The following is a 57,173-nucleotide window of genomic DNA, read 5'->3' on the forward strand; positions in this document are numbered from 1 at the left end:
CGCCCACGATGGCGACCGTCTCGCCGGCGTTCACGTGGAAGCTCACGCCGTCCACGGCCCGGTTGACGCCGTCGGGGCCGCGGAAATGGGTCTGCAGGTTGTCGACTTCGAGCAGCGCCATGGTCTCAGATCCTCTTGGCCATGCGCGGGTCGAGCGCGTCGCGCAGACCGTCACCGAGCAGGTTCACGGCGAGCACGGTCACCGACAGGAAGACGGCCGGGAAGAACACGATGTAGGGCTTCACCTGCCAGAGCGCGCGGCCCTCGGCCATGATGTTGCCCCACGACGGGATGGTCGGCGGCGTGCCCGCGCCGATGAAGGACAGGATCGATTCCACGATCATCGCGGAGGCGCAGACATAGGTCGCCTGCACCGTCATCGGCGCCACGGTGTTGGGCAGGATGTGGCGCCAGATGATGACCGGCGTGCGCGTGCCGGCCGCGACAGCCGCATCGACGTAAGGCTGTTCGCGCAGCGACAGCACCACGCCGCGCACGAGGCGCGAGACGCGCGGCACCTCGGCGATGGTGATGGCGATGATGACGTTGCCGACGGAGCCACGCGTCAGCGCCATCAGCGCGATGGCGAGCAGGATGGACGGGATCGACATCATCCCGTCCATGATCCGCATGATGATGCCGTCCGCCCACCGCACGAAGCCCGAGACGAGGCCGATGGTCAGCCCGATGACGGAGGCGAGGATCGCGACCGCGAAGCCCACCAGCAGGGAGACGCGCGCGCCGTAGATGACGCGCGAATAGACGTCGCGGCCCAACATGTCGGTGCCGAACCAATAGAGCGCGGAGGGCTCGCGCGTGCGCCGCGCCGGCGCGAGCGCGGTCGGATCCACGGTCCAGAACAGCGGCGCGAAGACCGCGACGAAGACCATCAGCAGCACGATGCCGCCGCCGACGGCGATCGACGGGTTGCGCCACATGAAGCCCCAGAGACCCGTGCGGGTCTTCACCGGAGGCATGATGTCGCGCGTGGGCTCGGCGGCCCGGACGCTGTCCGGCGTGACCGTCGCCGGATCGAGGACGGAAGCGGAGGCCATCAGTAGCGGATCCTCGGGTCGAACAGGGTGTAGAGCAGGTCGATCACGAGATTGACCAGCACGTAGACGAAGGAGAACAGCAGCACGACGCCCTGGATGACCGGGTAGTCGCGCCGCAGGATTGCATCGACCGTCAGGCGCCCGAGGCCGGGGATGGCGAAGACGCTCTCGGTCACGACGGCGCCGCCGATCAGCAGCGCGATGCCGATGCCGATGACGGTGACGATCGGCACGGCCGCGTTCTTCAGCGCGTGCAGGAACAGGATGCTGCGCTGCCCGGCGCCCTTGGCGCGCGCGGTGCGGATGTAGTCCTGCTGCAGCACTTCGAGCATCGTCGCGCGCGTGATGCGCGCGATCAGCGCGATGTAGACCGTGCCGAGCGCGATCGCCGGCAGGATCAGGTTCTCGAGCCAGGGCCAGAGCCCCTGGCTGAAGGCCGTGTAGCCCTGCACCGGCAGCCAGTCGAGCTCGAGCGCAAAGGTGTAGGCCAGCAGGTAGCCCACCACGAACACCGGCACCGAGAAGCCCAGCACCGCGAAGCCCATGACGAACTTGTCGATCCAGGTGCCGACCTTCCAGGCCGCCACCACGCCCATCGGCACCGCGACGGACACGGCCAGGATGAGAGTCACGACCATCAGCGACAGCGTCGGCTCGATCCGCTGCCGGATCATGGTCGAGACAGGCAGGTTGGTGAAGATCGACACCCCGAGGTCGCCCCGCGCGATGTCGAAGACCCAGGCCCCGAACCGGACCAGGTAGGGCCGATCGAGGCCGAGGCTCGCGCGGATGCGTTCCACATCCTCGGGCGTGGCCTGGTCACCCGCGATCACCGCCGCCGGGTCGCCCGGCGCGATGTAGAGGAGGCTGAAGACGAAGAGTGCGACGATCGCCATCACCGGAATGGTGGCGAGGACGCGCCGGACGACATAAGCGAACATGATCGCGGATACCTGTCAGTGCATCAGGACTTGGTGACGCCCCAGAAGAAGGGGATCGGCCCGCCGACGACGCCCGAGACGTTCGAGCGCCACGCCTGGTAGGTCTTGAAGAAGCCGGTCGGCAGGTACGTGACGTGGTTCATCGCGGCCGCGTTCATCTCGGCCACCGCCGCCTTTTCCGCGTCCAGGTTCGGAGCATCGAACCACTTCGCCCTGGCGTTCTCGACCGCCTCGTCGGAGGGCCAGCCGAACCAGGCGCGATCGCCCGTGGTCCGCAGCGCGAGGTAGGAGGACGGGTTGGTGCAGTCCGCGCCCGCATGCCAGGTGTGGAAGACATGCCAGCCGCCCTGCCCCGGCGGGGTCTTCATGGCGCGGCGCTGTCCGACCGTGCCCCAGTCGGTCGCCACGAAGTCCACCCGCATGCCGATCGAGGAGAGCAGTGCGTTGGTCACCTCGCCCATCGCCTTGAGCGGCGCCTGGTCCTGCGCGACCAGCACCGTGATCGGCTGGCCGTTGTAGCCGGATTCCGCCAGCAGGCGCTTCGCCGCGTCGATGTTGCGCGGCCCCTTCAGGATGTCTCCGCCCGCCTCGGTGTAGAGCGGGGTCCCCGGCGTGAAGAAGCCGGGCAGCGCGGACCACAGGCTCGGGTCGTCGCCGACCACGGCCTGCATGTAGTCCTGCTGGTTCAGCGCCATCGCCACCGCGCGGCGCGCGCGGACATCGTTGAACGGCGCGTGCAGGTGGTTGAAGCGGAAGGAGCCGATGTTGCCCAGCGGGTCGGCGATGTCGACGCGGATGTTGCGGTTGCGGCGCAGCTGCGGCACCAGGTCGGGCAACGGCGTCTCGTACCAGTCGACTTCGTTGTTCTGCAGCGCGGCCGCGGCGGTCGCCGGGTCCGGCATGATCGTCCACTCAATGCGGTCGAAGTTGACCTGCTTGCCGCCGGCGAGCCAGGACGGCGCTTCCTGCCGCGGCACGTAGCGGTCGAACTTCGTGAAGATCGCCTTGGCGCCGGGCACCCATTCGTTGCGCGCGAAGCGCATCGGACCCGAGCCCACGAACTCGCTGATCTGCTGGAACGGATCGGTCTTCGCCAGCCGCTCGGGCATCATGAAGGCCATCGGCGTGTTGTTCTTGCCGAGCGCCAGCAGCATCTTGGGGAAGGGCGACTTGAGGCGCAGCCGGAAGCTGCGGTCATCCACCGCGACCAGCTCGTCCTTCAGGTCGCGGATCATCTGGCCCATGCCGTCGCGCACCATCCAGCGCTCGAGGCTGGCGACGCAGTCTTTGGCCAGCACGCGTTCGCCGTCGTGCCAGAACAGGTTCTCGCGCAGCTTGAAGGTCCAGGTCTTGCCGTCAGAGGAGACTTCCTCGCCCTCGACCATCTGGCGCTGCGGCTCCAGCTGCGCATTCACGCCGTAGAGCGTGTCCCACACCATGACCGAGGCATTCCGCACGACGTACTGCGTGCCCCAGATCGGGTCGAAGTTGGCCAGGTTCGCCTGCGGCACGAAGCGCAGCGTGCGCGCCGCAGCCCCCTGCGAAAGAGCCGGCGCCGAGATGCCGCCCGTCGCGCCAATCGCGGCCACGCCCGCACCCGTCTTGAGGAATGTCCTGCGGTCCATACACCGTCTCCCTTTCTTGCAGTCGGGCGAAGCCATTTGCCCGGTTGTACGCCAGATTGCATCAAAGTTGGGCGCACGACCAGCGCCCCCCGGCGCACAGAGCGTCAGTTGGGCGCCGGTCCCGGCCCGGCCGCACCATCAGTGCAGCACGGGCCGTGCCAGATGGCGCGTCAGCCCTTGGCGATGTTCCAGAACACCGTCGCAGCGGCGCGGAACGCTCCCGTGACGTTCCGTCGCCAGGCCGACGGCTGCCAGTAGTAGCCGAGCGGGATGTAGTACATGGATTCGAGCGCGGCGCGGTTCAGCGCCTCCCCGATGCGCCGGCTCTCGGCCGGGTCGCCACCCTTCTCGACCCATTCGGCGCGCAGCCGCTCCACCTCGGGCACGTCCGGCCAGCCGAACCAGGCATTGGCCGCATTGGCGCGCAGGAACAGGTGGAAGACCGGCAGCGCGAGCGACTGCCCGGAGGAGGTGGTGTGGAAGATGGACCATCCGCCCCGCTCGACGGGTTCCTTGCTGGTGCGCCGCTGCACCAGCGTGCCCCAGTCGGCCGAGATGAACTCGAGGTTCATGCCGAGCCGGCGGATGACGTCCGCCGTCACCAGCGACAGCGCGTTGATCTGCGGATAGTCACCCGGCGCAACCAGCACGACCTTCTCGCCATTGTAGCCAGCGGCCTGCAGCGCGGCCTTCGCGCGCTCGATGTTGCGCACCTTCAGCAGGTCGCTGCCCACTTCATTGGCAAGCGGCGTGTCGCAGGTGAAGACGCCCTCGCAGACGCCCCAGCCGGCGGGGTCGTCGCCCGCCACGGCACGCAGGTAGTCGCGCTGGTCGATCGCCATTGCGACCGCGCGCCGGATGGCCGGGTTGTTGAAGGGCGGCTGCAGCGTGTTGAAGCGGCAGACGCCGTATGTGCCGTCCTGCAGGCGTTGTTCGACCACGACGTTGCGGTTGCGGCGCAGCATCGGCAGCAGGTCGTGCAGGGGGTATTCCCAGTAGTCCTGCTCCCCCTGCACGAGCGCGTTCGCGCTGGTCGCGGGGTCCGTGATGATCGTCCACTCGACCATGTCGATGCGCGGCACGCGGCCGCCTGCCAGGCCGTCCACCGGCTCGTCGCGCGGCACGTAGCGCTCGTTGCGCGCCCAGAGCGCGCGCTGGCCCGGGTTCCATTCGTCGCGCTGGAACTTGAAGGGGCCGCTGCCGATGGTGTCGCGGATCTGGGTGAAGGCGTCGGTGCGCGCGATGCGCTCGGGCATCACGAAGCAGGGGAATTGCGTCTGGCCGAGCGCCATGATCATCAGAGGGGTCGGCCGCTGGAAGCGGAAGCGGAAGCGCCGGTCATCGAGCGCCGTCAGCTCCGCCACGTTCGGCCACAGTACCTGGCTGAAGCTGTCCCGTCGTCGCCAGCGGTCGATCGAGGCGACGCAATCCTTGGCCAGAACCTTCTCCCCGTCGTGGAAGAACAGGTTGTCGCGCAGCGTGAAGGTGACCGTCAGCCCATCCTGGCTGACCTCCCACCCTTGCGCCATCTGGGGCTTCACGTCCCCCTTCGAATCCATGGCGCAGATCTGGTCATAGATCATGAAGGCGTTGTTCCGCGTGACCACCGCGGTGGTCCACACGGGATCGAGGCTCGTGAGGTTCGCCTGGGGGATGACGCGCAGCGTGCGCGCGACCGCGCCCTGCGACAGCGCGGGCGCGCCGACGCCGCCGGCTGCGGCGATGCCGGCGCCGCTGGCCAGGATGGAACGTCGTCCGATCGCCATGCTCATGCCCTCCGGATGCCCCAGAACATCGCCGGACCGACCACGCGGTCCACCAGGTCGCGCCGCATCGCCGTCATGGACACGTAGGAGCCGAGCGGGACGTAGGGCACCTCGTCCATGACCACGCGCTGGATGTCCACGGCGAGGCGCTTCTGCGTCGCGGCATCGGGCGCGTCGAACCAGGCGTCGCGCAGTTCCTCGAGCCGCGGGACGGTCGGCCAGCCGAACCAGGCATTGGCGCCGTTGCCGCGGATCGGGAAATGCCCCGAGGGGTCTAGGAAGTCGTAGGAGCCGAAGGCCGTGTAGAAGACCGACCAGCCGCCGCGCTCGAGCGGCTCGCGGCTCGCGCGCCGCTGCACCACCGTCCCCCAGTCGGTCAGCACCAGGTCCATGTTCATGCCGAGTCGGCGGAACATGTCCGCACCCACCTGCGACAGCGCCGAGGGGGCCAGGATGTCGGTCGGCCCGATCAGGCGCATCTGCTGGTTCGTGTAGCCGGCCTCGCGCAGCATTGCCTTGGCGCGGTCGATGTCGCGCGGGCCCTTCAGCGGCTCGAGCCCGACATCGCTCGCGAGCGGCGTGCCCGGCGTGAAGACGCCGGTGACCGCCTGGAACATGCCGGGATCGGTGCCCACGATCGCGGTCAGGTAGTCCTCCTGGCTTACGGCCGCGAGGATCGCCTGGCGGATCTTCTTGTCGTTGAAGGGCGGATGGAGGTGGTTGAAGCGCATGATCGCCGCGTTCGGCAGCGGGTCGATCGGTTCCGTCTTGATGTCGCGCGTGCGGGCGAACAGCTGGCGGAACTCGGGCGTCGGCTGCTCGTACCAGTCGATCTCCCCGGTCTGCAGCGCGCTCGCCGCCGTGGCAGCGTCGGTGATGATGTGCCACTCGACGCGATCGAAATTCGCGACCTTGGGTCCCGCGGTCAGGCTGCGCGTCCCGGCCGGCGTCGGCGAATAGGCGGCGTTGCGCTCGTAGACCACCATGCTGCCGGAGTTGAACTCGTCCGCCTTGAAGCGGTACGGGCCGCTGCCGACGGCCTCGCGCACCTGCTGGAACGGATCTGTCCGCGCAAGGCGCTCGGGCATGATGAAGGGGATGGGCGCGTTGACGCTGCCGATCGCGTGGATCAGCAGCGGGAAGGGCTGCTTCAGCCGGAAGCGCAGCCGCCGGTCGTCGAGCGCCGAGAGCTCCTCGACCACCGTCGCGAGCTTCTGCCCCATCGGGCTTCGCCGCATCCAACGCGTCAGGCTCGCGACGCAGTCGACCGCGCGCACCGGCTCGCCGTCGTGGAAGCGCAGTCCCGCCCGCAGCGTGACGGTGCAGACCTTGTTGTCCTGCTCGAAGACATGTCCCTCGGCCATCTGGGGCTGCGGCTGGAAGTCGCTGCCCGTGCCGTAGAGCGTGTCGAAGATCATCAGCCCGTGGTTTCGGGTGATGTAGGCGGTGGTCCAGATCGGATCGAGGCTGGTCAGGTTCGCCTGCGGCACGAAACGAAGCGTGCGGTTGCGCGCGGTCTGCGCGGCGGCGATGCGCGGCAGGGCGGTGGCGGCCCCTGCCGCGAGGCCGGCGGCGAGCAGGTCTCGTCGTTGCATGTTGTCTCTCCCGTCAAGTCTCCCGGGATGATCTGACCAGCACGGGACGGGATCGGCAACCCCGCGGTCAGGCGCGCTGGACGTTCCAGAACAGCGGCAGCCCCTTCAGGACGCCGGTGATGCCTCGCCTGTAGGCGGTTGCCTGGAAATGCTGCCCGAGCGGCAGGAAGGGCGCCTCGCGCAGCGCCTCGGCCTGGATCGCGCGCGCCACGCGCTGCTGCGCGGCATCATCGGGCGCGTCGAACCACTCGCCGCGCAGGTCCTCCATGCGCGGCATCGTCGGCCAGCCGAACCACGCGCGCTCCCCGGTGCCCCGCAGCGCCTGGTGCACGCCGGGATTGAGCAGGTCGAGGCCGGACCAGATCGTGAAGAACATGTTCCATCCGCCGGCGGCCGGCGGCTCGCGGCTTGCGCGGCGGCGTACGATGGCGGCCCAGGCGTCGCCCACGATCTCCACCTCGAAGCCGACGCGACGGAGCATCCCCGCACCCGTCTCGGCGAGCGCGGCGAGGGTCGGGAAGTCGGTCGCGGCCAGCAGCACGACCTTCTCCCCGCCGTAGCCGGCCTCGGCGATCTCGCGCTTGACGCGGTCGAGGTCGCGCGCACCGGCCAGCGCCGCCACGCCTTCGTCGTTCGCGAGCGGCGTGCCGGGGGCGAAGACGCCGACCCCGTCGCGCAGCAGGCTGCGGTCGGCGCCGACCACGGCGCGCATGAATTCCGCCTGGTCCACCGCGCCGAGCAGCGCGCGGCGGATCGCGGGGCGGTCGAAGGGCGGATGCAAGTGGTTGAAGCGCGCCATGCCGACATAGCCCGTCGGATCGAGCACCTCGAGCACCAGGGACCGGCTCGCGCGCAGCGCAGCGTGGCGGTCGGCGGACGGGTTCTCCCACCACTCGACCTCACCGGCCAGCAGCGCATCCGCCGTGGTGCCGACATCGGGTAGCACATGCCATTCGACCCGATCGAGATGCGCCCGCTTCGGCCCCGCGGTCCAGCTCGGCGTGCCCTCCTCGCGCGGGGAGTACCGGGCGAAGCGTTCATAGACGGCCGGGCGGCCGGCCTGGCGCTCCGCGGGCAGGAAGCGGAAGGGCCCGCTGCCGACGATCTCGGCCACCGCCTCGGTCGGCGGCGTCGCGGCAAGGCGCGCGGGCATGATGAAGCAGACCGGCGGGGTCACCTTGGCCAGGGCGTCGAACAGGCGGGGGAAGGGCCGGCGCAGCCGGAAGACGATGCTGCGGTCGTCGGGCGCCGAGATCTCCTCGGTGCGCGCCATCAGCACCTGGCCCATCGGGTCGCGCGCCGCCCAGCGGCGGATCGAGGCGACGCAGTCCTCTGCCCGCACGGGCTCGCCATCGTGGAAGCGCAGCCCCTGGCGCAGCCGGATCGTGATGCGCCGGCCGTCCTGGTCGATGGCGTGGCCCGAGGCCATCTGCGGTTCGGCCGCGTAGTCCTGGTTCAGGCCATAAAGCGTGTCCCAGACCGCGAAGCCGTGGTGCCGCGTGACCGTGGCCGTGGTCACGAGCGGGTCGAGGCCCGCGAGGTCGGCCTGCGGCACGAAGCGCAGCACGCGCGCCGCACCCGAAGTGCCCTGCCCGAGCGCGGCCCGCGCCGGCAGCGCCGCCGCGGCCACGGCGAGAAGGTGGCGTCGCTGCATCATCGGGGTCTCCGCACGGCCGCACTTGTGGCCGCAAGGCCCGGCGCCGCGCAAGGGCGCCGGGGCCCGTGCATCGTCACGTCCGGCGAATGTTCCAGAACAGCGGCGGCTGGCCCTTCAGCATCCCGGTCAGGTTCCGTCGATAGGCCGTCGGCTGGTAGTACATCCCGGTCGGCACGTAGGGCACTTCCTGGAAGGCAATGCGCTGCATCTCGGTCGTCGCGGCCAGCGCCGCAGCGTCATTGGGCGCGTCGAACCAGGCGTTGCGCTGCGCTTCGATCGCCGGAATCGTCGGCCAGCCCGGCCAGGCGGAATCGCCATGGCCGCGGATCGAGGCATGGCTCGCCGGGTTCCAGTGGTCGACACCTGACCAGAATGTGAAGAAGCCCGACCAGCCGCCCTGGTCGATCGGGTTCTTGCTCGCCCGCCGCGCCACCAGCGTGCCCCAGTCCGTGCTCACCAGGTCGACGTTGAAGCCCATGCGCCGGAACAGGTCGGCGCCGACCAGGCTCGCGGCATTGATGGAGGCGAGGTCGGTCGCGTTCAGCAGCACCAGCCGCGCGCCCATGGCGCCCGCCGCCTGCAGTTCCGCCCGCGCGGCATCGAGGTTCTTGCGCAGCCGGTCGAGCCCGACCGTCGAGGCCGAGGGGCTCTCTGGCGCGAAGTAGCCGATCCCCTCCCGCCGCAGCGTGTCCCGGCCGGGCACCGTCGCCTCCCCGATCACGGCGGTCATGAAGTCGATCTGGTTGATCGCGGTCAGCACGGCGCGGCGCACCGCCGGGTTGTTGAACGGCGCGCTCAGGTGGTTCGGGCGAAAGATGCCGATCAGCCCGGTGTTGTTGATGATGTCGACGGCGATGTTGCGGTTGCGCGCCACCAGCGGCAGCAGGTCCGCGGTCGGCTGCTCCCACCAGTCGATCTCGCCCGATTGCAGCGCGGCGGCGGCGGTCGAGGCGTCGGGGATGATCTTCCATTCCACGCGGTCGAAATGCGCGACCTTTGGCCCGGCCGTCATGGACGGCGTGCCGGCGGAGACGGGGACGTAGTCCGGGTTCCGCACATAGGCGAGGCTGGAGCCGGGCACCCATTCGTTCTGCACGAAGCGGTAGGGGCCGCTGCCCACGGCCTCGGCGATGTTGGTGAAGGGATCGACATTGGCCAGGCGCTCCGGCATCACGAACAGGCAGGATGTCGTGACCTTCGAGAAGGCCTCGAGCATCTTCGGGAAGGGCCGGTTCAGCCGGATCGCGAAGACGCGGTCGCTTTCCTCCGTCATCTCGGCCACGCGCGCCATGAGTTCCTGGCCGAAGGCATCGCGACGGCCCCACCGGCGGATGGAGGCGACGCAGTCGCGCCCGCGCACCGGCGTGCCGTCGTGGAACTTCAGCCCCTCGCGCAGCGTGAAGCGCCACAGCAACCCGCCATTCTCGACGGCATGGCCCTGCACCATCTGCGGCTGCGGGCGGAACTGCTCGTCCATGCCGTAGAGCTGGTCATAGACCAGGAACGCATGGTCGCGCGCGATGAAGGCGGTGTTGGTGAAGGGGTCGATGTTCGGGATGTTGGCATGCGGCACGTAGCGCAGCGTCCGTGCGGCGGCCGGCTGGGCGATGGCGAAGCGCGGCAGCGCGGTCCCGGCAATGGCTGCGCCGGCAGTGGTTGCGCCGACCAGCAGGTCACGACGGAACATCGGGGTGTTCTCCATGGGTGAAGCGGGCGGAGCCTAGCGGGGCAGCCCGCGCTGCCTCAATAGCCTGCCGGGCGGTGCCCGAAACCGAGCGCCGGCGCCTCGGCCGTCTCGATCCAGACGGCCTTGGACTGCGTCAGCTCCGCCAGCGCCTCGGCGCCGGAGGACCGCCCGTAGCCCGACGCCCCGAAGCCGCCGAAGGGCACCGAGACATGGATGGTGCGGTAGCCATTCACCCAGAAGGTGCCGGCCCGCACGCCGGCCGCCACGCGGTGCGCGCGCGCCACGTCGCGCGTCCAGACCGCACCGGCAAGCCCGAAGCGGGTCGCGTTGGCGAGCGCGATCGCCTCCGCCTCGTCCTCGAAGGGGATGGCGGCGACGACGGGGCCGAAGATCTCCTCCTGCGCCGGGCGCGCGGCGTTCGTCAGGCCCGCGAGCACGGTGGGCGGCACCCAGAAGCCGGGCGCGGGCAGGCCGGCCGGCGCGGGGGCGGCCAGCACCGTGGCGCCGGCCGCTTCCCCCTCCCCGATCAGCGCGCGGACGTGGTCGAATTGCCGCGCGGTCGCGACCGGGCCCATCTCGGTCGCCGCGTCGAGCGGGTCGCCCATGCGGATCCGCGCGGCGGCCTCGGCCAGCGCGGCGACGAAGCGGTCATGGACGGAGCGCTGCACCAGCAGCCGCGACCCCGCCACGCAGGACTGCCCCGCACCGGCGAAGATCGCCTGTTGCGCGCCCAGCACGGCAGTCGCGAAGTCGGCGTCGTCGAAGACGATGTTGGCCGACTTTCCGCCGAGTTCCAGCACGCAGGGAATGGTGCGCGCCGCGCAGGCCGCCGCCACCGCCGCGCCGGAGGCCGGCCCGCCGACGAAGACCACCTTGGCGACCTCGGGCGCGGCCAGCAGGGCGGCACCGGTCCCCTGCCCCGGCCCGCAGACCACCTGCACCAGCCCCGGCGGCAGCCCGGCTTCCAGGCATAGCCGCCCGAGCGCCAGCGAGGTCAGCGGCGTGAACTCGGACGGCTTCAGCACCACCGCATTGCCGGCGGCCAGCGCCGGGAAGACGTTCCACCCGGCCGTGAACAGCGGCGCGTTCCAGGGTGTCACGGCCAGCACGACGCCGAAGGGCTCGCGCCGCACGATCACGGTATGGCCCGAGGGCACGGGCACGGTGCGGCCCTCGATCTTGTCGCACCAGCCGGCCCAGTATTCCGCCATCTCGGCGACGCGCGCGGCCTCGGCGCGGGCATCGCGCAGCGGCTTGCCGGATTGCGCGGATTCGAGCCGCGCCAGCGCCTCCACATCGCGACGGACCAGGGCGCCCACGGACCAGAGCCGGCGCCCGCGCTCGGCCGGCGGCAGCGCCGTCCAGGAACGCTGCGCGCGCGCGGCGCCGGCCGCGGCGGCGGCGGCCAGCGCCGCATCGGCCGCCGCGTAGTCGAGCAGCGCCGCACCCGTCGCGGGGTCGGTCAGCCGCACCTCCGCGCCTCCGCCCGCGACGATCTCGCCGTCCACGAGGCTGCCCGCCCGGCCGCCGAGCAGCGCGGCGATTCCCGCCGCCAGCGCGTCCTTCGCCGTGAAGGCGGTCATGGCGTCGCTCCTTCGAAGATCGCCGCCGCCAGGCGGTTGAAGTCCGCGGCGTCGGGCACGGCTTCGGCCAGCGCCTCCCAGGCCGCCGCCGCCCGGCCGGTGGCGTCGAGCGGCGCGCCCACCGCCTCCGCCAGGCCGAGCGCGAGGCGGACGTCCTTGCGCATGAGGCCCGCGGTGAAGCCTGAATCGAAGGCGCCGGTCGCGATCCAGCGCGGCCAGTTGACCTCGGTCGCGGCGGACCGGCCGGAGGCCCCGTTGATCACCGGCATCAGGGCCTCGGGCGCCACGCCGGCCAGCGCGCCGAGGCGCAACGCCTCCGCGGCCACGACGAGATGCGTCGCGACCAGAAGGTTGTTCACGAGCTTCGCGACCTGGCCGGCGCCGGGGGGGCCGACATGGATCAGCCGCGCGGTGAGGCGCGCGAGGTCGGGGCGGACCGCCTCCAGCGCCGCCGCCTCCCCGCCCACCATCATGGCGAGCGTGCCGGCCGCGGCACCCGCCGGCCCGCCCGAGACAGGCGCATCCAGGTACCTGCATCCCGCCGCCGCAACCCGCCCGGCGAAATCGCGCGCGCCCTGGGGCGACAGGGTCGAGGTATCGGCGACGACGGCGCCCCGCGGCAACGCCGGCAGCAGCGCTTCGAGCACCGCGGCCACTGCCGCCTCGTTCGGCAGGGAGAGCAGCACGACGGCATCCGCCACGCCGGGCAGGCTGGCCGGCACGGCGGCACCCACCGCCCCGGCGGCCGCGCGCTTGCCGGCATCGAGGTCCCAGGCGCCCGGGCTGAGGCCGAGGCCGACCAGCCGCGTCACCATCGCCATGCCCATGTTGCCGAGACCGACCACCGCGACCATCCGCCACCCCGCTGCGTGTAGGGCGCGGAGGCTGCCAGCCCCATCCCCGCTGGGCAAGGCGCGCCGGCGGCCCTAAACCGCCCCGCATGGCTGAGATTCCCCTCATTGGCCCGGTGCTGGCGCGGCTGCTCGGCCCGGCACGTGCCGCGATCGCGCAGGAATTCCTGCGCTTCGGCGTGGTCGGCACGGTCGGCTTCGTGACGGACACGGCGGTGCTCTACGGCGCGCTGGCGCTGGGCGCCGGGCTGTATCTGGGCCGCGCCATCTCCTACGTCTCGGCCGCGACCGTAACCTGGGCGCTGAACCGCGCCTGGACCTTCCGTGGTCGCGGGGCCGGGCCGGTGCATCGGCAATGGGCGCTGTTCGTTGTCGTGAACCTGGTCGGCTTCGCGCTCAACTACGGGACCTACGCGCTGCTGGTCACCTTCGTGCCGCTGGTGGCGGCGCATCCGGTGCTGGGCGTCGCGGCTGGCTCGGTCACGGGGATGTTCACGAACTTCGCTCTTTCGCGCCGGCTCGTGTTCAGGAAGGCGTAGCCGGCCCCTTCGCGCGCATCATGCCGAGCAGCGCCACGAAGAAGGCACCGAAGGCCAGTTGCAGCCCGAGCAGCATGGCCGTGACCGAGGCGATCGCGACACGCATCGCGCCCGTGCCCGGCAGCGGCCCGAAGCGCCCCGCCCCCCAGATCGCGACCGCCGCGACGCCGAGCCCGAGGCCCGCCACGACCAGCAGCCCCGCCACGATCAGCGCCGGCTCCAGCCCGAAGCGGGAGAGGATCGCGGTCAGGCGCTTGGCCTCAGGCACCACGCCTTCCTGCCCGCCATAGATGCGCGCGAAGATCCAGAACTGCACCGCCTGGAAGCCCATGACCATCGCGCCCGAGGCATAAAGCAGGGTGTGCACGTCGAAGACGACGCCGCCCGCCCGGAACGGCCCGGGCAGCAGGAGCGCCATGCCCAGCCCACCGGCCAGGAAGAGCGCCGCCCCGGGATAGAGGAACAGCCAGCGCGGGCAGAACACCAGCAGGAAGCGCAGGTGCCGCCAGCCATCCCGCCAGGACCGCAGGTGCGGCGGGCGCGAGCGGCCGTCGGGGGACAGCGTGGTTGGCACCTCGGTGACCCGGAGGCCCTGCACGGTCGCCTTCACCACCATCTCGGAGGCGAATTCCATCCCCGGCAGCCGGAGGTCGAGGGCCAGCATCGCATCCCGGTTGAAGCCACGGAGGCCGCAATGAAAGTCGCGCACCGGGCTCCTGAAGAAGATGCGCCCGATGGTCGAGAGCACCGGGTTGCCGAGGTAGCGGTGCAGCGGCGGCATCGCGCCCGGCTTGATGCCGCCCATGAAGCGGTTGCCCATTACGAGGTCGTAACCCTCGCGCAGCTTCGCCACGAAGGGGTCGAGCGCCGTGAAGTCGTAGGAATCGTCGCTGTCACCCATGATGACGTAGCGCCCGCGCGCGGCACGGATGCCCGCGATCAGAGCGGCGCCGTAGCCGCGCTCGGCAACCGGCACGACGCGCGCGCCGAGCGCCCGCGCGATGTCCTGACTGCCGTCGGTCGAGCCGTTGTCGGCGACGACGACCTCGCCCGCCACGCCGCTCCGCGCCAGGTAGTCCATCGCCTTCTGGACGCAGGTCCCGAGCGTCTCGGCCTCGTTGAGGCACGGCATGAGGATGGTGAGTTCGGGCGCGGGGGGCGCCGTCGACGCAGCCATGGATTGCGGACCGGTGCTCTGCATGCCCTCACGGCTCTCCTTGTCGTTGCGGCGGTACACCGATGCCCCGGCGGCGTCCATGGCATCGGGCGCGGCGATCCTGGGCCGGCCGTCGTACAGCCTCATGGATGCATGTGGCCATCATTCGAACCCATATGACGTGCATAGGGACATTGTGATCCGCCGTTAACCCGGCATGCGCCGGTCACGCCGAAGATGAAGCGTGTCGGCACCACCGGATTTCGAACAGGACCCCCGGATGAAAAGCGAGCACAGGACGGTGCCGATCGGCGCCGGCCGCGCCGCCCCATCGAACGCGGCGGGACACCCACATGGCGCGTGAACCCCGCGCGCTGCCCGGAGAGACGGCTCCGGGCGCGACCCCGCTCGCGCGCGCGGCATCTGCCTGTCGCAGGCAGTTCCTCGCGGTCGGCGTCTTCAGCGGCATCGCCAACATCCTGCAGCTCACCGTCTCGGTCTACATGATGACCGTGTTCGACCGGGTCTTCGCGACGCGCAACCTCGATACGCTGTTCTACCTGACGCTGATCGCATTCGCCGCCCTTGCGCTGCTGGCCGTGCTGGAAGGGGCGCGGTCGCGCGTCATGCAGCGGATCGGTGCCTGGATCGAGCAGAGAGTGGCGCCCGAAGGCTTCGCCCGCGCGGTCGAAAGCCAGCTCCGCGGCCGCCCCTACCGGATGGAGGCGCTGCGCGACCTCGGCGCCTGCCGCGGCTACATGGGCTCGCCGGGTGCCCTTGCAGTCTACGACGTGCCCTGGGTGCCGGTCTTTCTCCTGGTCATCTTCCTGCTGCACCCCGTGCTGGGCGCGGTGGCGCTGACCGGGGCGGCGCTGCTGCTCGGCCTTGCGCTGCTCAACGAATTCGCGACCTCGAAGCTGCTGCGGGAGGCGAACAGCGCGGCGATGTCCGCGCAGCGCCGCGCGGAATCGATCGTCCGCAATGCCGAGGTGATCGACAGCATGGGCATGCTGCCCGCCGTGATGGCCCGCTGGCGCAGCGGCATGGCGGAGATGTCGGCGCCCATGAACCGGGCGATGGACCGCGCGGCGCCGCTGCTGGCGCTGACCAAGTTCTCGCGCCTCGCGGTGCAGGTCGCGATCCTCGGCATCGGCGCCTGGCTCGTGCTGCAGCAGGAGCTCACGGCGGGCGCGGCCATCGCGGGCTCGATCATCATGGGGCGCGCGCTGGCACCGGTCGAGCAGCTGGTCGGCGGCTGGCGCGGCCTCGTGCAGGCGCGGCAGTCCTGGAAGCGGCTGCAGGCCTTCCTCGTGCTGCCGCGCATCCGTCCGCCCGGCATCGCGCTGCCCGAACCGCGCGGACGGCTCGCGGCCGAACGCGTTACCTTCGGCTTTCCCGGCAGCAGCGTCGCGACCGTCAAGGCGGTCAGCTTCGCGCTCGACCCCGGGGAGAGCCTCGCGATCATCGGGCCCTCGGCGGCGGGCAAGACGACGCTGATCCGCCTGCTGATCGGCACGCTGCAGCCGCTCTCGGGTTCGGTCCGGCTCGATGGCGCGGATGTCTTCACCTGGCAGCGGGAGGATTTCGGGCGCCACATGGGCTACCTCCCGCAGGACGTCGAGCTGTTCGACGGCACCGTCCTCGACAACATCGCCCGCATGGCGCAGGCGCCGGCCGAGGCCGTGTTCGACGCCGCCCGCCTCGCTGGCGCGCACGAGATGATCCTGCGCCTGCCCAAGGGCTACGAGACCGAGATCGGCGAGGGCGGCCAGCACCTGTCCGGCGGGCAACGCCAGCAGATCGGTCTGGCGCGGGCCATGTTCGGCAACCCGACGCTGGTGGTGCTGGACGAGCCGAACAGCAACCTCGACGGCGATGCCGAGGCCGCGCTGCTCGGCGCGCTGCAGGAATTGCGGCGCCGCGGCACGACGGTCGTGCTGGTCTCGCATCGCCCGGTGCTGGTGCAGGGGGTCGAGAAGGTGCTCCTGCTCCGGGATGGCGCCGTCGAGACGTTCGGGCCGCGCGTCGAGGTCCTCAAGAAGTTCATGAAGCCGGCCCAGCCCGCCGCGATCCCCTCCCCGCCTGGCCGAGTCGAAAGCCGGGAGGCCAAGGCATGAGCGGGACCTCGCGGATCGCCGAGCGCCCCGCGGCGCAGGATCCGGTCGCAAACCGGGAACGCCTGCCGCCGATCGGGCTCGTGCTGCCGCCGGAGCCGGACGTCGCGCCCCGGCCGCGCACGGCGGGTACGATCCTGTTCGGCTTCGCCGCGATCGCGCTTTTCCTCGGCGCCTTCGTCGCCTGGTCCATCCTCGCGCCGCTGTCGGAGGCCGCGATCGCGCCCGGCATGATCAAGGTCGAGGGCACGCGCCGCACGGTGCAGCACCTCGAAGGCGGCATCGTGCGCGAGATCCTGGTGCGCGACGGCGACAGGGTGCAGGCCGGGCAGGTGCTGGTGCGGCTCGACGACATCCGCGCCGGCGCCGACCTCGAGGCCCTGCGCAGCCAGCGCTGGTCCCTGATGGCACAGGATGCGCGGCTGACGGCGGAACTCGCCGGGGCCGGCTCGATCGCCTTCCCCGGGGACCTGGCCGCGCCCGGCGAACCCCGCGCGGCCGATGCCGTCGAAGGCCAGCGCGCGGTCTTCGAGGCCCGCCGCGCCAGCCTCCTCAGCCAGGTCTCGGTGCAGGAGGCGCGGATCGGGCAGCAGGAGGCCGTGATCGCCGCCGCGACGGGCCAGATCCGCGCCCAGCAGCAGCAGCTGCAGCTGATCCGGGACGAGGAGGAGATCACCCGCGGCCTGGTGCGCCAGGGCCTGCAGCGCCTGCCGACGCTGCTGGCGCTGCAGCGCAGCGCCGCCGCCCTCGAGGGCCAGGGGGAGGAGCTGCGCGGCCAGGTCGAACGCGCAACCCAGGCCATCGCCGAGGCTCGCGCCAGCATCGCCAGCATCGTCGACCAGCGACGGCAGGAGGCAGCGGCCGAGCAGCGCGACATCCGCACCCGGCTGGCCGAGGCCGAGGAGCGCATCCGCGGCGCGCAGGACGTGGCGCTGCGCCGCGCCATCCTGGCGCCGGAGGACGGGACGGTGCTCAACCTCCGGCTTTTCACGATCGGCGCCGTGGTCCGCCCGGGGGACCCGGTGCTCGACCTGGTGCCGGCCCAGGACCGCCTGATCGCCGAGGTGAACGTGCAGCCCTTCGACATCGACGTGGTGCATGTCGGCCTGCAGGCCGAGGTGCGGCTGCCCGCCTTCCGACAGCGCCTCGTGCCCTTCCTGCACGGGCATGTCACCTACGTGGCGCAGGATGTCACGATCGACGAGCGCACCCGCCAGAGCCACTACCGCGTGCACATCCGGATCGACCCCGAACAGCTGGAACGCGCGGAAGGCGTGCAACTGGTGCCCGGCATGCCGGTCGAGGCCATGATTCAGATCGGCGAACGCAGCTTCCTGCGCTACATCACCCAACCGATCCGGGACAGTTTCACCCGGGCCTTCCGTGAGCAGTAGGGAACACGCATGTCCGGCACCCGCCCCACCGTCTTCGCCGATGGCGTCATCGAGGCGCAGGTCGCGCATGGCGTCGCGCGCATCACGCTGGCCGTCACAGGCAGTGACAACACGGCGCAGCCCTGTGCGACGCTCTGCGTGCCCGTGACGCAGATGCCCGCGCTGGTGAACGGCATGGCCAACCTGCTCAGGCAGATCGAGGAGCGCGTCCGTGCCCAGGTCCAGCAGCAGCAGGCCGCTGCGCAGCCGTCGGCTTCGGGCGGCGAGGCCCCGGCATCGGGCGCCTTCAAGTTCGAGGGCTGAGCCGCAGGCCGGAGGCCGTCACAGCACGACGCCCGGCCACTCGTCGCCGATGATCTCGGGCTCGTCGAAGGCGGCGAAGCGTGCCGCGTGGGCCTCGATGTCGGCGGCGAGCAGCCGCGCGCAAATCGCCTGCGCCAGGCGCTGCGCACCGCCGCTGATCGCGGGAATGTCGCCGGTCACCTTGCCGTGGCTGAGCGTCGCCGCGAAGTTGAAGCAGTGCAGCCGCGCCAGGTAGGGCGCGCGGCCCGGCACGCATTCGGTGAAGGCGAAGGCCTCGTCCAGCCAGGGGTTCTGCCCCAGCCCGTCGTCCCGTTCCGCCGGCGGCGGGGCGTGGACGTCGCGCCAAAGGCGGATCTCGCCCGCCATGGCGCCGAGTTCCGGCCGCAGCGCCGCATCCTGGAGAAAGCCGGTACCGAGGATCACGAAGTCCGCGCGGATCTCCCCCCGTGGCGTCGCCAGTCGCAGCGCCTCGCCGTCCCGCGCCACGCCTTCGACCCCGGCGCCGGTCAGCAGGCGCGCCCCCGGATGGGCGGCGACACGGCGGACGCTTTCGTGCGGCGGGGGCGTCTGGCGGCGCTCCAGCGCAAGCATGAGCCGCCACCGCCAGGCTGCCGGCAGGCCGAACCAGCCGTGCCAGAAGCCCCTGGAATCCAGCGCCTTCGAGGCATTCACCCGCGGCAGCGCGGCACGTCGCAGCAGCATGGTCAGCCGCGCGCAGCCGGCTTCGAGTGCCGCGCCGGCATTGTCGAAGGCCGAGGCGCCGGCACCGATCACCACGACGTCCCGCCCCGCAAGGGCCGCGAAGTCGATGGCGTCGGCCGAATGGGCCCACAGGCTTCCGCGCCATTCCGGCGCGAAGCCGGGCACGATGCGTGGGCCGCCGAGCCCGTCCCGTCCCGTCGCGAGCACGACATGGCGCGCAAAGGCCGTCGTGCCATCCGTCAGGTCCAGGCGGAACAGCGGGCCATCCGGCACGATCCGCGCCACGCCGAGCCCGTTCCGCACATCGAGGCCCGCGACGCGGCGGTACCAGCGCAGGTAGTCCATCCACATCCCGGTCGGGATCTTGCCGAGCCCGTCCCAGGCGGTGGCGCCGAAGCGGGCCTCGTGCCAGGCGCGGAAGGTGAGGTCCGGCAGGCCGAGCGCCGGCCCGGCCAGTTGCTTCGGGCTGCGCAGCGTCGGCATCCGCGCGTAGGTCGCCCAGGGGCCTTCCCCGCCCTCCGGCGCCGGGTCGAACACCGCCAACCGCCCCAAGCCCTCGCGCTTCAGCGCGAAGCCCGCGGCGAGCCCGGCCATGCCGGCGCCGAGGATCGCGACATCGAGGGCGCTGGTGCCGTCCGCTGCCAAGCGCGGGGGCACCCAGGCCGCGGCGGGTTCCTGCAGCCGTTCGAGTGCCTCGGCCAGGCGGGCCTCGAGCACGGTCAGGCCGGGGGTGGGGTCGTGCAGCATCGCAGGCAGGATAGGCGCGACGGCGCGGCGGCGGGAGGCCTCGCGGTGCGCTGAATGGCGGCGCCCGGCCGCCCCCTCAGGCCCCGCGCCGCGCCACCCGGCCGCGCCAGTGACCCGGCAGGCGCGCGAGGAAACGGAGCGGCCAGGCCGGATCCGCGCCGAAGGCCGCGCATCCCGTGCCGAGCCCGGCGCCTGCCCGGCCCCCGCGCAACTGGACCATCGCCCTGTAGCCGGCCGCCCAGGCATGCCAGCGCCGATAGGCCCGGTGCGCCGGCGAGCCCGGCGTCTGCTCGGCGAGTCGCGTCCGCGCGAGGTCGAGCAGGTGCCTGGACAGTTTCTCGCGCAGGTCGCCGGCGGCGAAAGTGAGCGAGCCCGGATGGCTGCGGTAGCGGATGACGGTCGTGGGAATGACGCTGTGCCTGGGTGCCATCAGCACGAGCCGCAGCCAGAAATCCTTGTCGGCCGCGAGCGGGAAGCGGTCGTCGAAGGGGCCGACGCGGTCGAGGAGCGTGCGGCGGTAGAAGGCGGCGTTCATCGCCGTGATTCCGCCGATGGCGTTCGCCTCCGTCAGTCCGACGACCTCGGCGCCCGCCAGGCGCTTCAGCACCACCTCCTGGCCCTCGCGCTCGGTGAAGAATTCGGCGGCGCCGATGACCATCTCGATGGCCGGGTCGGCCAGCACGGCCTCGGCCGCGGCGATGGCGCCCGGGGCATAGAGGTCGTCGCTGTTCAGCAGGCCGACGACCTCGCCGCGCACGGCGCGCAGCCCCTTGTTGATCGCGTCGTAGAGGTTGCGGTCCTGCTCCCGGATCACCCGCAGGTGCGGGAAGCGGGCCAGCACCTCCGCCGTCCCGTCCGTGGAGCCGCCATCGACGATGATGTGCTCGATCGAGCGGTGCTGCTGGGCGAGCACGCTCTCGATCGCCGCGCCGATGGTTGCGGCGCGGTTCAGGCAGGGTGTGACGATCGAGACGAGCGGGGGGCTCATCGGCGCAGGAGGCCGCGCAGCCGGCGCATCCCGCCGCCGAGGACCAGGGCTTCGAGTCTCCGGCCCAGGGCCGGGGAGAGCCGGTCGAGCGCCGCAATCAGGCCCGTGGCCGCGCGCGCGGCGGCGGTCGCGCGGTGCCGCAGGGTCTCGGCGGCCGCGGCCCTGGCGAATGCGCCGCGCAGGCGGTCCGCGGCGGCGGCGCCGTCTTCGCGCGCGACCAGCGCGATCCAGGCCGCGCGTTCCGCCGCGGCGTCCGCGGGCCGGCGGCGGCGGCCCAGGATCCCGTCCGTGTCGTGGACCGTAACGTCGGCCTTCGCCGCCTTTAGCAGCAAGGCCGCGAGGGCGGGCGCCGTCGTCGGCAGCGGTCCGCCGAGACGGCGAAGGACGGTGCCGCGGACCAGGGTCGCCTCCGGCACGCCGAGGCCACGCGGGCCCTCGGCGGCGACATCGCCGACCAGCATCCGCGCCCAGCCGGCCGGGAAGGCGTCGGCACGGTGGAAGGTCTCGGCGCCGTCGGCGGCATTGTCGATGTGATGGCCGCGCACGATCCCTGCATCCGGTGGGGCGGCGGCGATCGCGCGACGCCACGCGCCAGCGTCCTGCGGCAGGCCCCGTGGCGCGACGATCAGCCATTCGCCGCGCGGCGGATCCGCCGCCTGGTCCGGCGGCACGACCGTGATGTCCGCATCCGCGACGGCAACCCCGTCGGGCGTCGCCACGATGGCGCCGCGCGCGGCGATGCGCGCCGTCGGCGTGGCGATGAACTCGACCAGCGCCGGCAGCCATGCCTCCCAGCGCGCGCGGCCCCGGGCGATGCTCTCGCGGGCCCGCGCGCCGATCTCCCGGGCCGCCGCGAAGTCGATCGGGGCCAGGCGGCCCGGTGCGTAGAGCAGCCCGTTGCCACCGTGCGAAATGTATTCGTTCATGGTCGGCGCATCCGGGGCCGCGACGCAGAGGCCGCGCGCCATCGCCTCGAGGAAGGACATCCCGATCCCCTCCAGCGGGCGCGGCGCAAAGAAGACGTTGGCTCCGGCCAGCGCGTCGCGGAAGGCTTGGCCATCGGCCGACCAGGCGGTGCGGACGAGCCGGCCGAGATGCGGCGGCGCGGCCGCGGGGAAAGGCGCCTCGTGGCCGGGATCGGGCGCGTCGTGGATGCTCAGGCTCTCGAAGCGGGTGCCCTCGGTCAGGGCGAAGGTGGCCTCGGGCGGGATCTCGCGGCGCCGGTACCAGAGGAAGCCGCGCAGGGTGTCGAAGTCCTCGACCGGCGGATGCTCCGCGGGGTCCGGGAAGTACTGCACCTGCGCATGCACCGGCGCCCGGCGCATCACCTCGGTCCTGAGCGCCCAGGAGAAGCAGAGGATCTTGGCCGCGTTGAAGGATGGCTTCCAGGTGAAGGCGCCGCCGCGCCACATCGCGTCATACATGGGCGCGAAGGTGACATTCGGATGGCGGCCCGAGAGCAGCGCGAAGGCCTCGTGCAGCTGCCAGACGAAGATGGCGTCGTAGGCGCCCTCGTCGAAGCCCGGCGCGGCGCGGCGGACCGCCGCCACGTCGGGCGCGGCGAAGATGGCGTCGACCGTGGCATGGCCCTCGAGCAGATCGAGCAGGAAGCGGCTCGATCCCGTGCGCGCATGGAAGTCGAGGCCGAAGAAGGCGACGCGCACGCGCGCCCCGTCAGCCGCGCAGCGCGGGCTGCTCGAGGAACCAGCGATAGGTGCCGGCGAGCCCTTCCTCGAAGCCGGTCCGTGCGTGCCAGCCCATCGCCGCGAGGCGCGAGACGTCCATGCGCTTCAGCAGGGTTCCGTCGGGCTTGGACGTGTCCCAGGCGATGCGGCCAGCGAAGCCTGTCACGCGCGCGATGGTCGCGGCGAGTTCCGCGATGGTGATGTCGGCGCCGGTGCCGACATTGAGGTGTCCCTCCCCCGAATAGTGCTCGAGCAGGAAGGCGCAGGCATCGGCCAGGTCGTCCACATGCAGGAATTCCCGCCGCGGCGTGCCGGTGCCCCAGCAGGTCACGACCTCTGCGCCGTCCCGCGCCGCCTGGTGGAAGCGCTGCAACAGCGCAGGGATGACGTGGCTGCGCTCGGGGTGGAAGTAGTCGCCCGGGCCGTAGAGGTTGCACGGCATGGCCGAGATGTAGTCGCGCCCATATTGCCGCCGGTAGGCCTGGCAGAGCTTGATGCCGGCGATCTTGGCGACGGCGTACCATTGGTTCGTGGGCTCGAGCGGCCCAGTCAGCAGCGCGTCCTCCGTGATCGGGTTCGGCGCCTCGCGCGGGTAGATGCAGGAGGAGCCGAGAAAGAGCAGGCGGTTCACATCGTTGCGGTGCGCCGCCTCGATCAGGTTCGCCTCGATCATCAGGTTGTCGTAGAGGAATTCCGCCGGCAGCGTGTCGTTCGCGAGGATGCCGCCGACCTTGGCAGCGGCAACTACCACGGCGTCGGGCCTGGCGGCGGCCATGAAGGCCTCGACCTCGGATTGGCGGCGCAGATCCGCCGTCGCGCGGTCGGCCGTCAGCACCTCCGCCCCCGCGGCGGCCAGGCGCCGAACGCAGGCCGAGCCGACCATGCCGCGATGCCCCGCCACGTAGATCCTGGCGCCACGCAGGCGGAACACCCCGGCCGACGGCTCAGACATTCGAGCGCTGGCCGTTCTGCGCGGCATCCCCCTCGCGCAGCAGGGCGATGTCGGCGGCGACCATTTCCTGCACGAGGTCGGCGAGGCCGACCGTGTGCGTCCAGCCGAGCTTGCGCTGCGCCTTGGCCGGGTTGCCGATCAGCAGGTCGACCTCGGTCGGTCGGAAATACTCGGGGTCAACGCGCACGACGGTCCGCCCGCTCGCGCGGTCCACGCCGACTTCCTCGGCGCCGCTGCCGCGCCACTCGATCGCCATGCCGGCCTCGGCGAAGGCGAGGTCGCAGAAATGCCGCACAGTGTAGGTCACGCCGGTCGCGAGCACGTAGTCGTCCGCTTCGTCCTGCTGGAGGATGCGCCACATGCCCTCGACGAAGTCGCGCGCATGGCCCCAGTCGCGCTGCGCGTCGAGGTTGCCGAGGTAGAGGCAGTCCTGTCGGCCGAGGCTGATCGCCGCCACCGCCCGCGTGATCTTGCGCGTGACGAACGTCTCCCCGCGCCGCGGGCTCTCGTGGTTGAACAGCACGCCGTTCGAGGCGTGCAGGCCATAGGCTTCCCGGTAGTTCACGACGATCCAGTAACCGTAGAGCTTGGCCGCCGCGTAGGGGCTGCGCGGGTAGAAGGGCGTCGTCTCGTCCTGCGGCACGGCCTGGACCTTGCCGTAGAGCTCGCTGGTGGAGGCCTGGTAGAAGCGCGTCGTCTTCTCCATGCCGAGGATGCGGATGGCCTCGAGCAGGCGCAGCGTGCCGAGCGCGTCGGAATTCGCCGTGTATTCCGGCGTCTCGAAGGACACGGCGACGTGGCTCTGGGCGCCGAGGTTGTAGATCTCGGTCGGCTGCACCTCGGCCATGATGCGGATGAGGTTCGTCGCGTCCGTCAGGTCGCCGTAGTGCAGGAAGAACCGCACGCCCTGCTCGTGGCGGTCGTGGTAGAGATGGTCAACCCGGCCCGTGTTGAAGGACGAGGACCGGCGCTTGATGCCGTGCACCTCGTAGCCCTTCGCCAGCAGCAGCTCGGCCAGGTAGGAACCGTCCTGGCCGGTGATGCCGGTGATGAGGGCGACCTTGCGGGTGGCGGACATGGGCATCCTTACGATCGGAGTTCGGCGCCGCCGGGCGCCCGAGCGGCGTGTCTATAGCGACATGACCCCCGGGCCGAAAGACTGTCCGGGACCTCTCATTTCGTTATCGCATCCAGAGCCTCTTCCTGGGCGGCACCGGCCGGCCGCGCCTTTGGCGCGACCGGCGGTTGGCGTGTAAGGACCCGGCCCATGCACTCGGCAGAGATCGGAAGCACATGCCACGCGTACTGATCACCGGGGCGACTGGCCATGACGGCGCCGATCTGGCGGCCTTGCTGTTTGCAGAGGGTTCGTAGATGCCCCGCCCGCTGCTCCGCCATGGCGGGTCGGAAGCCGTGCCAGAGCGCAGGGGCTGCCTCGGCTTCGCGGGCACGCTGCGGATCGTCGAAAGCAACCGGATCGATCTGTCCTCGCTGATCCTGCGAAGGGACCGGGTCAAGCCGGCCGAGATCTGCAACCCCGCTGCCGAATCCTTCGTGCGGATGCCCTGAGACCAGCCGCTGCTGATGGCGCAGGTCACCGCGATCCGTATGGCGAACGTGCTCGATGCGGTGCGCATAGGCTGGGCGCCGAAGACCAGCCTGCAGGAGACGGTCGCCGAGATCGTCGAGGCAGATCTGGCCCACTGGCGCGGGCGGATCTAGCCTGCGCCTGAGGCGCCGAAGATCCGCCGCTTTGCCGTCTGCAGGCTTCGCACCACCGACGGCGGGAGGCGGGCGGCGAGTCGCCCCTTCCAGTTCATTCCCGCCAGGGCGCTGCCGCTTCGGGTTGCCTCGCGCAGCCGGGCCGCTTCGATACGCGCGGTCAGCCACGCGGCCTGCAAGATTTCGATCCGCCGCTTGTCCCATTGCGCCGAGCGATAGATTGGCGACGCATTCTGGATGGCGAAGACCTCGGGTTGCCCCTTGGCGAGTTCCGACGAAGCCCCGCCTAGCGCGAATGAAGCGACGTAGGTGCCGATGCGGCGGATCCTGATCGCCGGATCCGCAAGCACCTTCAGCCACCAGTCGTAGTCGGCGTGACGGCGCCAGCGCAGGTCGAACAAGCCGGTCCGGTCAAACACCGCCCGTCGTGCGAAGGTCGCCTGATGGGGCAGGCAGCCGAGGACCATCTCCTCGACGGCTAGCTCGGGCGGCGGAGGCATGTAGCGATGCGAGACGCCGGCATCGCGAACAACGAGGCCGCCATAATAGACATCGTCATCAGGCTGGGCGTCGATCTCCGCCATCGCGTCCCTCAGCGCGTGGGGGCCCGCGAAGAAGTCGTCCGCATTGAGGAAGATCACAAATGTGCCGCGCGCCCGGGCGATGCCCTTGTTCATCGCGTCGTAGATGCCGCGATCCGGCTCAGACACCAGTGTCGCGATAGCGTTGGCGTGACGGCGCAGGATTTCGAGCGTCCCATCGGTCGAACCGCCGTCGATCACAATGTGCTCGAACGCCCGATAACTCTGCTTCCCCACGCTCTGGAGACAGGCTTCCATGGTCGCAGCCGCGTTCCGGCAAACGGTGATGATGCTGACGCCGGGCGCCTTGGCGCCCGGCCCCGTCGCGCCTGCCGCGAACGGCGTCATGCCGCGCGCATCCCCGGTTGCTGGGTGCGCCACCCGATCGGCGCGAGGCATGCCGAGTTGCTCCCTCCGCAGCGCGCGCGCGGCGGCCGTCCATGAAGGATTCCCGTAAGACAAAGACTGGCAGTGCTGGAAATTTCCATTTTGCTTACGCACTTATATGCTTCATTAGGACCCAACTACTCCAGTGCGGGCCGGGAAGCGAGGCCACGAGGACGGCGGTCCATGCCGTCGCGCGCGGGATCGGCCGGCAGGGTGCTGGCCATCGATGGCCGAAGGTCCGTCGGGTCGCTATGAATCCCGCATGCGGATCGCCATCGTCGACCATTATTTCCATCAGAAAACCCTCTCCTCGGAATTCTTCGTCCGCGAGGTCCTGGCCGGCTGTGCCATCGAGCGCTTCTGGGACGAGAGTTGGGCCGGAGGGTCGACCGCCACCCTGATCCAAGAGGTACTAGAGGGCGAATTCGACCTCATCCTTGTATGGCAGGCGGAAGAGACTGCGCGTCGCCTTGGCGAGGCCCTGGCTGCGCGTGGCAGGGGGAACATGGTGTTTGTCCCGATGTGGGACGGCTGCCGTACCCTCGGTGCGCAATTCTGGCAGGCGCTGAAGCCGGCGCGAATCTTGTCGTTCTCGCGTACGCTACACGAGCGCGTGTCCCGCTTCGGCCTACTCTCGCATCACGTCCAGTATTTTCCGGACCCCGCCGGAGTTACGGATGTCTCAGCGATCGCCGATGCTGCGGCTTTTCTCTGGTGTCGAGTTCCCCAGATCGGCTGGCCCGAGATGCGCGCCGCCTTCGGCACCTGGCGACCAGACCGCGTACACCTGCACCTCGCGCCCGATCCCCCCGCGAAACCCGAGAGCCTCCGGCTGCCCAGCGCCGCCGACCGCGAGGCGTTCCACATCACCACGAGCGAATGGTTCCCGGACGGCACTGCATTCCGTGCCACGCTGCACGGTTCGAACATCTTCTTCGCACCCCGCCTCGTGGAGGGGATCGGCATGGCCACGCTCGAGGCCATGGCCGCCGGCATGTGCGTCGTCGCCCACGATGCACCGACGATGAACGAATACATCGTATCGGGCGTGAACGGCATCCTGGCAGATATGACCGCACCAACCGGGCTGGACTTCGCCGCGCATAGACGGATCGGCGCCCGCGCTCGGGATGTCGTGTCGCAGGGCCACGCGGCCTGGCGCAAAGGTCTCGCCGATACGCGCGACTTCGTCCTTGATCCGGGCGCAGGCGCGACGCGGGCGCTATGGACATCCCTGCGCCTTCGCGATGCCGGCACCGCGTTGCCGGAGCGTACCCCGGACCTCGCGATACCGAGGGTCACAGTCGCCACGGTGGTGCGCGACGATCCCGAAGGCCTTGCGGCGACGATCGGCAACGTCGCGCGCCAGGACTACGGCAACCTGGAATACATCGTGCTCGACGGAGGATCGCAGCCACCGACGGTCGACGTCATCCGCCGGCATGAGCACCTGCTCGCCCGATGGGTGAGCGAACCGGATCTCGGTCCCTTCGATGCGATGAACAAGGCTGCTGTCATGGCAACCGGCGACTACATCATCTTCATGAACGCCGGCGACTGGTTCGCGGGTCCCGACGCCATATCGCGCGCGCTGCACGCCGCCCCTGCCGACGCCGACTTCGTCATCGGACATCACATCTACCGCAAGGGCGACACCGAGGAAGAGCTCCATCGTGCCGCAGACTTCGATCGTACCTGGGCGCAGCTGCGGGAGGGCGCCATCGACGGCGACTGGCTGCAGGGCGTCCCAGGGCACCAAGCGACCTTCGTGCGCACGGCATTGCTCCGCGCGCATCGCTATGACTGCCGCTTCCGCATCTGTGCGGATCATGAATTCCTGTACCGAATGCGCCGGGCCGGAGCACGCATCCATCACAGCCTGCAGACGATAGCGGTCTACGCGGCCGGCGGCTATTCAGAGCGCAACCGTCTTCGCCTCGCCGACGAATGGTCCGAACTCGCCTCGCGCTACGGCAACGACCAGGCTGTGATGTACTTCCATGACCTGCGCAGCCACGTGCTGCGCGATCCCGATCGCAATCGGCCGGACCTCCCGGGCCCGACCACGATGACCGCGGCGGCCCTCGCCGCCGAGTGCATGACGCTGCGGGAGGAGACTGCCGCCCTGCGTGCCGAGATCACGCGCATGCGTCGAAGCGCGTCTTGGATCGTGACCTACCCTTTGCGGTGGATCATGCGACGCGCCGGTCCAGCACGTGCCCTGTGGGTCCGACTGCCCTTGCCGGGACGGCATCGCCCCCCCCATAGCTAGCATCTGGCCTGCGCCGCAACATCTGGGCTAGGACGTGCTTCGTCTGCCCCCCGCCTTCAGTGCGTCGCACTTCGGAGCAAAGTATGGCCACTGGACCCGCCAACGCCCCGACTGACAAGGATGCCGTCACGACGAGGCCCTATGACGGCGCCGGTCTGCCGATCCACTTCTTCACCATTGTCCTGAATGGCGAACCGTTCATCCGCTACCACGAGACGATGCTGGCGAAGCTGCCGGCCTGTTGGCACTGGCACATCGTCGAGGGCGTGGCCGCCCTTCGCCATGACACTGGCTGGAGTGCCGCAGCCGGCGGCCGGATCCTGGACGCCGTTCACCGCGGAGGCCGCAGCATCGATGGCACGAGCGAGTATCTCGACGACCTCGCGCGCCGCTTCCCGAGCCAGGTGACGATCCACCGCAAGCCGCTCGGCGAGTTCTGGGACGGTAAGCGGGAAATGGTGAACGCCCCCCTCTCCGCCATCGCCAAACCATGCCTGTTGTGGCAGGTCGATGCCGACGAACTGTGGACGGTCGACCAGATCGTCGAGATGCACCAGCGCTTCCTCGACGCGCCAGATCGGAGCGCCGCCTGGTACTGGTGCTGGTTCTTCGTCGCGCCCGACAAGATCGTGAGCACCCGCCGCAACTACGGCGCCAACCCTGCATATGAATGGTATCGCACATGGCGGTTCCATCCTGGCGATCAGTGGGCGGCGCACGAGCCGCCAACGCTGGTAAGGCCGCGTCCGGAAGGCGGTCAACCGATCGAGGTCGGCACCATGCAGCCCTTCGACCAGGACGAGACCGAATCCTTCGGCGCCGTCTTTCAGCACTTCGCCTACGTCACGCCTCAGCAGCTCGCCTTCAAGGAATCCTATTATGGCTACGCGGGCGCCACGGATCGCTGGCGTAGCCTGCTGGCCCACAAGGGACCCGGCTTCGTCGCGGACTACTTCGACTGGGTGAAGGATCGCGCCGTGTTCGACGATGCGGCCTTCTACCGGATCGAGCCGATTGCGCGCCAGGATGCTGACGGCAGCTGGTCTTTCGCCACCCCCGATGGTGCCAAGGACCGAACGCCCGTCCAGGTCCGCCCGCGCATCGTGGTCGACGGCATATATTGGCAATACCTCGCCTCGGGCATCGGCAGGGTCTGGCAGACGATGCTGGAAGAATGGGTGAAGGCGGGCCTCGCCGACCACATCGTTCTGCTCGACCGCGCCGGCACGGCGCCGCGCATCCCGGGCGTCCACATACGCACCATCGCGGCGCACGACTACGGACACTGCGGCGCGGACAGCCTCTATCTCGAACAAATCTGCCGCGACCTCGGCGCCGACCTCTTCGTATCAACCTACTATTCGACGCCCGCCGAGACGCCCTCCTTCTTCTTCGGCTACGACATGATTCCCGAAAGGACCGGCGTGGACCTTGCGGAGGAGTGCTGGCAGGAGAAGGCGCGCGCGATCCGCCACGCCAGCGGCCATTCCATGATCTCCCGCAGTTCGGCGCGTGACCTGGCGAAGCTGTTCCCCGAGGTGCCGGAACAGGATGTGGCGATCACCTATTGCGGCCTGCCGCCCGGCTTTGCGCCCGCCACGGAAGCCGACGTGCAGGCGATGCGAAGCGCGCTCGACCTGCCCGGCGCCTACCTGCTGATGGTGGGCGACCGAAGCGGCGCCGGGGGCTACAAGAACGGCATCCTCGCCTTCCGCGCCGCCGAGATCGCTGCCCGGCACGGACAGAAGTTCGAGGTCGTCTGCGTCGGCGGCTTGGCCGACATCGAGCCCGCCTTCCGCGCCGCTGCGCCGTCGGTGCGCATGCGCCGCGTGAAGGCCGACGACGCGACGCTGCGCGCGCTCTACGCGGGCGCGCATGCGCTTCTCTATCCCTCGCGCTACGAGGGCTTCGGCATGCCGGTGCTGGAGGCCATGGCCTGTGGCTGCCCCGTCGTCACCTGCCCGAACTCGTCGCTGATCGAGGTCGGCGGCGATGCGGCGATCTTCGTCGGGCCCGATGATGCCGAGGCGGCGGCCGCCGCGATCGGATCCCTCGCCGACCCGGCCGAGCGCGCGCGCCGCGTCGCCGCCGGGCTCGCCCAGGCGGCGCGCTTCAGCACCGCAGGGCTGGCCGACGCGGCCATGGCCGCCTTCCGTGCCGCGATCACGGCGCTGGACGCCGGCGAACGTCCCCGCCCCGGCTCCGGCTGGCGGCAATTCCGGACCTACCAAGCCGGCATCCAGGCCTGGCTGCAGGAGCGGCCGGATCTCGCGCGGGACGCGCTCGCGAGCGTCGGCGGCGCCTCCGGGCCGGCCGCGCCCGCGCGGCCATCCGGCGAGTTGCTGCGCGCCCTGGCCGAGATCGACGCCATGAAGAACAGCCCCTTCTGGCGGCTGCGCGGCCAGGTGATCGGCCTGCTGCGCCGGCTCGGCGTGCGCCATCGTGGCTAGGCGCGCCGCCGCGCCCGCGCGCCGCCGCGGCTGAGCGGCGGCCCGGGCATGCGCATCCTGCTGTGGTACTGGGGACGCAAGGGCGCTGGCGGCCAGATCACGCTGTCCCTCGCGCGCGCCCTGGCGGCCCGCTCCGACGTGGACGTCGCCCTGTCCGTCTCGGCGCAGGCCGACCTCATCGAGGATTTCCGGCGCCTCGGCCTGCCGATGGACGCGGTGCCGACCTATTCCAGCGCGGCCGGCTTCGCGCTGGGCTGCCTGCGGGTGCCTTGGCTGGCGCGCCGGCTGCGGCGACAGGCGCAGGACTTCGGTGCGGATGCGATCGTCTCGGTCATGACGCATCTCTGGACGCCTCTGGTGGCGCCCGGCCTCGCCCGGGCGGGCCTCGCCTTCGTACCGATCGTCCATGATGCGGAGCCGCACCCCGGCGACCCCGCCGTCCTGTGGGGCCCGCGTTTCCGGCGCGAGGTCGGCTCGGCGCGCTGCGCGATCGCGCTTTCCGAAAGCGTGGCCGCGGCGGTGGGCGCGCGCTTTCCACGCCTGCCGGTGCATCGGCTGACGCTCGGCTCGCCGCTGCAGGTGGCGGCGCCGGACGGGCCGCGGCCTGGTGCGCGCTCCGGTGAGGTCCGCTTCGCGATGCTCGGGCGCCTGCGTCCCTACAAGGGGCTGGACCTGCTGCGGGACGCCTGGCGACTGCTCCAGCCGCGCCATCCGGAGGCACGGCTGCTCGTGGCCGGCCAGGGCGATCTCGAGCGGCTTGCCCCCGGCCTTTCCGGGCTGCCCGGGGTCGAGGTGAGGTCACGTTGGCTCACCGAGGAGGAGCTTCCGCAACTCATCGCCGCGTCCGATGCCGTGGTGCTGCCCTATACGGAGGCGAGCCAGAGCGGCGTCGCCCCGGTCGCGCACGCCATGGGCGTGCCCGTCGTCGTGACCCCGGTCGGCGGATTGGTCGAGCAGGTCCGCGACGACATCGACGGCCTGGTCGCGCGGCACATGACACCCGCGGCCCTGGCCGATGCCCTGGGCGCGATGTGCGACCCCGCGCGGCGCGAACGCCTCGCGGCGGGTGCGCTGGACAGCGGACGGCGGCTGCGCGATTGGGATGGTATAGCCGACGCCCTCGTTCGCATCCTGGCCTCCCCCGACGGACGGGTGCCGGCCGGAATCGAGCGTGACCGCAGCGAAAAGGAAGTTCCGTGCCGCGAGGGATCGACATGAGGGCCGCAGCCGCCGGAACCCGCGCGCCATGAAGCGCGCGCTGATCACGGGCGTGACCGGCCAGGACGGCGCCTACCTCGCCGCCCTGCTGCTCTCGAAGGGCTACGAGGTGCATGGGCTGCTGCACCGGCACGGCGGGTCCGAGGCCGTGGCCGAGCGCCTCCACCGGCTGGGCTGCAACGGCACGGTGCAGATGGTCGACGGCAACCTGATCGACCTCTCCTCCCTGATCCGCCTGTTGCAGAAGGTCGAGCCGGACGAGATCTACAACCTCGCGGCGCAATCCTTCGTGCGGATGTCCTGGGACCAGCCGCTGCTGACGGCGCATGTCACCGCGCTCGGCACGGGCAATCTGCTGGAGGCGGTGCGCATCGCGGCGCCGCGGGCGCGCTTCTTCCAGGCCGGGTCGAGCGAGATGTTCGGCCGCGCCGAAGGCCGCGCGCAAAGCGAAGCCTCCAATTTCCACCCGCGCAGCCCCTATGCCTCGGCCAAGGTCTTCGCGCATTGCCTGGTCGGGAACTACCGCGACGCCTTCGGGCTGTTTGCCTGCAACGGCATCATGTTCAACCACGATAGCCCACTGCGCGGCGTCGAATTCGTGCTGCGCAAGATCACCGACGGGGCGGCGCGGATCAGCCTCGGCCTCGCGAAGGACCTCTCGCTCGGCAACCTCGAGGCGCGGCGCGACTTCGGCCATTCCCGCGACTATGTCCGCGCCATGTGGCTGATGCTGCAACAGGAGACCGCCGACGACTACGTGGTCGCGACCGGCCGCGCGGCCTCGATCCGCGATCTCTGCCGCATCGCCTTCGGCCATGTCGGCCTCGACTACGAGGCGCATGTCAGGGTCGACCCGGCCTTCCTGCGGCCCGCCGATGTCGACGTCACGCTGGGCGATCCGACCCGCGCGCGCGAACGCCTGGGCTGGGAGCCCGAGACCAGCCTGGAGGCCATGATCGCCGAGATGGTGGACGCCGACCTCGCACGCTGGCGGGCGCGGGCAGGCTGAGCCTCGACGGTCCCGGGCGACCCGGCGGGCGCCGGCCTTTTCCCTCGCCGCGGCGCCCGCGCCAAATTTCCGGTTCCAAAGTCCTGCGGCTTGTCGGATGGTCCGCGGCATGAGTCTATCAACCCACACGCGAAATCTACCCTGGGGGCGTCCGGTCGCCGTCAGGATGCATGGCCGGTCCCCGAGGGCAGTCGCAGCATGAGCCTCCTCGGCAAGCTTCATGTCCTGCTGAGCCTGGGCGTGCTGGTCGCTTCGCTGGGCGCGGCCGGGGCCGGGGCGTTCGCGGCCTGGACGTGGCGGCATCACAAGGGCCGCTTCATGATCGCGACGCTCAGCGCCGCGGCCGCGCTCGTCACGGCCGCGGCCTCGGCGACCGCGCTGACAGCCAGCGGAGCGCCGGGGTGGTCCGGCTGGCTCCGGCTGCTGCCCGACGCGATGCTCCCGGCGCTGCTCGCGATCCTGCTGCGGGAATTCGCGCAGCGGGATGCCGCCGCACGCCGCGCCGCCGCCGTGGCGCCGATCCATGCCGCCACCGGCCTGCCCAACCGCGCCGCGCTGCATGCGCTGGCGCTGCCGGCCCTGGCGCGCGCCCGGCGGGAAGGCGGGGAGGCGAACATCGTCGCCGCTGCGCTCGACGACCTGCCGGGAATAGAGGCCGCCCGCGGCCCCGCCGCGGCGCGGGAGGCGCTGCACGACTTCGCCGTGGTGCTGCGCGACACGATGCGCGCGGGCGACATCGCCGGCCATCTCGGCCCGTCGGTGCTCGGCGTGATGCTGCACGGCGCAGACCCCGCCGGCGCCGCGATCTTCGCTGCACGGCTGCGCAAGCAGGCTTCGGAACGGCTCAGCCACCCCGCGATGGACGGTCGGCGCCTGCGCCTGACCATCGGCATCGCCCAGGTCGGCGGTGGCACCGGCGTGCTCGCGCTGGACGAGGCCTTCGCCGCAGCGGAGACGGCGGTCGCGACCGCGCAGTCCGATGGCGGGGACCGCGTGGTCACCGCCGCACCACCGCCGCCGCGCTCGGCCGACCTTCCGTCCCGGGCCACGGCCGGCGCCCCGGCCGAAGGAGGCGACGGCGCCGCGCAGGTGGTCTAGGCTGGTAGCGTGAACCTGCTCGCCCCACCGCGCGCCAGGCTGCGGATCGAGGTCGTCTACGACCTGGTCTGCCCGTGGTGCTACCTCGGCACGCGACGCCTGCGCCGCGCGCTCCGCGCAAGGCCCGATGTGCTGGCCGAGATCCTCTGGCGGCCCTTCCTGCTGAACCCCGACATCCCGCTCTCGGGCATGCCGCGCCAGGAATTCCTGACGCGGAAGTTCGGCGGCGAGGAACGCGCGCGCCGCCTGCATGCAACGATCGCGGAACTCGGCCAGGCCGAGGGCGTGCCCTTCCGCTTCGAGCGCATCCTGCGCATGCCATCCAGCCTCGACGCCCATCGCCTGGTGCGCTTTGCGGCCCGCGAGGGCGTGGCCGACGCCATGGTGGATGCGCTGTTCCACGGCTATTTCGCCGAGGGCGCCGACCTCGGGCACATCGACACGCTGGTGCGCCTCGCGCAGGGGATCGGGCTCGACCGCGCCGCGACCCATCGCTTCCTCGATTCGGCGGCGGAGGCGGATGCCGTGCACGCGGAGAACCTTCGCGCCCATCGGCTCGGCATCAACGGCGTGCCCTGTTTCGTGATCGGCGGACGCCATGCGATCGCGGGCGCGCAGGAGCCCGAAGTGCTCGAGCGCCTGCTCGATGTCGCGCTGGTGGAAGGCTGATCCGCGGGGCCTTGCGCGCCGCGTCGACCGCGTCTAGAGAGGCGGCCCCGCCGGGTTCGGGGGGCGCATAGCTCAGTGGTATGAGCGCCTGCTTGACACGCAGGAGGTCCGTGGTTCGATCCCACGTGCGCCCACCATCCCCCTCGACATGACGCGTGGCTGACACGTCCGAAGCGGCGCGCTGCTTCGCGACAGATGGTCTTTCGACCGTCGTTAACCTTCGGTGAGATTGTCCTGCCCGTAACGTCAGCGACACCCCTCCGCGCGCTCGGCGGGTGCCGAACGCGCGGGGCCGGCGGCATCATGCCCGCACGGCGCGCGGGGGCGGCCATGGGGCCGCCTGGCCGCGCGACGGCTCAGAAGCGGTAGCGGAAGCCCAGGACGAAGCTGTTCGCGCCCTCGTAGACGCCGTTGTAGGTGCCGAAGATCCCGCTGCGATGCATGTAGCGGAACGCAACTTCGTACTGCGGGTAGTCGGGCAGCGCGACGGTCAGTTCCGGCGAGAAGTAGTTCAGCCAGTTGGACTGGTTCGGCTCGGGCCGGAGGTCGGTGCCGCGCTCGACCTGCGGCAGGCGCGTCACGTAGTCAGGACCCATCGAGAAACCGAGGGTCGTGTAGACGTAGTCGGTCCAGGGGAAGCCGTCGTAGCGGAGATAGGCCGCGGCCCAGAATTCGCCGCCCTCGGTCTGGCCGAAGCGATAGAGGCCGCCGGCTTCGAGGTCGAACATGAAGAAGCGCCAGAAGCGCGCCACGCGGTACTGCAGCGCGCCGCCCACGATCGTGTCGTCGCCCCAGGAGCCGGACCACGGCGCGACCACGAGGTCGCGCAGCTTGCCGTCCGCGACCGAGGAGCCGAGGAACAGCGTGCCCGACCAGCGCCGGGCATCGGCCAGCGCGCGCGCGCGGTCGCCGGGCGAAAGGCCCGAGAGGTCGGGCGTGGCGACGACCGTCATCGGTGCGGCGGGCGCCGCGACCTGGGCGGGCACCGGGGCGGGCTCGGACGCCGCCGCAGCCGGCAGGGCCTGCGCGCGGGGCACGGTCCGGCGTTCCGGGGCCGGTCCGCCGGCCACGAGCAGGAAGGCAGCGGCCGCCACGGATGCGAGGCGGGCCGCCGGGGGGATTGCGAAGGTCATGCGCACGCACCTCGGACGGAACGACCATCCGCTTAGGGCCGCGCAGGCGCGCTGGCAACCGGCGGCCCGCCGACGGGGCCATCCGCGCAATCCGTCAGGCCCGTTTGCTGGCGCGGCCTTTACGCCGCGCGCGCCTGGCGCGCGACTCGCGCCAATGCCGCCAGCAGGTCGCGTGCCGCACGCACACGATGAGCCAGGTCCATCTCGCGGAGCAGCGCAAGCTTGTGGTCCGGTCGCAGCTTCACCTGGTCCTTGCGCGCCTGCACCCAGGCGACGAGCCCGCCCGGATTGGCAAATCGGTTGCCGCGGAAGCCCAGCACCACCCCCTTCGGGCCGGCATCCAGCTTCTCGACCCCGGCCTCGCGGCAGAGCCGCTTGATGGCCACGACCTGCAGCAGGTTGTCCACCTCGGGCGGCATCGGGCCGAAGCGGTCCACGAGCTCGGCCGCCATCGCGTCGTTCTCGCCGTCGGTCGAAAGCCCGCCGATGCGGCGATAGAGGCCGAGCCGGACGGGCAGATCCGCCACATAGGTCTCCGGGATCAGCACCGGCAGGCCGAGGTTGATCTGCGGCGTCCAGTCGCGCTCGCTGCCGCCGTCCTTCCCCTGCCCGGCCTTGATGTCGGCCACCGCCTCCTCGAGCATCTGCTGGTAGAGTTCGATGCCGACCTCGCGGATCTGGCCCGACTGCTCCTCGCCCAGCAGGTTGCCGGCACCGCGGATGTCGAGATCGTGGCTCGCCAGCGTGAAGCCGGCGCCGAGGTTGTCCAGCGTCTGCATCACCTCGAGCCGCTTCTCCGCGGCGGCCGAGAGCCGGTGCGATTGCGGCCAGGTGAGGTAGGCATAGCCGCGCAGCTTGCCGCGCCCCACGCGCCCGCGCAGCTGATAGAGCTGCGCCAGGCCGAACATGTCCGCGCGATGGATCAGCAGCGTGTTCACCGCCGGCATGTCGAGGCCGGATTCCACGATGTTGGTGGACAGCAGGATGTCGTGCCGGCCGTCGCCGAACTCGGTCATGACGCGCTCGAGCTCGGTGGGCGACAGGCGCCCATGCGCCTGGATGGTGCGCGCCTCGGGCACGATCTCGCCGAGCCGTTCCGCCACCTTCGCCATGTCCTCGATGCGCGGCACGACGCAGAAGACCTGCCCGCCCCTGAACCGCTCCCGCTGGATCGCCTCCCGCAGCACGACCGGGTCCCAGGGCATGATGAAGGTGCGCACCGCCAGGCGATCGACGGGCGGCGTCGCGATCACGCTCATCTCCCTGACGCCGGTCAGCGCCAGCTGCAAGGTGCGCGGGATGGGCGTGGCCGTCAGCGTCAGCACATGCACGTCGGCCTTGAGCGCCTTCAGTGCCTCCTTGTGCTTGACGCCGAAATGCTGCTCCTCGTCGACGATCACGAGGCCGAGGTTGTCGAATTCGATCCCCTTGGCCAGCAGCGCATGGGTGCCGACGACGATGTTGACGGCGCCCTTGGCGAGGCCGTCGCGCACCTCCGCCGCCTCCTTCGCCGTCACCATGCGCGACAGCTGCGCGATGCGCAGCGGGAAGCCCTCGAAGCGCGCCGCGAAGGTACGCGCGTGCTGGCGCGCGAGCAGCGTGGTCGGCACCACCACCGCGACCTGGCTGCCCGACATGGCGGCGACGAAGGCAGCGCGCAGCGCGACCTCGGTCTTGCCGAAGCCGACATCGCCGCAGATCAGGCGATCCATCGGGCGACCCGCGGACAGGTCCTCCAGCACGTCGGCAATCGCGCGGGACTGGTCCTCGGTCTCGGCGAAGGGGAAGCGGGCGCAGAATTCGTCCCACAGGCCCTCGGGCGGCGTCGCCAGCGTGCCGTCCCGCATGCGGCGCAGCGCGGCGGTGCGGATCAGTTCCCCCGCCATGTCGCGGATGCGGGACTTCGCGCGGGCCTTCCGGTTCTGCCACGACACGCCGCCCAACTTGTCCAGCGCGACGCCCGCGGTCTCGGTGCCGAAGCGCGACAGGATCTCGATGTTCTCAACCGGCACGAACAGCCGGTCGCCGCCGTCATAGGTCAGGCGAAGGCAGTCATGCGGCGCGCCGCTGACCTCAATGGTGGTCAGTCCTTCGTAGCGGCCGATGCCATGGTCCTGGTGGACCACCAGGTCGCCCTCGGCGATCTCGGTGGCGTCCGCGATGAACTGGTCGGCGCGGCGGCGACGGCGCGGCGGGCGGGCGATGCGCTCGCCCAGTATGTCCTGTTCCGCGGTAACGCAGATGCCGTCGGCCACGAAGCCGCGCTCGAGGCCCATCACCACCAGCGCGACCATGCCCTCGGGCAGGGCACGGGCGGCCTTCCAGTCCTCGGCCGGCGTGGCGGCGACGCCGTTCTCGCGCAGCAGGTTCGCCATCCGCTCGCGCGAGCCCTTCGACCAGGCGGCGAGCAGCGGACGGCGCCCCGCCTTCACCTGCCCCGCGGCCAGCAGGGCATAGGCCGCGAAGACATTCTCGCCGGCGGTCCGCGCCTCGGTCAGCAGCGGCCCGGGGCGGCCGCCGGCCTCGACCCCATCGGCGGCGTCGGCCCGCGAAAATGGGCTGAACTGCAGCACCGGGCCGACGCCGAGCATCTCCTCCCAGCCCGCACGGTCGAGGTGCAGCGTCGCGGGCGGCGCGGGGCGGTAGGGCACCTCCCCTTCCGCGACCCGCACCGGCACGCGGCGGGCCTCGTAGTGGTCGGCCACCATCTCGAAGCGCGCGGCGGCGACGTCCCCGGCCTGGTGGTCGAGGCTGACCGAAGCGCCCGGCACGTAGTCGAGCAGCTTCGCCATCGCCTCGTGGAACAGGCCGGCCCAGTGCTCCATCCCCGGATGCTTGCGGCCCGCGCTGACCGAGACATAGAGCGGGTCCTCGGCCGCCGCGGCGCCGAACAGCTCCCGGTAGCCGGAACGGAACCGGGCGCGCGAGGCCTCGTCGAGGAAGACCTCGCCGACCGGGCGCAGGCGAAGTTCGGGCACGACCTTGCCGCTGCGCTGCGTGGCCGTGTCGAAGCGGCGCATATCCTCGATCTCGTCGCCGAACAGGTCGAGCCGCACGGGGTCGGCCTCGCCGGCGGGGAACAGGTCGACGATGCCGCCGCGCACGGCGTATTCGCCGTGCTCCATCACCGTGCCGGTGCGGTGGTAACCGTTCGATTCGAGGAACGCCGTCAGCGCCTCGGGCGCCACCCGCCCGCCCTTGCGCAGCGTCATGGTGGCACCCTGGAAGGTCGCCGGCGGCGGTACCTTCTGCGCCAGCGCGTTCACGGTGGTGAGCAGGACGCGCGGGCGCGTGGGGGGCTCCAGCAGGCGCGTCAGGGTCGCGACGCGCTCGGCCACGATCTCGGGGTTGGGGGAGACGCGGTCGTAGGGCAGGCAGTCCCAGGCCGGGAAGCGCAGCACCTCGATATCCGGGGCGAAGAAGCCGATCGCCTCGGCCATGCGGGCCATGCGGGCGTCGTCGCGGCAGACATGCACGACCGGCGCGTCGGTCTCCGCCCGGCGGCGGCAGAGCAGGAGCGCGTCGAAACCCTCCGGCGCGCCATGGACCGGGACGGCCCTCATCGTTCCGCCCCCGGCGGCACGCCTGCGCCGGCGCGACCGCATTCGGCGGCCATGCGGCGGAGCATGGGCGTGTCGGCCTCGGGCGGGATCGGGCGCCTGCCGGACAGCCAGTCGGCGAGGTCCACGTCCCAGTGCTCGAGCACCGCCTCGATGGCGTCGAGCTCGGCCTCGGTGAAGCCGGCGACGTTGCGCGCGACGAAGCCGCCGATCATCAGGTCGGCTTCCTTGGTGCCGCGGTGCAGCGCGCGGAACACGAGGCGGCGGCGGCGAGGGTCGAGGTCCGGGGTGTCTGACATGTCGTGTGTGGCTGGCATATAGAGGCCGATGGGAATCGTGTCAGCCCGACCGGATGCGCGCCTGGCGCAGGGTGCCGATGCGTTCGCGCCGCTGATGGCGCCGCTCGGGTCCCTGAAGGGCGTGAAGGAGGCCGAGGCCCGGCTGATCGCCAAGGCCGCCGGCGGGCCGCGCGTGCTCGACCTGCTGCTGCATCTGCCCGAGCGCTATCAGGTCCGCCGGCGCATCCTCCGCCCCTCCGAGGCGCCGCCCGAGGGCGAGTCGCTGATCGCCGTGACCGTCGCATCCCACAAGGCCGGCCGCTCCGCGCAGGGGCGGCCCTATGTCCGGCTGCGCTGCGAGGCCGGGGGGGAACCGCTGACCGCCTTCCTGATGAACTGGCAGAAGGCCTGGGCGGAAAAGGCACTGCCCGTGGGCGCCACGCGCTGGTTCGCGGGAAACCTGAAGGCCGAGGGCGAGGACTGGGTGATCGTCAACCCGCAGGTCTCGGTGCGGGAGGATGCGATCCCCCTGGTCCAGCCCGTCTGGCCGCTGACCGGCCGGCTGGCCTTGCCACAGCTGACCCGGGCCATGGGCGCGGCGCTGGCGCTGCTGCCCGACCTGCCGGAATGGGCCGACCCGCCCTTGCTGCGGCGGGAGGGCTGGCCCGCCTTCGCGCCGGCGCTCCGCGCCATCCAGGCGCCGGCGGAGGAGCCAGGGGAGGCGCCGCGGCGGCGGCTCGCCTACGACGAATTGCTGTCCGGCCAGGTCGCGCTCGGCCTGGTGCGGCGGCGGTCACGGGAACGGCCGGGGCGGGCGCTGGCGGGGAATGGCGCGCTGCGAGCGCCTGCATTGGCGGCCTTCGGCTTTCCGCCGACCGAGGCGCAGCGCCAGGCGGTCGCCGAGATCGACGCCGACCTCGCCGCGCCGCGCCGGATGCTGCGCCTGCTGCAGGGCGATGTCGGCGCCGGCAAGACGCTGGTCGCCGTCCTGGCCATGCTGCGCGCGGTGGAGGCCGGGGCGCAGGCGGCGCTGATGGCGCCGACCGAATTGCTGGCGCGCCAGCACCTGCGCACCTTCGAGAAGCTCTGCGCCGCCGCCGGCGTGCCCGTCGCGCTGCTGACCGGCAGCGTGAAGGGGAAGGAGCGGAAGCGGGTGCTCGCGGGGCTCGCGGACGGCTCGATCCCGCTGGCGCTCGGCACGCATGCGCTGTTCCAGGAGGGCGTCGCGTTCCGGGACCTGGCGCTCGCCGTGGTGGACGAACAGCACCGCTTCGGCGTCGCGCAGCGCCTGATGCTGGCCGAGAAGGGGGCGGCGGTGGACATGCTGGTCATGACCGCGACCCCCATCCCGCGCACCCTGCTGCTGACGCAATGGGGGGAGATGGCGGTCAGCCGCCTCGCGGGGAAGCCGCCGGGGCGGCAGCCCATCACCACCCGCGTGGTCAGCCAGGACCGCCTGCCCGAGATCGTCGCGCGGCTCGGCGAGGCGATCCAGCGGGACGAGCGGGCCTATTGGGTCGTGCGCGCCATCACCGGCTCGGACCGCGACGATTCCGTCGCGGCGGAGGAACGCTTCCGCGAGTTGTCGGCGCGCTTCCCGGGTCAGGTCGGCCTCGCGCACGGGTTGCAGGACATCGGCGTGCGCGAGGCGGCGCTGGCGGAGTTCGCCGCCGGGCGCACCCGCATCCTGGTGGCCACCACCGTGATCGAGGTGGGTGTCGACGTGCCCGAGGCGACCATCATGCTCATCGAGCAGGCCGAGCGCTTCGGGCTCGCCGCGCTGCACCAGCTGCGCGGGCGGGTCGGGCGCGGATCGAAGCCGTCCTCCTGCCTGCTCGTGCATTCGCCGGGGCTGACGGAGGGCGAGAAGCGCCGCCTGCTGGTGCTGCGCGATTCCGACGACGGCTTCGAGATCGCCGAGGAGGATCTGCGCGCCCGCGGCGGGGGCGATGCGCTCGGCGCACGGCAGGCCGGGCTGCCCGGGGCGCGGCTGCTCGACCCGCGGGAGGAGCCGGAGGAATACGCGCGGCTTGTCGACATCGCGCACCGCGACGCGGAACTGCTGCTGGAGAAGGACCCTGACCTCCTGGGCCCGCGCGGGCCAGCGGCCCGGCTGCTTCTTGCCGCCTTCGGGCACGACCTGAGCATGGCTCCGCTCGACGCCGGCTGAGGGCCGAGGGGCTTGCATCCCGCTCCCGCACGGTTCAAATCGCCCCCCGCCCGACGAGGCTTCTGTCCGGAACGGTGAATTGCAGGGGAGACCGGCATTGGCCGCGCTGATCGAGATCGAGCGCCTGACCAAGCGCTTCGGCGCCTTCACGGCCGTGGACGACGTGTCCTTCACGGTCGATCGCGGGGAAGTCGTGGGCTTCCTCGGCCCGAACGGCGCCGGCAAGTCCACCACCATGAAGATGCTGGCCGGCTTCGTGACGCCCTCGGCCGGCACGGCGCGCATCTGCGGCCAGGACGTGGTGGACAGCCCCGTCGCCGCCAAGCGCAGCCTCGGCTACCTGCCGGAAGGGGCGCCGACCTACCCCGAGATGACGGTCAAGTCCTTCCTCCGCTTCGTGGCCCGCATCCGGGGCTATCGCGGGTCCGAGGCCGGCGACCGCGTCGCCCACGCCATGGGCCTGACGCAGCTGGAAGGCGTCAGGCTGCAGCCGATCGAGACGCTGTCCAAGGGCTTCAAGCGGCGCGTCGGCCTGGCGCAATCCCTGCTGCACGACCCGCCCGTTCTGGTGCTGGACGAGCCGACCGACGGCCTCGACCCCAACCAGAAGCACGAGGTACGCGAGTTGATCCGCCGCATGGCGCCGGAGAAGGCGATCGTGATCTCGACCCATATCCTTGAGGAAGTGGACGCCGTCTGCACCCGCGCCATCGTCATCGCGCGCGGCAAGGTGCTGGCGGATTCCACGCCGAAGGCGCTGGAGGCGCCGGGCAAGACCCTCGAGCAGGTCTTCCGCGAGCTGACGACGCAGCGGGAGGCCGCGTGATGGCCGCCTTCACCGTCGCCCGGCGCGAGCTCGCCGGCTATTTCGCCACCCCCGTCGCCTATGTCTTCATCGTCATCTTCCTGATGATGGCGGGCGCGCTGACCTTCACGATCGGCGGCTTCTTCCAGCGCGGCCAGGCGGATCTTGGGCCGTTCTTCACCTTCGTGCCCTGGCTGTTCCTGTTCCTGGTGCCGGCGCTGACCATGCGGTTGTGGGCGGAGGAACGGCGGCTCGGCACGATCGAACTGCTGCTGACGCTGCCCATCCCGCAATGGCAGGCGGTGCTGGGCAAGTTCCTGGCCGCCTGGGCGTTCTGCGCTATCGCGCTGGCGCTGACCTTCCCGCTCGTGCTGACGGTGAACTTCCTCGGCCGGCCGGACAATGGCGTGATCGCGGCGGGCTATGTCGGCTGCCTTCTGGTGGCTGGCGCCTACCTGGCCGTCGGCGCGGCGATGTCGGCCATGACCAAGAACCAGGTCATCGCCTTCGTCCTCGCCGTCGCGGTCTGCTTCCTGTTCGCCGCCGCCGGCAGCCCGGTGGTGACCGAGTTCCTGTCGCAGCGCATCCCGCTGCTGGCCGAGGTCGCGCGCGGCGTTTCCGTCACCGAGCGCTTCAACGCCCTGACGCGCGGCGTGATCGCGCTGCGCGACGTGGTCTTCTTCGCCTCCTTCATGGGCTTCTTCCTGTTCGTGAACGCGGTGGTGATCGACCACCGGAAGGCGGATTGAGCGATGAGCGGCACCTCCTCCTCCCCCCGTCCCGGCTCGCGGCGCCTCTGGTCCTCGGCGCTCGGGCTGCTGGCCGCGGCGGCGCTGGCCGTCGGCGTCAACATGCTGGCCGACCGGCTGGCGCCGCGCGCCCGCCTCGATCTCACGGCGCAGCGGCTCTACACGCTCTCGGATGGCACGCGGAGCGTGCTGCAGGGCCTGCAGGACCCGGTGACGCTGCGCTATTTCTACTCGCGCCGCCTGGGGTCCGCCGTGCCCGCCTACGGAGCCTATGCCGAGCGCGTGCGCGCCATGCTCGAGGAATATGTCGCCGTCTCCGGCGGCAAGGTGCGCCTCGAAGTCTTCGACCCCGAGCCCTTCAGCGAGACCGAGGACCGCGCGCTGGCCTTCGGGCTGCAGGGCGTGCCGGTCGACCAGTCGGGGGAGCAGGTCTATTTCGGCCTCGCCGGCCTCAACCTGCTGGACGACGAACGCACCATCCCGTTCTTCCAGCCCGAGCGCGAGCGCTTCCTGGAATTCGACCTGACGCGGCTGGTGTTCGAGCTGTCGAACCCGCGCCGCCCGGTCATCGGCGTGCTCTCGCCCCTGCCGCTCAACGGCGACGCGCGGATGATGCGCATGATGCGCGGCGGCCCGGCCGGGCAGCCCTATGCGGTGATGCAGTCGCTGCGCCAGTTCTTCACGGTGCAGGACGTGGCGCTGGATGCGCAGCGCATCGGCGACGACGTGCAGGTGCTGATCGTGGCGCATCCGCAGGAGCTGTCCGACGCGACGCTCTACGCCATCGACCAGTTCGTCATGCGCGGCGGCAAGCTGATCGCGCTGGTGGACCCGCATTCGGAAGGCCAGGCTGGCCGTCCCGGCCCCGGCGGCCGCCCGCCCTCCGACACGGCGTCACATCTCGACCGCCTGCTGAATGCCTGGGGCATCGAGGCACCCAGGGGCGAGGTCGTGCTCGACCTGCGCGGCGCCTGGCGCGTCCGCGCGAACCCGACCGACCGCGTGCAGGCGGTGGACTACGTCGCCTGGTTCAACATGCAGGGCGATTCCCTCAGCGACGCCGAGGTCGCGACGGCGCAGCTGAACCAGGTGACGGTCGCCTCGACCGGCCAGGTGCGGCGGCGCGAAGGGGCCAGCGTCGAATTCGTCCCCCTGCTCACCACCAGCGACCGCAGCGGCACGATGCCGGTCGAGCGCGTGCGCGAGAACCCGGACCCTGCGCAGATCCTGGCCGACTTCCGTCCCGACGGGCAGCGCCGCGTGATCGGCGCGCGGGTGCGGGGCGAACTCGCCTCCGCCTTCCCCGACGGCCCGCCGTCGCCGCCCGAGGGCGCCGAGCGCCCGGCCGACTTCCCCGCGCACCGCGCACGCAGCGAGGGGGCCGCGAACTTCGTCGTGCTCGCGGATGCTGACCTGCTGGAGGACCGCTTCTGGGTCCGCGTGCAGGATTTCTTCGGCCAGCAGGTGGCGACGCCGATCAGCGACAACGGTGCGCTGCTGGCCAACCTGGTAGACACCTTCGCGGGCGGCGATGCGCTGATCTCGCTGCGCTCGCGCGGCGAATCGCTCCGCCCCTTCACGGTGGTCGAGGAAATCCGGCGCGACGCCGATGCCCGCTTCCGCCAGACCGAGCGGCAGTTGCAGGAGCGCCTGCAGCAGACCGAGCGGCGTCTGCGCGAACTCCGCCAGGGGCAGGGTCAAGGGCAGGGCCAACAGGGGAGCGGCGCCGTCATCACGCCCGAACAGCGCGCCGAGATCGACGCGGCGCGGGCGCAGATCCTGGAGACGCGCCGGCAGCTCCGCGCCGTGCAGCTGGAACTCCGCCGCGACATCGAGGGCATGGAGACCTGGCTGCGCATCGTGAACATCGCGGCCGTGCCGCTGCTGCTCACGATCTTCGCGGTCGGCCTTGGCCTGGCCCGCGCGCGGCGCCGCGCCGCGGCGCGGGCCTGAGGGGGAACGCGCCATGCAACGCAGGACGCTTCTGCTGCTGAGCGGCGCCGCCGTGGTCGTCGTGGGCGGCGCCATCATGCTGACGCCGAAGGGGCCCGAAGCCCCCTCCCCGGCCGGCGCGGCGCTCGCCTTCCCGGGCCTCGCGCAGCGGCTCCAGTCGGCGGCGCGGATCGAGGCAAAGCGCCATGACGGCACGCTCGAGATCGCGCGCCGCGACGACACCTGGGTGCTGCCGTCCAAGGGTGGCTACCCGGTGCGGCAGGAAAAGGTGCGCGAGCTGCTCGTGGGCCTGACGGAACTGCGCCTGACCGAGCCGCGCACCGCCAATCCCGACATGCTGGACCGCCTCGGCCTCGAGGACCCGGCGCGGGACGGCGCGACCTCGACCCTGCTGCGCGTGCTGGACGCGCAGGGCGGCGTGATCGCGGAGCTGGTCATCGGCCGGCGCCGCGTGCGCACCCAGGGCAACGTGCCGGAAAGCGCCTATGTGCGCCGCCCGGACGAGACGCAGGCCTGGCTCGCGGAAGGCCGCATCCCGGTCGATTCCGACCCGCAGCTCTGGCTCGACCGCGACATCGCGAACCTGCCGCGTGAGCGCGTCCGTCGCATCGCGGTGAACCGCACCGGCGAGCCGGCACTGGTGCTGACGCGGGCCGAGGGGCCGGAGGGCCGCCTCGCGGTGACGGAGCCGGCCGAGGCGCCGCCGACCGAGGAAACAGCCCTCGACGAGGTCGGCCGCGCCTTCGAGTTCCTGACCTTCCTCGACGTGAAGCCCGAGGCGGAGATCCCGGGCGAGGCGCTCGGCGAGACGCGCTTCGAGCTGACGGACAACCTCGCCATCCTGGTGCGGCCGCGCCGGGACGGGGAGGCGATCTGGGCGACCTTCGCCGCCGAGGGCGACGACGAGGCGACGCGGCTCAACGCGCGCTGGCGCGGCTGGGCCTACCAGGTCGGGCAGTGGAAGGAGAAGGCCTTCGCGCCGCTGCTGGCCGACCTCCACCCGGCGGAGCCCCCGCCGGCCGAGGACGCGCCGCCGCAGGGTGCCGATGCCCCGGCAGCCGAGCCCCCCGCACCCGCCGCCCCCGCGCCGGCCACCCCGCCCGCGCCGCAGTGACGGCCCGGGAATACCCGGACCGCCCCTGGGTCGGCATCGGGTGCATCGTCTTCCGCGGGGAGGACGTCCTGCTGGTCCGTCGCGGCAAGCCGCCGCGCATGGGGCAATGGTCCCTGCCCGGCGGCGCGCAGCACCTGGGGGAGGAAGCCGAGGCGGCCGCGCGCCGGGAGTTGCGCGAAGAAGCGGGGGTCGAGGTCGGACCGCTCGCGCTTGCCATCGTCATCGACGCGATCTCCGAGGATGAGGCGGGGCGGGCCGTCTACCACTACACGATCATCGACTACGCCGCGGAATGGGTGGCGGGCGAAGCGGTTGCCGGCGACGACGTCAGCGCGGTCGCCTGGGTGGCGCCGGCCGAGTTCGCCGCCTACGACCTCACGCCCGCGACGCATCGCGCGGTTGCGGCGGCGCGGGAGGCGCTTGCGCGCGGCTGACGCGGCATGCCTTGTTGCGGCCACGGATGCATCGCAACACTTCACGCATTCGATATCCCGGAGAATGTGCCGATGATCCCCCGCCTCGCCGCGACGCTTGCCGTGCTCGTCGCCGCCGCGCCCGCCCTCGCGCAGGGAACCCCTGCCTCGGTCTACTGCGTGAACGGCCGCATCATGGTCGAACGCGCCACCATGTCCCAGATGCAGAGCGGCCGCGGGCATTCCGAGATCTGCATCATCGGCCCCTCCTTCGACTTCCAGCCCGATGGCGTGACCTGGGTGCGGCAGAACCTGCGGTCCGACGTGGGCGGGAATTGCCGCTGCCGCTGACGCGCCCCTTCCCACGCTGGCGCCGGCACGGCAGGCTGGCCAAACCGCCAGGAAGGACAGCGCCATGCGCGCCACCACCCGCCCGACCCGCCGTGCCGTCCTTGCCGCGACGGGCGCGCTGCTCGCCGCGCCCGGGGACCTCGGCGCGCAGCCTGCCCCCGGGGGGCGCCCCGTGCGGATGGTCGTCCCCTTCCCGCCCGGCGGCGCGGTCGACATCACGAGCCGGCTGCTGGCCGAGCGCCTCGGCCCCGCCCTCGGCCAGCAGGTGGTCGTCGAGAACCGCGCGGGCGCCGGCGGACTGATCGGCGCGGACGCGATCGCCAAGGGGGAGAAAGACGGCAGCGTCATCGGCCTGGTCAGCGCGACGACCTATTGCGCCTCCCCCTTCATGCGCGCGCGCATGCCCTTCGATCCGCTGGCGGACCTGGCGCCGGTCTCGCAGCTGACGGATGGCTGCCTGCTCTGCGTCGTGAACGCGCAGACCGCGCAGCAGCGGGGCTGGACGGATTTCCGGGCGCTGATCGCCTGGTCGCGCGCAAACCCCGAGCAGCTGCGGATGGGGTCGTCCGGCGCCGGCACCTCCTCGCATCTCAACATCGCGGCCATCAACCGCTTCGCCGAGGCGAAGATCCTGCACGTGCCCTATCGCGGCGGCGGGCCGGCGATCAACGACCTGATCGCCGGCACCATCGACATGATGTTCGACGTCATGCCCGCCCTGATGCCGCATGTGGAAAGCGGGAAGTTCAAGGCGCTCGCCGTCTCCTCGCCCGAGCCGCTGCCGGTCCTGCCGCGCGTCCCGGGGATGCGCGCCTTCGCCGACCTCGGCCTGGCCGAGCATGCGCTGATCAACTGGAACGTCGTGACGGCCGCGGGCGGCACGCCGGCGCCGGTGCTGGCACGGCTGTTCGAGGCGGTGCAGCGCGTCGGCCGGGACCGCGAGTTCATCGCGCGCCTCCAGCCCCTCGGCTACGGCATCGTGCTGAGCGAGAGCCCTGCGGCGGCGGCGGCGATGATCCGGGCGGAGACGCCGCGCTGGCAGCGCCTGGTCGAGATCTCGGGCGCGCGGATCGAATAGCGCGTCTTCCGCGTGACCTGCACCGGCCCGCGCCCCACCCATCCAGGATACTGTCGCTAGGTGGCCGGGTCGGGCTGCGGGCCGGTGCCGGTTCCGCCAGGGCGAAAACGCCCTAGCCGCGCCCGGCTGCCCAGGCGTCCCGCTTGCGATAGAGCGTGGACGGGCTGACGCCGAGGAAGGCGGCCGCCTTCGGGATGTTCCCGCCGCAGAGCCGGACCGCTTCCTCGATCGCCTCGCGCTCCACCTCCGCGAGCGGGCGGATGCGCCGCGCCGGGTCGGGCGCGCGGGCGGGCGTGGCGGCGGGCGCCAGCACCGGCGCGGCACCGCCATGCACGGTCATGGGCAGCATCGCGGCGGTCACCTCCTCCCCGTCATGGAGCACGACGGCGGTGCGCACCGCGTTCTCGAGTTCCCGCACATTGCCGGGCCAGCGGTGGGCGCGCAGCAGGGCCGCCGCATCCGGCGCGAAGCGAACGAAGCGCTTGCCTTCCTCGGCGGCGCTGCGGGCCAGGAAGGCCTCGGCCAGCAGCAGCACGTCCTCGCCGCGTTCACGCAACGGCGGCAGTGGCACCGGCACGACATGGAGGCGGTAGTAGAGGTCCTCGCGGAAGCGGCCGGCGCGCACCTCCTCGAGCGGGTCGCGGTTGGTGGCGCAGACGAAGCGGACATCCGTCGTCAGCGGCTTCGTGCCACCAACCGGCACGAAGGTCCCGGTCTGGATGAAGCGCAGCAGCTTGCCCTGCAGCGCGAGGTCCATCTCGCACAGTTCGTCGAGGAACAGCGTCCCGCCATCGGCCGTGCGCGCGGCCCCCGGCCTGTCGGCCACCGCGCCGGTGAAGGCGCCGCGGACATGGCCGAAGATCTCGCTCTCGATCAGGTCCTTCGGGATGGCGGCGCAGTTCAGCGCGACGAAGGGCCCCTCCCGCCGAGGGGAGAGCGCATGCACCGCCTCGGCGGCGAGTTCCTTGCCCGTGCCGCTTTCCCCGGTCACGAAGACGGTGGCGCGCGATGCCGCGGCGTTCTCCAGGATGCGATAGACCGCCTGCATCGCCGGCGCGGCACCGATGAAGCCGGCGAAGCCACCCCGCGGCGCGCCGGCGGCCAGCGTCGCCACTTCGCGCCGCAGGGCCGCCCGTTCCAGCACGTTGGCCAGCGTGACCACCAGGCGCTCGGCCGCGAAGGGCTTGGCGAGGAAGTCGGAGGCGCCGCCGCGCATGGCCTCGACCGCCGTCGCGACCGAGCCGTGCGCCGTCATCACCACCACCGGCGGCGCATTCCGCCGCGCGCGGATCTCGGAGAGCAGCGAGAGACCGTCACCATCCGGTAGCCGGAGGTCGAGCAGCACGGCATCGGGCGGGCCGGCGGCGAGCACAGCGCGTGCCTCGGCCAGGGTCGGCGCGTGATGGATGTCATACCCCTCGTCGCGCAGAAACTCGCGGTAGAGGGCGGCGAGAGAGACGGTATCCTCGACCAGCAGCAGCCGGGCCGGCGCCACGGCTTCAGCCCCGGCCCGGCCGGAGCGCGCCGATCACGAGGAAGATGATGCCGAAGAAGGCCCAGCCGGACCAGGCCGGCAGGGTCAGCATCGGGACGAACAGGGCGTCCCAGAGGTCCGGATGGATGTAGCGCTGCACCGCCGCCTGCGTGGCGTTCAGCGCAGCCGCGTTGAGCCGATAGAGGGCAGCGCCGAGGCTGTAGCCCCAGCCGAGGGCGAAGCCGGTCACCAGGGCCGCCGCGAAGAACAGGATGGCGATGGTGCGCGTGATCATCTCAGGCCCAGAGTCGTTCGTTCGAAAGCCCAGTGTACAATCCGGACACGAATTCCCCATAGCCGTTGAACAGCTGCGTCGGCACGCGGGCGTTGCCACCGAGCACGCGCTCGCTGGCCTGGCTCCAGCGCGGATGCGGCACCTCCGGGTTCACATTCGCCCAGAAGCCGTATTCCTGGGGCTGGATCCTCTCCCAGAAAGACACCGGCCGCTGGTCGGTCAGGGCGATGCGGACGATGCTCTTGCCCGCCTTGAAGCCGTATTTCCATGGCTGGTGGAAACGGATGGGGCCGCCGTTCTGCGGCGGCAGCAGCTTGCCGTAGGCGCCGACCACCATGAAAGACAGCTCGTTCGCGGCCTCGGCGATGGTGCAGCCCTCGGTGTAGGGCCAGGGGTACCAGGACTGCCGGAGCCCGGGCATGACCGTGGGGATGGCCGCGGTTTCAAACACCACGTAGCGCGCGGAGCCGAGCGGCTTGACCGCCGCCAGCAGCGCCGAGAGCGGAAAGCCGGTCCAGGGCACCACCATCGACCAGGCCTCGACGCAGCGCAGCCGGTATACGCGCTCCTCGAGCGGCATGGTCCGGAGCAGGTCCTCGATGCCGAATTCGCGCGGCGTCTCGACCATGCCCTCGACCTTTACGGTCCAGGGCCGCTGGGGCAGGGCCTGGGCGGCGCGGCTGATGCCCTTGTGGCTGCCGAATTCATAGAAGTTGTTGAAGGTGGTGACCTCGCGCTCGGCCGTGATGTCGCGGCCGGGCGGATAGCGGGTGTTGCGCATGGCCGGCAGGGCGTCCGCTTGCTGCGCCCACGCCGCGGCCGGCGCGGCAAGCAGGCCGACGCCGAGCGCCGCTGCCTTCCGCCGCCCGAACACGAGGTGCTCCGGTGTCGCCAGGGCCTCGGGGATTTCCCACCCGCGCGGAATGCGGATCTGCATGACATTCTCTCCCGTCAATCGGCAAGATCGGGCCTGCGCCCGGGACTTCAAGCGGCGAGCATCAGTCTCCGCGCCGCGGCAGCACCGCCGCCGCGGGTTGCCCCGGCGCTGTTGCGACGCGATGGAGGCGATAGGCCTCCGCCTCGATGCCGCGCCGGACCCGCAGAAGCCGCCCATCCGAGCCGGGCAGGACCTCGGCGCCGGGCCAGAGGGGCGGCCCCTCCCCCCGTCTTTCGCTGCGGACCAGCAGTCCGGTTACGCCCGGCGCCGGCGCGGCGAGCCGGAAGAACCGCCAGCGCTGGTCCATGGCGATGACGACGCGCCCGGGCGGCAGGTGCCAGGCGAGTAGCGCCGCCAGCCCGTATTCCTCGGTCGCGACGAAGCCCGCGCCGTGCTGCCGGGCCGCAGCCTCGACGGCGGCGGCAAGGCCGGGCCAGCCGCCAAGCCGCGCAAGCGTCGGGTCCTGCCGCCGCGGCAGCGGCAGCGGTGCCGCGCTTGCCTGGACATAGGCAGCAGCCGTCATCGCGCCACCCAGGACCAGGGCCGGGACACGCAGGCGAAGCCACGCCGGGGCCCGGAGCAGCGCGGCCCCCGCGATGGCGGCCGCGGGGTAGAGGATCGCGGGCCAATTGCCCTGCACGCGGCTGCCGGTCGCCTGCCACAGGAATAGCGCGGCGCCCGGCAGGACCAGCGCGGCCAGCAGCAGGGCGGCGCCGTCCCGCCCGCGCCAGGCGCGGATCGTCGCCGCACCGGCGCCCGCCACGCAGAAGGCGAAGACCAGCGGCGTCGCAAGCGCGGCCTGCCCGGCCACCAGTTCGCCCAGGAAGCGGATCGCGTCTGCGGGGTCGCCCGACCCGGCCCGGCCGCCCTGCTTGGCGAAGGACGCCCAGCCATGCGCCGCGTTCCACGCCACCACCGGCGCGAAGATCAGGACCGCGAGCGCGCCGCCGGCCCAGAGGTGCCATCCGGCCAGCCAGCGCCGCGCGGCTGGGTCCGCCAGCAGCCAGATCACCATGCCCGCGCCGAACAGCGCGGCCGTGTACTTGCTGGCCAGCGCGAGGCCCGCCAATACGCCGACCGCAAGCCACCAACGCCCGTCCCCCGTCCTGTGCAGCCGCGCGACCGCCCAGAGGGCCGCGGTCCAGAACAGCAGCAACGGCGTGTCGGGGGTCATGGTCACGCCGCCGACGCCGGCCAGCAGCGTCGCGTTCAGCAGCGCCGCTGCCCAGGGGCCGGCATTGCGGCCGGGAAAGAGGTCCTCCGCCGCCCGCGCCAGCAGCAGCGACCCCAAGGCAAGGCCGAGCGGCCCGAGCAGCCGCACGCCGAGCGCCGTCTCCCCCGCCAGCGCCGTCCCGACCGCGATGAAGAAGGCGACCATCGGCGGATGGTCCAGGTAGCCGGCCTGGAGGCTGCGCGACCAGACCCAGTAGTAGGCTTCGTCCGGCGCAAGCGGCGTAACGGCGGCAACGGCCAGCCGCAGTGCGGTCAGCGCCGCCAGCGCCGCCAGCCAGCCCCTCACCGCGCCCGCCAGACCAGGGTCGAGGAGACTGCGTAGTTCCAGACCACCGTGAGCAGCGCCCCGGCTGCGCCTGCCACGCCCCAGCCCGCGACGCCGTCGCGCACCAGCAGCCCGGCGATCCCGACATTGGCGAAGGCCCCGATGCCGCAGACCAGGTAGAACAGCACCAGGCCGCGCAGCAGCCGCGGCCCGCGCAGGCGCCGGTCGCGATAGGTGATGCGGTTGTTCAGCAGGAAGTTCGCTGTCATGGCGACCAGCGTCGCCGCCCATTGCGCGGCCCCGAAGCCGATTGGCCCGACGCCGTGCAGCAACCCGAGCACGGCCAGGTGGACCAGCACGCCGACGCCGCCCACCAGGGCGAAGGCCAGGAAGCGTAGCGGCACGATCCCGCCCAGCGCCTTGTCCGCGAGCAGCCCGGCGAACTCGAGCAGCACGGCCGCGTCGAGTTTGCTTTCCCCGGCTTCGCGGGGGCGGAAGGTGTAGGGGATCTCGGCCGTGCGGAGCGGCCGGCCGGCCGAGAGCAGGATATCGAGCAGGATCTTGAAGCCGGTCGCCGTCAGGCGCGGGGCGAGGTCCTCGAACAGCGGGCGCGGCAGGGCGAAGAAGCCGCTCATCGGGTCCGCGACCTTCACGGGCAGGGCGGCGTTCGCCAGCGCCGCGCCGGCGTCGGACACCAGGCGACGGATGGGCGAGAGCCCCTCCCCCTTCTCGCCGCCCGCGATGTTGCGGCTGCCGATGACGATCTCCGCCTCACCGGAGTCGAGCGCGGCCAGCATGCGTGGCAGGATCGTCTCGTCGTGCTGGAGGTCGCCGTCGATGACGGCGACGAAGGGCGCGGCGGTGGCCAGCATGCCCTCGACGCAGGCGGAGGCGAGGCCCCGCCGCCCGATCCGGCGGAGGCACCGGATGCGCGGGTCGCGGGCGCCGATCTCCCGCGCCCGGGCGGCGGTGCCGTCCGGGCTGTCGTCGTCGACGAAGATCGCCTCCCACGCGATGCCGGCGAGCGCCGCGTCGAGGCGCGCCACCATCGGCGCGACGTTCGCGGACTCGTTGTAGCAGGGGATCACGACGGCCAGTCGTGGCGGGGCGGGCTCCGTCATCGACGCGCTTCCTGCGCCGGCGCGCGCCGAAGGGCAAGCGCCGTGCCGCCGGTCAGCCCCCTGGCAGCGTCCCCGGGCGGCCGAACAGGTAGCCCTGCCCGAAGCCCACGCCGAGGTCGCGCATCAGGCCGGCCTGCGCCTCGGTCTCGATGCGCTCGGCCACGACCTCGGCGCCGACGGTCCGGGCCAGGTCGACCATGGCGGAGATGAAGCCGCGGTCGCGCTCGCTGTCCACGGCGTGGGCCACGTAGATGCCGTCGACCTTCACGAAGTCGACGCGGAAGGCGCGCAGGTAGCGGAAGGCGGCGGCGCCTGCGCCGAAATCGTCGAGGCAGATGGGCAGGCCACGGTCGCGCAGCGCGTCCACGGTGCGGCACGCCTCGGGCTCGTCCTCGATCTCGGCGGTCTCGGTGATCTCGATGAGCATGCGGCGAGCGAGGTCCGGCGCGGCGTCGAACAGCAGGCACAGCCGGTCCCGGAAGGCCGGGGATTGCAGCGACAGGCCGGAGAGGTTGCAGGCGATGCGCGCGCCGGCGGCGGCGCGCGCGGCCTCGCAGGCTGTCTCCACCACGGCCCAGTCCAGTTCCTCGGACAGGCCGACCGTCTCGGCCAGGGCGATGAACTCCGATGGCTCGGAAAAGGGCGTGCCCGGCGTGGGGATGGGGCGGAGCAGCGCCTCGTAATGGTGCGGCCGTCGATCGGCGAGCATGACGATGGGTTGGAAGGCAAGGCGGAAGCGGCGATCGGCGATGGTGCCGCGGAGCGCTGCCGCGCGGTCGGCCGCGCTCGCGACGAACCCGGCCAGCCCGCCGGAGAAACCCGCCTTCTCAAGCGCCAGGTCGCCGCCGCGGGCGAAGGCCGACAGCGCGAAGCGCAGCGCGCGGGTGGCCTGCAGCGGGCTCAGCCCGTCCGAGGCCAGCACCACGGCCCGCGTGCCGATCCGCCCCGGCAGGCCATGCTGGGCCAGCAGCCGCGCCACATGCGCCGCCAGCGCGCCGAGATCGGGCATGCCCTCCCCCGGCAGGACCGCGAAGCGACCGCCGCCGAGGTCGGTCGCCAGCGCGCCGGCGCCGCCATGCGTGGCCAGCACGCCCTGGATCCGTGCGGCGAGGTCGGCCCGGGGGGTCAGCGCGCCGCCGTCACCGCACAATTCGAGCATGCCGAGGGCCCCGGGCGCGTCCGAGCCGCGGAGCATGTCCTCGGCCGCGCGGACGAAGCCGGGGCCGCCCGGCAGCGGCCCGCCCGGCAATTCGTGCGGCAGCGGCGCGAAGGTGAGGCAGAACCGCCCGTTCCGCCCGGGCGCGGCCAGGCCTGCGATGCTGAAGGGGGAACCGGCGCTGTCGGAAAGGCGGATCGCCGTGGGCCGGATGCGACCGGTCGCGCCCAGGAGTTCGAGCGCGGTCCCCATGCCCGATCGTTGGTCGCGCGCGATGAGGTCCTGCACCGGGCGGCCCAGGAAGGCCTGGCCCGGGCGGCCGAACCGGGCCGGAAAGGCGCCCTCGGCGAAGGTGATGCGCCCGTCGCGGTCGGTTTCGACCAGCAGTTCGGCCGCCGCGAAGGCGAAGGCGAGAAATCTGTCGGCCGCGGATGGCGGCGCTGGGCGGACGAGTTCCTGCATGGACCTGCCGGGGGAGGGAACGATCATCATCCCCCGGATGCATTAAGGTGGCGTGAACCGGCCGGGCACGGGCGGGGACAGGCCCCCGCCCCACCGGCGCCGGCCTACTTCACGACGGAGAAGGCGGTCGGCTTCAGCGCCATGACGGTCTGCTGCTTCAGCGCGCCGAGCCCGCCCACGACCTTGCCGAATTCCTGCCACTGCGGGTCGGCCGCCATGGCGCTGCGGCGACGGTCGCGGTCGCCGAAGCCCTCGTACAGCCACATGAAGACCACCTGGTTGATCGGACCGATCTCGGTGACGCCGAACATCAGCAGCTGGCCGAGCAGACGCTTCTGCACCGGCAGGCCGAGTTCCTCATAGGCCTTGATCCAGGCCGGCATCTTGCCCGGGTGGAAGTCGTAGGTGCGGTGGTCGACCACCATGCCGGTGCCGCCGATCGCGCGCTTGAAGGCGAAGTCCTTCGCGCTGGTGATGGGGGAGAAGGCGGTCGGCTTCAGGAACTTCACCTCCTGCGACATGATGCAGCCGGCGGCGGCCTTCTTGAAGTCGTTCCACTGCGGATCGGCCTCGCGCGCCGCGATCCCGGCGTCGCGGGTGTCGATGTCGTCCCAGCCGCGCAGGAAGACGAAGCGGTTGATGGTCCCGACCTCGACCGTGAACGTGCCCATGGATGGCGCGCCGAGCGTGCGCACGGAGGATGGGAAGCCCATGCTACCGAAGGCGTCGATCCATTGCGGCTGCTTGCCGGGGTGGAAGGTGTACTGGCGGTGCTCGATGTACATCGCGTGTCCTCTGCGAAGGCGGCGCGGCACCTTCGGCCGCGCGCGGCAGGGTGGCAACCCTGGGCGGCGCGGCGCGCATGCTGCGTTGCAACAATATCCCGATGGCCTGCCCGCCCGGTTCTGTTCTAGGTCAAGGACCGGGGAGGGCCGGCGTGGCACTCACGATCGCGACATGATCCAGGAGGCGCAGCATGACCGAAGGTTCCCGCCCGACCGACCCGCTGCCGCGCGTCTGGGACCCCGACAGCCGCGTCGGCGACATGCTGCGCGGCAAGCGCGGGCTCGTGGTCGGCATCGCGAACGCCGATTCGATCGCCTATGGCTGCGCGGTGAAGCTGCGCGCCTTCGGCGCCGACCTGGCGGTCACCTACCTGAACGACAGGGCCGAGAAGCACGTCCGCCCGCTGGCCGAGCAGTTGCAGGCCGACATCGTGGCGCCGCTCGACGTCCAGCAGCCGGGCCAGCTCGAAGCCCTGTTCGAACGGATCGGGCGGGACTGGGGGCGGCTCGACTTCGTCATCCACTCCATCGCCTTCGCCCCGCGCGACGACCTGCATGGGCGCGTCGTCGACTGCAGCGCCGAGGGGTTCGCGCAGGCGATGCACGTCTCCTGCTGGTCGTTCCTGCGCATGGCCCGGCTGGCCGAGCCGCTGATGGCGGCCGGCGGCGTGCTCGTGACCATGTCCTACTACGGCGCCGACAAGGTGGTCGGGAACTACAACGTCATGGGCCCGGTGAAGGCGGCGCTGGAGGCCTCCGTGCGCTACGCGGCCGACGAGCTCGGGGAGAAGGGCATCCGCGTCTTCGCCGTCTCCCCCGGCCCGCTCAAGACGCGGGCGGCGAGCGGCATCGCCCAGTTCGACGAGCTCGTGCAGATGGCCCAGCAACGCGCGCCGCAACATCGCCTTGTCGACATCGCCGAGGTCGGGCGCGTGGTCGCCTTCCTGGTGGGCGGCGCCTCCTCCGGCATGACGGGCGACACGATCTACGTCGATGCCGGCCTGCACAACGTGGCATGACCGCGATGCGCAGGCCGCCCGGGGCGGCGACCCCGGCGCCCCGCTTCCTTCCCACGACCAACCTGGAGACGAGCCC

48 protein-coding genes and 1 tRNA gene (1 of these 49 only partly in view) are annotated in these 57,173 nt (G+C 71.6%); 22 read left to right on the top strand and 27 right to left on the bottom strand.

The features are described 5' to 3' along the window. The 10 genes from E8M80_RS03735 to E8M80_RS03780 all read right to left on the bottom strand — a co-directional run. Window positions 1-121, bottom strand: the start of a protein-coding gene (locus tag E8M80_RS03735) for an ABC transporter ATP-binding protein (RefSeq protein WP_137124320.1). Its footprint begins 869 nt before the window's first position; 121 of the gene's 990 nt are visible here — the first part of the coding sequence; the start codon lies at window positions 119-121; its stop codon lies off the left edge, out of view. A gap of 4 nt (window positions 122-125) precedes the next feature. After that, the gene (locus tag E8M80_RS03740; protein ID WP_137124321.1) at window positions 126-1,055 is read right to left on the bottom strand and encodes an ABC transporter permease; all 930 of its coding nucleotides are present in this window, start codon (window positions 1,053-1,055) and stop codon (window positions 126-128) included. Beyond that, window positions 1,055-1,996 (bottom strand): ABC transporter permease, encoded by a 942-nt coding sequence (locus tag E8M80_RS03745; protein ID WP_137124322.1) that lies wholly within the window; start codon window positions 1,994-1,996, stop codon window positions 1,055-1,057. The genes E8M80_RS03740 and E8M80_RS03745 overlap by 1 nt, the downstream gene beginning before the upstream one ends. A gap of 23 nt (window positions 1,997-2,019) precedes the next feature. Then, the gene (locus tag E8M80_RS03750) at window positions 2,020-3,621 is read right to left on the bottom strand and encodes an ABC transporter substrate-binding protein (RefSeq protein ID WP_137124323.1); all 1,602 of its coding nucleotides are present in this window, start codon (window positions 3,619-3,621) and stop codon (window positions 2,020-2,022) included. A 170-nt stretch (window positions 3,622-3,791) separates the two neighbouring features. Continuing rightward, a complete protein-coding gene (locus E8M80_RS03755) occupies window positions 3,792-5,387 on the bottom strand; it encodes an ABC transporter substrate-binding protein (RefSeq protein WP_137124324.1) in 1,596 nt (531 codons plus the stop codon). Window positions 5,388-5,389: 2 nt separating this feature from the next. Then, window positions 5,390-6,982 carry an ABC transporter substrate-binding protein gene (locus tag E8M80_RS03760; protein WP_137124325.1) on the bottom strand — a complete coding sequence of 531 codons (1,593 nt, stop codon included), beginning with the start codon at window positions 6,980-6,982 and terminating at the stop codon, window positions 5,390-5,392. A 67-nt stretch (window positions 6,983-7,049) separates the two neighbouring features. Beyond that, window positions 7,050-8,636 carry an ABC transporter substrate-binding protein gene (locus E8M80_RS03765; protein ID WP_370287205.1) on the bottom strand — a complete coding sequence of 529 codons (1,587 nt, stop codon included), beginning with the start codon at window positions 8,634-8,636 and terminating at the stop codon, window positions 7,050-7,052. Between the two features lie 76 nt (window positions 8,637-8,712). Next, window positions 8,713-10,326 (bottom strand): ABC transporter substrate-binding protein, encoded by a 1,614-nt coding sequence (locus E8M80_RS03770; RefSeq protein ID WP_137124327.1) that lies wholly within the window; start codon window positions 10,324-10,326, stop codon window positions 8,713-8,715. A gap of 56 nt (window positions 10,327-10,382) precedes the next feature. Further along, window positions 10,383-11,909, bottom strand: coding sequence for an aldehyde dehydrogenase family protein (locus E8M80_RS03775; RefSeq protein WP_137124328.1), 1,527 nt, complete (start codon window positions 11,907-11,909; stop codon window positions 10,383-10,385). Next, window positions 11,906-12,763 carry an NAD(P)-dependent oxidoreductase gene (locus E8M80_RS03780; protein ID WP_137124329.1) on the bottom strand — a complete coding sequence of 286 codons (858 nt, stop codon included), beginning with the start codon at window positions 12,761-12,763 and terminating at the stop codon, window positions 11,906-11,908. Before E8M80_RS03780 ends, E8M80_RS03775 begins: the two co-directional genes overlap by 4 nt. 86 nt (window positions 12,764-12,849) lie before the next feature. Here E8M80_RS03780 and E8M80_RS03785 point away from each other — a divergent pair, with 86 nt between their 5' ends. Beyond that, window positions 12,850-13,299, top strand: a complete 450-nt coding sequence (locus E8M80_RS03785) for a GtrA family protein (RefSeq protein ID WP_137124330.1) — start codon at window positions 12,850-12,852, stop codon at window positions 13,297-13,299. Here the strand turns inward: E8M80_RS03785 and E8M80_RS03790 are convergent. Continuing rightward, complete coding sequence (locus E8M80_RS03790; protein ID WP_206035563.1) at window positions 13,286-14,602, bottom strand: glycosyltransferase family 2 protein; 1,317 nt, start codon at window positions 14,600-14,602, stop codon at window positions 13,286-13,288. The genes E8M80_RS03785 and E8M80_RS03790 overlap by 14 nt on opposite strands. Before the next feature lie 206 nt (window positions 14,603-14,808). Between E8M80_RS03790 and E8M80_RS03795 the strand changes: the two genes are divergently transcribed. From E8M80_RS03795 to E8M80_RS03805, 3 genes are read left to right on the top strand one after another with little or no spacing between them, the layout of a single operon-like run. Next, on the top strand, window positions 14,809-16,572 hold the full coding sequence (locus E8M80_RS03795; RefSeq protein ID WP_137124331.1) for a type I secretion system permease/ATPase: 1,764 nt from the start codon (window positions 14,809-14,811) through the stop codon (window positions 16,570-16,572). Beyond that, a complete protein-coding gene (locus E8M80_RS03800) occupies window positions 16,569-17,963 on the top strand; it encodes an HlyD family type I secretion periplasmic adaptor subunit (RefSeq protein ID WP_137124332.1) in 1,395 nt (464 codons plus the stop codon). The genes E8M80_RS03795 and E8M80_RS03800 overlap by 4 nt, the downstream gene beginning before the upstream one ends. A gap of 9 nt (window positions 17,964-17,972) precedes the next feature. Further along, entirely contained in the window at window positions 17,973-18,266 is a 294-nt protein-coding gene (locus E8M80_RS03805) for a hypothetical protein (protein ID WP_137124333.1), read from the top strand. A gap of 18 nt (window positions 18,267-18,284) precedes the next feature. Here the strand turns inward: E8M80_RS03805 and E8M80_RS03810 are convergent, their stop codons facing one another. From E8M80_RS03810 to gmd, 5 genes are all read right to left on the bottom strand, one after another. Then, on the bottom strand, window positions 18,285-19,715 hold the full coding sequence (locus tag E8M80_RS03810; protein WP_137124334.1) for an NAD(P)-binding domain-containing protein: 1,431 nt from the start codon (window positions 19,713-19,715) through the stop codon (window positions 18,285-18,287). A 76-nt stretch (window positions 19,716-19,791) separates the two neighbouring features. Next, a complete protein-coding gene (locus tag E8M80_RS25730) occupies window positions 19,792-20,703 on the bottom strand; it encodes a glycosyltransferase family 2 protein (RefSeq protein WP_170979180.1) in 912 nt (303 codons plus the stop codon). Then, complete coding sequence (locus E8M80_RS03820; protein WP_137124335.1) at window positions 20,700-22,367, bottom strand: glycosyltransferase; 1,668 nt, start codon at window positions 22,365-22,367, stop codon at window positions 20,700-20,702. The genes E8M80_RS25730 and E8M80_RS03820 overlap by 4 nt, the downstream gene beginning before the upstream one ends. Before the next feature lie 10 nt (window positions 22,368-22,377). Further along, window positions 22,378-23,340 (bottom strand): GDP-L-fucose synthase, encoded by a 963-nt coding sequence (locus E8M80_RS03825; RefSeq protein ID WP_305011883.1) that lies wholly within the window; start codon window positions 23,338-23,340, stop codon window positions 22,378-22,380. After that, the gene (gene gmd / locus E8M80_RS03830) at window positions 23,333-24,418 is read right to left on the bottom strand and encodes a GDP-mannose 4,6-dehydratase (RefSeq protein WP_137124336.1); all 1,086 of its coding nucleotides are present in this window, start codon (window positions 24,416-24,418) and stop codon (window positions 23,333-23,335) included. Before gmd ends, E8M80_RS03825 begins: the two co-directional genes overlap by 8 nt. A gap of 296 nt (window positions 24,419-24,714) precedes the next feature. On the opposite strand from gmd, the gene E8M80_RS03835 reads away from it, so the two are divergent. Continuing rightward, complete coding sequence (locus E8M80_RS03835; RefSeq protein ID WP_137124337.1) at window positions 24,715-24,909, top strand: hypothetical protein; 195 nt, start codon at window positions 24,715-24,717, stop codon at window positions 24,907-24,909. A gap of 15 nt (window positions 24,910-24,924) precedes the next feature. Beyond that, complete coding sequence (locus E8M80_RS25735) at window positions 24,925-25,062, top strand: hypothetical protein (RefSeq protein ID WP_170979181.1); 138 nt, start codon at window positions 24,925-24,927, stop codon at window positions 25,060-25,062. On the opposite strand, the gene E8M80_RS03840 is transcribed toward E8M80_RS25735, so the two are convergent. Then, entirely contained in the window at window positions 25,059-25,991 is a 933-nt protein-coding gene (locus E8M80_RS03840; protein WP_170979182.1) for a glycosyltransferase family 2 protein, read from the bottom strand. The genes E8M80_RS25735 and E8M80_RS03840 overlap by 4 nt on opposite strands. A gap of 301 nt (window positions 25,992-26,292) precedes the next feature. Between E8M80_RS03840 and E8M80_RS03845 the strand changes: the two genes are divergently transcribed. From E8M80_RS03845 to E8M80_RS03875, 7 genes are all read left to right on the top strand, one after another. Beyond that, entirely contained in the window at window positions 26,293-28,302 is a 2,010-nt protein-coding gene (locus E8M80_RS03845) for a glycosyltransferase (RefSeq protein ID WP_170979183.1), read from the top strand. A gap of 83 nt (window positions 28,303-28,385) precedes the next feature. Beyond that, window positions 28,386-30,752 (top strand): glycosyltransferase family 1 protein, encoded by a 2,367-nt coding sequence (locus E8M80_RS26495; protein ID WP_137124340.1) that lies wholly within the window; start codon window positions 28,386-28,388, stop codon window positions 30,750-30,752. 48 nt (window positions 30,753-30,800) lie between these two features. Next, the gene (locus tag E8M80_RS03855) at window positions 30,801-31,970 is read left to right on the top strand and encodes a glycosyltransferase family 4 protein (protein ID WP_137124341.1); all 1,170 of its coding nucleotides are present in this window, start codon (window positions 30,801-30,803) and stop codon (window positions 31,968-31,970) included. A 28-nt stretch (window positions 31,971-31,998) separates the two neighbouring features. Beyond that, window positions 31,999-32,979, top strand: a complete 981-nt coding sequence (locus E8M80_RS03860) for a GDP-mannose 4,6-dehydratase (RefSeq protein ID WP_137124342.1) — start codon at window positions 31,999-32,001, stop codon at window positions 32,977-32,979. Between the two features lie 198 nt (window positions 32,980-33,177). Beyond that, a complete protein-coding gene (locus tag E8M80_RS03865; RefSeq protein WP_137124343.1) occupies window positions 33,178-34,077 on the top strand; it encodes a GGDEF domain-containing protein in 900 nt (299 codons plus the stop codon). Between the two features lie 9 nt (window positions 34,078-34,086). Further along, window positions 34,087-34,746 carry a DsbA family oxidoreductase gene (locus E8M80_RS03870; protein WP_170979184.1) on the top strand — a complete coding sequence of 220 codons (660 nt, stop codon included), beginning with the start codon at window positions 34,087-34,089 and terminating at the stop codon, window positions 34,744-34,746. Window positions 34,747-34,807: 61 nt separating this feature from the next. Further along, window positions 34,808-34,883: transfer RNA gene (locus E8M80_RS03875), tRNA-Val, on the top strand. A 219-nt stretch (window positions 34,884-35,102) separates the two neighbouring features. Here E8M80_RS03875 and E8M80_RS03880 read toward each other — a convergent pair. From E8M80_RS03880 to E8M80_RS03890, 3 genes are all read right to left on the bottom strand, one after another. Then, entirely contained in the window at window positions 35,103-35,879 is a 777-nt protein-coding gene (locus tag E8M80_RS03880; RefSeq protein WP_137124344.1) for a hypothetical protein, read from the bottom strand. Window positions 35,880-35,998: 119 nt separating this feature from the next. Then, complete coding sequence (gene mfd / locus E8M80_RS03885) at window positions 35,999-39,442, bottom strand: transcription-repair coupling factor (protein WP_240789874.1); 3,444 nt, start codon at window positions 39,440-39,442, stop codon at window positions 35,999-36,001. Then, on the bottom strand, window positions 39,439-39,738 hold the full coding sequence (locus E8M80_RS03890) for a succinate dehydrogenase assembly factor 2 (protein WP_137124346.1): 300 nt from the start codon (window positions 39,736-39,738) through the stop codon (window positions 39,439-39,441). The genes mfd and E8M80_RS03890 overlap by 4 nt, the downstream gene beginning before the upstream one ends. 28 nt (window positions 39,739-39,766) lie before the next feature. On the opposite strand from E8M80_RS03890, the gene recG reads away from it, so the two are divergent. From recG to E8M80_RS03930, 8 genes are all read left to right on the top strand, one after another. Then, complete coding sequence (recG, locus tag E8M80_RS03895) at window positions 39,767-41,887, top strand: ATP-dependent DNA helicase RecG (protein ID WP_137124347.1); 2,121 nt, start codon at window positions 39,767-39,769, stop codon at window positions 41,885-41,887. Window positions 41,888-41,984: 97 nt separating this feature from the next. Further along, a complete protein-coding gene (locus E8M80_RS03900; protein WP_170979185.1) occupies window positions 41,985-42,713 on the top strand; it encodes an ABC transporter ATP-binding protein in 729 nt (242 codons plus the stop codon). After that, on the top strand, window positions 42,713-43,441 hold the full coding sequence (locus tag E8M80_RS03905) for an ABC transporter permease (RefSeq protein ID WP_137124348.1): 729 nt from the start codon (window positions 42,713-42,715) through the stop codon (window positions 43,439-43,441). Before E8M80_RS03900 ends, E8M80_RS03905 begins: the two co-directional genes overlap by 1 nt. 3 nt (window positions 43,442-43,444) lie before the next feature. Next, window positions 43,445-45,394, top strand: coding sequence for a GldG family protein (locus tag E8M80_RS03910; RefSeq protein ID WP_137124349.1), 1,950 nt, complete (start codon window positions 43,445-43,447; stop codon window positions 45,392-45,394). Window positions 45,395-45,407: 13 nt separating this feature from the next. Further along, the gene (locus E8M80_RS03915; protein ID WP_137124350.1) at window positions 45,408-46,508 is read left to right on the top strand and encodes a DUF4340 domain-containing protein; all 1,101 of its coding nucleotides are present in this window, start codon (window positions 45,408-45,410) and stop codon (window positions 46,506-46,508) included. After that, a complete protein-coding gene (locus E8M80_RS03920; protein WP_137124351.1) occupies window positions 46,505-46,942 on the top strand; it encodes an NUDIX hydrolase in 438 nt (145 codons plus the stop codon). Before E8M80_RS03915 ends, E8M80_RS03920 begins: the two co-directional genes overlap by 4 nt. A 72-nt stretch (window positions 46,943-47,014) precedes the next feature. Beyond that, window positions 47,015-47,272, top strand: coding sequence for a hypothetical protein (locus tag E8M80_RS03925; protein ID WP_137124352.1), 258 nt, complete (start codon window positions 47,015-47,017; stop codon window positions 47,270-47,272). Window positions 47,273-47,336: 64 nt separating this feature from the next. Continuing rightward, window positions 47,337-48,350: a tripartite tricarboxylate transporter substrate binding protein gene (locus E8M80_RS03930; protein ID WP_137124353.1), complete on the top strand. Its 1,014-nt coding sequence runs from the start codon at window positions 47,337-47,339 to the stop codon at window positions 48,348-48,350. 112 nt (window positions 48,351-48,462) lie between these two features. Here E8M80_RS03930 and E8M80_RS03935 read toward each other — a convergent pair whose 3' ends face one another. The 7 genes from E8M80_RS03935 to E8M80_RS03965 form a co-directional block, all read right to left on the bottom strand. After that, window positions 48,463-49,845 (bottom strand): sigma-54 dependent transcriptional regulator, encoded by a 1,383-nt coding sequence (locus E8M80_RS03935; protein ID WP_137124354.1) that lies wholly within the window; start codon window positions 49,843-49,845, stop codon window positions 48,463-48,465. Window positions 49,846-49,849: 4 nt separating this feature from the next. Beyond that, on the bottom strand, window positions 49,850-50,119 hold the full coding sequence (locus E8M80_RS03940; protein WP_137124355.1) for a hypothetical protein: 270 nt from the start codon (window positions 50,117-50,119) through the stop codon (window positions 49,850-49,852). A gap of 1 nt (window position 50,120) precedes the next feature. Then, complete coding sequence (gene msrP, locus E8M80_RS03945) at window positions 50,121-51,056, bottom strand: protein-methionine-sulfoxide reductase catalytic subunit MsrP (RefSeq protein WP_137124356.1); 936 nt, start codon at window positions 51,054-51,056, stop codon at window positions 50,121-50,123. Window positions 51,057-51,117: 61 nt separating this feature from the next. Then, window positions 51,118-52,575, bottom strand: a complete 1,458-nt coding sequence (locus E8M80_RS03950) for a glycosyltransferase family 39 protein (protein WP_240789875.1) — start codon at window positions 52,573-52,575, stop codon at window positions 51,118-51,120. Next, window positions 52,572-53,675 carry a glycosyltransferase family 2 protein gene (locus tag E8M80_RS03955; RefSeq protein ID WP_137124357.1) on the bottom strand — a complete coding sequence of 368 codons (1,104 nt, stop codon included), beginning with the start codon at window positions 53,673-53,675 and terminating at the stop codon, window positions 52,572-52,574. The genes E8M80_RS03950 and E8M80_RS03955 overlap by 4 nt, the downstream gene beginning before the upstream one ends. A gap of 52 nt (window positions 53,676-53,727) precedes the next feature. After that, a complete protein-coding gene (locus tag E8M80_RS03960) occupies window positions 53,728-55,323 on the bottom strand; it encodes an EAL domain-containing protein (protein ID WP_137124358.1) in 1,596 nt (531 codons plus the stop codon). Between the two features lie 74 nt (window positions 55,324-55,397). After that, a complete protein-coding gene (locus tag E8M80_RS03965) occupies window positions 55,398-56,078 on the bottom strand; it encodes an NIPSNAP family protein (RefSeq protein ID WP_137124359.1) in 681 nt (226 codons plus the stop codon). Between the two features lie 260 nt (window positions 56,079-56,338). Here E8M80_RS03965 and fabI point away from each other — a divergent pair, with 260 nt between their 5' ends. Further along, on the top strand, window positions 56,339-57,097 hold the full coding sequence (fabI, locus tag E8M80_RS03970; RefSeq protein WP_206035573.1) for an enoyl-ACP reductase FabI: 759 nt from the start codon (window positions 56,339-56,341) through the stop codon (window positions 57,095-57,097). The last annotated feature ends 76 nt before the right edge of the window (window positions 57,098-57,173 follow it).

The organism is Roseomonas sp. HF4 (assembly GCF_005222755.1).
Classification (GTDB): domain Bacteria; phylum Pseudomonadota; class Alphaproteobacteria; order Acetobacterales; family Acetobacteraceae; genus Neoroseomonas.

Coding starts and splice junctions, on each gene's coding strand:
- E8M80_RS25730 (WP_170979180.1), bottom strand. CDS start 20,703: ATGAGCCCCCCGCTCGTCTCGATCGTCACACCCTGCCTGAACCGCGCC.
- E8M80_RS03905 (WP_137124348.1), top strand. CDS start 42,713: ATGGCCGCCTTCACCGTCGCCCGGCGCGAGCTCGCCGGCTATTTCGCC.
- E8M80_RS03960 (WP_137124358.1), bottom strand. CDS start 55,323: ATGATGATCGTTCCCTCCCCCGGCAGGTCCATGCAGGAACTCGTCCGC.
- E8M80_RS03740 (WP_137124321.1), bottom strand. CDS start 1,055: ATGGCCTCCGCTTCCGTCCTCGATCCGGCGACGGTCACGCCGGACAGC.
- E8M80_RS03765 (WP_370287205.1), bottom strand. CDS start 8,636: ATGCAGCGACGCCACCTTCTCGCCGTGGCCGCGGCGGCGCTGCCGGCG.
- E8M80_RS03755 (WP_137124324.1), bottom strand. CDS start 5,387: ATGGCGATCGGACGACGTTCCATCCTGGCCAGCGGCGCCGGCATCGCC.
- E8M80_RS03915 (WP_137124350.1), top strand. CDS start 45,408: ATGCAACGCAGGACGCTTCTGCTGCTGAGCGGCGCCGCCGTGGTCGTC.
- E8M80_RS25735 (WP_170979181.1), top strand. CDS start 24,925: ATGGCGCAGGTCACCGCGATCCGTATGGCGAACGTGCTCGATGCGGTG.
- fabI (WP_206035573.1), top strand. CDS start 56,339: ATGCTGCGCGGCAAGCGCGGGCTCGTGGTCGGCATCGCGAACGCCGAT.
- E8M80_RS03860 (WP_137124342.1), top strand. CDS start 31,999: ATGAAGCGCGCGCTGATCACGGGCGTGACCGGCCAGGACGGCGCCTAC.
- E8M80_RS03775 (WP_137124328.1), bottom strand. CDS start 11,909: ATGACCGCCTTCACGGCGAAGGACGCGCTGGCGGCGGGAATCGCCGCG.
- E8M80_RS03805 (WP_137124333.1), top strand. CDS start 17,973: ATGTCCGGCACCCGCCCCACCGTCTTCGCCGATGGCGTCATCGAGGCG.
- E8M80_RS03790 (WP_206035563.1), bottom strand. CDS start 14,602: ATGAGGCTGTACGACGGCCGGCCCAGGATCGCCGCGCCCGATGCCATG.
- E8M80_RS03810 (WP_137124334.1), bottom strand. CDS start 19,715: ATGCTGCACGACCCCACCCCCGGCCTGACCGTGCTCGAGGCCCGCCTG.
- E8M80_RS03770 (WP_137124327.1), bottom strand. CDS start 10,326: ATGTTCCGTCGTGACCTGCTGGTCGGCGCAACCACTGCCGGCGCAGCC.
- msrP (WP_137124356.1), bottom strand. CDS start 51,056: ATGCAGATCCGCATTCCGCGCGGGTGGGAAATCCCCGAGGCCCTGGCG.
- E8M80_RS03925 (WP_137124352.1), top strand. CDS start 47,015: ATGATCCCCCGCCTCGCCGCGACGCTTGCCGTGCTCGTCGCCGCCGCG.
- E8M80_RS26495 (WP_137124340.1), top strand. CDS start 28,386: ATGGCCACTGGACCCGCCAACGCCCCGACTGACAAGGATGCCGTCACG.
- E8M80_RS03785 (WP_137124330.1), top strand. CDS start 12,850: ATGGCTGAGATTCCCCTCATTGGCCCGGTGCTGGCGCGGCTGCTCGGC.
- gmd (WP_137124336.1), bottom strand. CDS start 24,418: ATGTCCGCCACCCGCAAGGTCGCCCTCATCACCGGCATCACCGGCCAG.
- E8M80_RS03890 (WP_137124346.1), bottom strand. CDS start 39,738: ATGTCAGACACCCCGGACCTCGACCCTCGCCGCCGCCGCCTCGTGTTC.
- E8M80_RS03930 (WP_137124353.1), top strand. CDS start 47,337: ATGCGCGCCACCACCCGCCCGACCCGCCGTGCCGTCCTTGCCGCGACG.
- E8M80_RS03940 (WP_137124355.1), bottom strand. CDS start 50,119: ATGATCACGCGCACCATCGCCATCCTGTTCTTCGCGGCGGCCCTGGTG.
- E8M80_RS03835 (WP_137124337.1), top strand. CDS start 24,715: ATGCCCCGCCCGCTGCTCCGCCATGGCGGGTCGGAAGCCGTGCCAGAG.
- E8M80_RS03880 (WP_137124344.1), bottom strand. CDS start 35,879: ATGACCTTCGCAATCCCCCCGGCGGCCCGCCTCGCATCCGTGGCGGCC.
- E8M80_RS03825 (WP_305011883.1), bottom strand. CDS start 23,340: ATGTCTGAGCCGTCGGCCGGGGTGTTCCGCCTGCGTGGCGCCAGGATC.
- E8M80_RS03800 (WP_137124332.1), top strand. CDS start 16,569: ATGAGCGGGACCTCGCGGATCGCCGAGCGCCCCGCGGCGCAGGATCCG.
- E8M80_RS03910 (WP_137124349.1), top strand. CDS start 43,445: ATGAGCGGCACCTCCTCCTCCCCCCGTCCCGGCTCGCGGCGCCTCTGG.
- E8M80_RS03845 (WP_170979183.1), top strand. CDS start 26,293: ATGCGGATCGCCATCGTCGACCATTATTTCCATCAGAAAACCCTCTCC.
- E8M80_RS03965 (WP_137124359.1), bottom strand. CDS start 56,078: ATGTACATCGAGCACCGCCAGTACACCTTCCACCCCGGCAAGCAGCCG.
- recG (WP_137124347.1), top strand. CDS start 39,767: ATGGGAATCGTGTCAGCCCGACCGGATGCGCGCCTGGCGCAGGGTGCC.
- E8M80_RS03760 (WP_137124325.1), bottom strand. CDS start 6,982: ATGCAACGACGAGACCTGCTCGCCGCCGGCCTCGCGGCAGGGGCCGCC.
- E8M80_RS03795 (WP_137124331.1), top strand. CDS start 14,809: ATGGCGCGTGAACCCCGCGCGCTGCCCGGAGAGACGGCTCCGGGCGCG.
- E8M80_RS03855 (WP_137124341.1), top strand. CDS start 30,801: ATGCGCATCCTGCTGTGGTACTGGGGACGCAAGGGCGCTGGCGGCCAG.
- E8M80_RS03865 (WP_137124343.1), top strand. CDS start 33,178: ATGAGCCTCCTCGGCAAGCTTCATGTCCTGCTGAGCCTGGGCGTGCTG.
- E8M80_RS03780 (WP_137124329.1), bottom strand. CDS start 12,763: ATGGTCGCGGTGGTCGGTCTCGGCAACATGGGCATGGCGATGGTGACG.
- E8M80_RS03955 (WP_137124357.1), bottom strand. CDS start 53,675: ATGACGGAGCCCGCCCCGCCACGACTGGCCGTCGTGATCCCCTGCTAC.
- E8M80_RS03750 (WP_137124323.1), bottom strand. CDS start 3,621: ATGGACCGCAGGACATTCCTCAAGACGGGTGCGGGCGTGGCCGCGATT.
- mfd (WP_240789874.1), bottom strand. CDS start 39,442: ATGAGGGCCGTCCCGGTCCATGGCGCGCCGGAGGGTTTCGACGCGCTC.
- E8M80_RS03840 (WP_170979182.1), bottom strand. CDS start 25,991: ATGACGCCGTTCGCGGCAGGCGCGACGGGGCCGGGCGCCAAGGCGCCC.
- E8M80_RS03745 (WP_137124322.1), bottom strand. CDS start 1,996: ATGTTCGCTTATGTCGTCCGGCGCGTCCTCGCCACCATTCCGGTGATG.